The sequence below is a fragment of the Faecalibacterium hattorii genome, from assembly GCF_003287455.1.
Classification (GTDB): domain Bacteria; phylum Bacillota; class Clostridia; order Oscillospirales; family Ruminococcaceae; genus Faecalibacterium; species Faecalibacterium hattorii.
On the sequence record NZ_PRLC01000013.1, the window covers coordinates 57,672 to 104,337 of the forward strand.

The following is a 46,666-nucleotide window of genomic DNA, read 5'->3' on the forward strand; positions in this document are numbered from 1 at the left end:
CAGCTGGGGGCCGGCGGAGACCAGAGCCTTGCCGTGCTCGTTGCCTTCGTACTTTGCGAAGTTCTTGATGAAGCGGCCAGCCAGATCCTTTGCCTTCTCCTCCCACTGGGAAGCGTCAGCATAGGTGTCGCGAGGATCGAGGATCGCGGGATCGACGCCGGGCAGCTCGGTGGGAACTTCGAAGTCGAAGTAGGGGATCTTCTTGGTGGGAGCCTCGTTGATGGCACCGCTCAGGATGGCATCGATGATACCACGGGTATCCTTGATGGAGATGCGCTTGCCGGTGCCGTTCCAGCCGGTGTTGACCAGATAAGCCTTTGCGCCGCTCTTCTGCATCTTCTTGACCAGCTCCTCAGCATACTTGGTGGGGTGCAGCTCCAAGAAAGCCTGACCGAAGCAAGCGGAGAAGGTGGGGGTGGGCTCGGTGATGCCGCGCTCGGTGCCGGCCAGCTTTGCGGTGAAGCCGGACAGGAAGTAGTACTGGGTCTGCTCCGGGGTCAGGATGGAGACCGGGGGCAGAACGCCGAATGCGTCAGCAGACAGGAAGATGACGTTCTTGGCTGCGGGTGCAGAAGAGATCGGGCGGACGATGTTCTGGATGTGGTTGATGGGGTAGGACACACGGGTGTTCTCGGTCACGCTCTTATCGGCGAAGTCGATGTGGCCCTCAGCGTCCAGCGTGACGTTCTCCAGCAGAGCGTTGCGCTTGATGGCGTTGTAGATGTCGGGCTCGGACTCCTTGTCCAGATTGATGACCTTTGCGTAGCAGCCGCCCTCGAAGTTGAAGACGCCGTTGTCATCCCAACCGTGCTCGTCGTCGCCGATCAGCAGACGCTTCGGGTCGGTGGACAGGGTGGTCTTGCCGGTGCCGGACAGACCGAAGAAGATGGCGGTGTTCTTGCCCTCCATATCGGTGTTGGCGGAGCAGTGCATGGAAGCCATGCCCTTCAGCGGCAGGAAGTAGTTCATCATGGAGAACATACCCTTCTTCATCTCGCCGCCGTACCAAGTGTTGACGATGACCTGCTCCTTGGTGGTGATGTTGAACATGACAGCAGTCTCAGAGTTCAGGCCCAGCTCCTTGTAGTTCTCGACCTTTGCCTTGGAAGCGTTGTAGACCACGAAATCAGGCTCGAAGTGCTCCAGCTCCTCAGCGGTGGGCTTGATGAACATGTTGGTGACAAAGTGTGCCTGCCATGCCACTTCCATGACGAAGCGGATCGCCATGCGGGTATCCTTGTTTGCGCCGCAGAAAGCATCCACGACGTACAGGCGCTTGTTGGACAGCTCCTTCTTTGCAATCTCCTTCACGGCAGCCCAAGCTTCCTGAGAAGCGGGGTGGTTGTCGTTCTTGTATTCGTCGCTGGTCCACCACACGGTGTCCTTGGAGTTCTCGTCCATGACGATGAACTTATCCTTGGGGGAGCGGCCGGTGTAGATACCGGTCATAACGTTGACGGCACCCAGCTCGCTGACCTGACCCTTCTCGTAGCCTTCCAGACCGGGCTTGGTCTCCTCTTCAAACAGCTGCTCATAAGAGGGGTTATACACGATCTCAGTCGTGCCGGTGATACCATACTTGCTCAGATCTACCTTTGCCATGATACTTATACCTCTTCTTTCAGATTCAATTCTGATCGCACAGCGCGTACATCCTCAGCCAAAAGGGCCGCGCAGACGATGAAGAAATACAGATGCGTATTCTCCTGTTTATCATTATACATAAAACACGCCCAAAATCAACCAGATAAAACAAATCCTTCGGTTAGAAACAACAAATTTCATTAAGAATCTGAGACGTTTGCGGTAATTTCATGAAAAAAACCGGGGTTTGGGATGAACAAAATAAAGATATTTTGCCAAAAACAAAATTATGATAAAACTTTAACGAACTGGGATACTAGGTAAGGGGTCCCACCATTGCGGGACAGCACCTTTTGGGCTTTTCGTTATGCCCGTTTTGAACGTGTTGTCAAGGGTTTTGCCTTATCTTACGCTCGCTGTGCGAAGCAAAGGTGAAGTGTTCCCGCTGCCGTCCTTGCCCTCTCCGTCATCGCTTCGCGATGCCACCTCTCCCAAAGTGAGAGGCCTTGGCAGTCCGCCAAAAACCGCGGGGCATCTTGTGTTACGCCAAACTTTCACCGCCTTTTCGCGCGATTTCACTGGCAAAGAACTTTAACCTGTGGTATACTGGTAAAAACGACGTAAAATCAGAAAACCCGCGCATCGCGCTTTTATGGAGAATCCTGCTTTATGAAGACCCTCTACATCTTCCTGACCCGTTCGGGCACCTTGGTGTCGAATTTGGTGTACGCACTGACCGGGGCGGAGTATACCCACATCTCCCTCGCGTTTGACGAGGATCTGAATACCCTGTACAGCTCCACCCGGAAGAACGGCTACACCATGTTTCCGGCGGGGCCGAGCCGGGAATACCTGAACAAGGGCGTCTTCCGGCTGCGGGAGAACATCCCCTGCGCGCTCTATGCGCTGGAAGTGTCGGACGAGGCCTACGCCCGCGCCAAGCGCCGCGCCGAACATATGATGACCCACGGCGAGCTCTACCGCTTCAACTCGCTGGGGCTGCTGCTCTGCGCGTTTCATATCCGCTGGAACCGCCGCCGCCATTATTTCTGCTCCCAGTTCGTCAGCGAGGTGCTGCAGAAGAGCGGCTCGCTGGACCTGCCCAAGCACAGCACCCTCATGCGCCCCAACGATTATGCCGCCCTGCCCCAGCTGAGATGTCTGTATCAAGGGAGGCTGGCCGGTCTGCCCCAGCGGCAGAGCATGGAGATGGGCGAGGTGGAAAGCGTCATCGGGCTGTATCTGGAGGTCTTCTTCGGCGCAGTCAAGAGCGGGGCGCAGAAGATGTTCTGATTTTTTGAAAAAACTTGAAATTTCCTGTTGACAAAACGCGGCCGATGTGCTAAAATAATCGAGTCGGGAGCGAACGCCCGATGCAAAATGGACGTATGGCCCGTTGGTCAAGCGGTTAAGACAGAGGCCTCTCACGCCTTTAACATCGGTTCGATTCCGGTACGGGTCACCATTTTTTAGTAGTAAAACGGCTCTGTGCCGTTTTATATAGATGCCTCTTTAGCTCAGTCGGTTAGAGCACCTGACTGTTAATCAGGGTGTCGCCTGTTCGAGTCAGGCAAGAGGCGCCAGCAAAGCGATGGATATTTTTCCGTCGCTTTTTTCTTTTGTTTCCACCCTTTTGTTGACAGAAAATTGGACTGGGGCTATACTTATTAGCAAAGGAAAAAACCTCTCGGGCCGCCTGTCGGCGTCCAGCTCCCCTAATAGGGGAGCCCTTGGCAAAACCGGGAACTGGATGGATACGCCAGAGCCTCCCCTACAAGGGGAGGTGGCATCGCGTAAGCGATGACGGAGAGGTTGTACGAAGGTGAGCCTGAAAGAGAAGGAGATTATTTATGAAGCAAATTATCCTGACCGGCGACCGCCCCACGGGCCGTCTGCATGTGGGCCATTACGTTGGCTCCCTGAAGGAGCGCGTCCGGCTGCAGAACACCGGCAAGTTCGATGAGATCTACATCATGATCGCTGATGCACAGGCGCTGACCGACAACGCCGACAACCCGGAGAAGGTGCGCCAGAACATTTTGCAGGTGGCGCTGGACTATCTGGCCGTGGGCATCGACCCCGCCAAGGCCCACATCTTCATTCAGTCCATGGTGCCGGAGCTGACCGAGCTGAGCTTCTATTATATGAACCTCGTCACGGTGTCCCGCTTGCAGCGCAACCCCACCGTCAAGGCGGAGATCCAGCAGAAGAACTTTGAGACCAGCATCCCGGTCGGCTTCTTCACCTACCCCATCAGTCAGGCCGCCGACATCACAGCGTTCCGCGCCACTACCGTCCCGGCGGGCGAGGATCAGATGCCCATGCTGGAGCAGTGCCGCGAGATCGTCCACAAGTTCAATTCCGTCTACGGCGAGACCCTGACGGAGCCTGAGATCATGCTGCCCCAGAACGCCGCCTGTCTGCGTCTGCCGGGCATTGACGGCAAGGCCAAGATGAGCAAGTCGCTGGGCAACTGCATCTACCTCTCCGACGAGCCGGAGGACATCAAGAAGAAGATCATGTCCATGTACACCGACCCCGGCCACCTGCGGGTGCAGGATCCCGGCAAGGTGGAGGGCAACCCCGTCTTCACCTATCTGGACGCCTTCAGCCGCCCGGAGCACTTCGCCGAGTTCCTGCCGGAGTACCAGAACCTCGACGAACTCAAGGCCCACTATCAGCGCGGCGGTCTGGGTGATGTGAAGATCAAGAAGTTCCTCAATGCCGTCATGCAGGCCGAGCTGGAGCCCATCCGCACCCGCCGCAAGGAGTGGGAGCAGCGTCTGCCGGAGGTCGTGGAGATCCTGAAGGAAGGCAGCGCCGTGGCCGAGAAGACCGCCGCCGCCACCCTCGCCGATGTCCGCAAGTCCATGAAGATCGATTACTTCACGGATAATAACTTGCTGAAGTAACAAATTGTAAAATATAAATGCAAGAAAACAGCGCCGCTCTCCCGGTCACGGGAGAGCGGCGCTGTTTGTTTAACGTTTCAAATCTGCAAATAGTTCATCCAAATCCGCAGAATGCTTTACATTGGGGTCTCGCGCAATGCGCTCGGCTTCCAACATGGCAGCAATGGTTTCTTCGTTTGGATGCTCTTCACTTTGCAGCTCTATTTTTACAATATCAGGCATTGTAGCTGCGGTTCTTGATCTCGTCGGTGACCTTTGCGATGAAGGCGTCGAGGTCCATCGTGGTGGTCTCGCCCTTGCGGTCACGGACGGAGATGTTGCCGGCCTCGGCTTCCTTGGCGCCCAGAACCAGCATATAGGGCACGCGGTCCACCTGCTGTGCGGCGCGGATCTTGTAGCCGATCTTCTGGTTGTCGTCGTCCAGAGCTACGCGGATACCGGCCTCCACCAGCTTCTCGGTGACGGCCTCAGCGTAGTCCAGCGTCTTTTCAGAGACGGGCAGGACCTTGACCTGCACAGGAGCCAGCCAAGTGGGGAACTTGCCCTTGGTCTCCTCGATCAGGTAGGCCATGAAGCGGTCCAGAGAGCCGAGGATCGCGCGGTGCAGGACCACGGGGGTCTTCTCGGTGCCGTCCTTGTCCACATAGGTCAGGTGGAACTTGGCGGGGAGGCAGAAGTCCAGCTGGCAGGTGGAGAGGGTGTACTCGGCACCAACGGCGGGCTTCACGTTGACGTCCAGCTTCGGGCCGTAGAAGGCGGCCTCGCCGATCTCCTCGGTGAAGTGGATGCCCAGCTCGGTCAGCACCTCACGCAGGGCGTTCTCGGCGTGGTTCCACATGGCGTCGTCGTCGTGGTACTTCTTCTTGTCGGCGGGGTCACGCAGGGACAGCACACAGCGGTAATCGGTGATGTTGAAGTCCTTGTAGGTCTCGAAGATCAGGTTGCAGACATCGGCCACCTCACTCTTGATCTGCTCCGGGGTGCAGAACAGGTGGGCGTCGTTCTGGCAGAAGTGACGGCCGCGCTCGATGCCCTTCAGGGTGCCGGAGGACTCGTAACGGAAGTCGTGGGCGATCTCACCGATGCGCATGGGCAGGTCACGGTAGGAGTGGGGATGATTTGCGTAGATCATCATGTGGTGGGGGCAGTTCATGGGGCGCAGCACGTAGCTCTCGCCCTCCATCTCCATGGCGGGGAACATGTTCTCGCGGTAGTGATCCCAGTGGCCGGAAGTCTTGTACAGGTTCACGGTGCCGATGCAGGGGGTCATGACGTGCAGGTAGCCGCGGGCACGCTCCTTGGCCTTGATATAGTTCTCCAGCTCCTGCCAGACGGTGTAGCCGGCGGGCAGGAACATGGGCAGACCACGGCCCACCAGATCGTCGGTCATGAACAGGCCCATCTCCTTGCCGATCTTGCGGTGATCGCGCTCGCGGGCCTCCTGCTGCTCCTTCTCCCAAGCTTCCAGCTCTTCCTGATTGCGGAAGGCCACGCCGTTGATGCGGGTCAGCATCTTGTTCTCTTTGTCGTTCTTCCAGTATGCGCCGGACTGCTGGGTGATCTTGAAGGCCTTCAGCGCCTTGGTGTAGGTCAGGTGAGGTCCGATGCACATATCGACATACTCGCCCTGCTGGAAGAAGCTGAACTCGGTCTCGTCGGCCAGATCCGCCATGTGCTCGATCTTGTAGTTCTCGTGACGCTCTTCCATCAGCTTCACGGCCTCGTCGCGGGGCAGAATGAAGGGCTTGATGGCCAGATTTTCCTTGGTGATCTTGCGCATCTCTTTTTCGATGTTGGCAAGATCTTCGTCGGTGAGCTTGGTGTCGCCCAGATCGACGTCATAGTAGAAGCCGTTCTCGGTGGCGGGGCCGAAAGCGAAGTCTGCCTCCGGGTACAGGCGCTTGATGGCCTGTGCCATCACGTGCGCTGCGGTATGGCGGATAACATGCAGTTCCTGATCCTGCGGGCACTCGTCCACATGGCCGTCTTTGTAGATGATCTTCATAATGAAATCTCCTTTTGAACCTGAAACGAAAAAATGTGAAAAACGAAAAGCGCTCCATCCCGCAGCAATACACGGGATGAAGCGCTTGAAAATTTCGCGTTCCACGGTTCCACCCGAATTGTGCGGCACGCCGCACCACTCGCTGTGCTGTAACGGGCGCACCCGGCAGAGGTTCGCCTCTGCACTCTGCGGTGGTAGAAGCTCTGGCTGCGCTGGGCCGCTTGCAGCACGCTTTTTATAAAAGCGGCGGCTTTCTCTGAAACGCAGGGGGGCAAAGCCTCGGTTTGTCCGCATCATCGTTTTGGACGGAATGAAACTACGCTGATTGTAGCACGTTGGGCGGCAAAAATCAAGGGCTGGAACGTCATTCCTCCTGATTTTTCACCTTATGCCGCAGTTTGTGGGACATATATTCGGACCGCAGCTTGTTGGTGACGAAGGTCTGGCTGCTGTACAGGCCGTGGTGGCCGGAGAGCATATAGCAGATGCCGCAGCCCAGCGCGATGAGCTCCAGCCCCGCGCCGCTGAACAGCTCGAACCCCATCAGGATGGAGGGGATGAGGGCGTTGGTCGCGCCGCAGAAGATGGAGACAAGGCCGACCGCTGCCGCAAACCCGGCGGGCAGACCCAGCAGCGGGCCAAAAACGCAGCCGAAGGTGGCCCCCACAAAGAAGCTGGGCACGACTTCGCCGCCCTTGAACCCGCAGGAAAGGGTCAGCGCGGTGAGGAAGATCTTGCACAAAAAGTCCCACGGCAGGGCCTCGCCCTGCTCCACGGCGGCGGTGATGACGCCCATGCCCGCACCGTTGTACCGGCCCACGCCGAACAGGTAGGAAAAGGCGATGACGGCCACGCTGCCCACGAAGACGCGCAGCCACGGGTTCGGGAGGAGTTGCGGCACCTTGTGCTCCATGAAGTGCAGCAGACCGCAGAACAGCCGGGAGACGGCGGCGCACGCGAACCCCAGCAGGATGACGAGGAAGGCGCTCCAGACCGTCAGCTCCGGGGCCGTGATGGCAAAGTGGGTGGGGGCGATGCCAAAGGCCAGCGAGCAGCCGTAGGCGATGAGGGCCGAGGTGAAGGCCGGGACAAAGGCCGAGGTAAAGGTCAGGCCCACGTCCTCCACCATCATGGCGAAGAGGGCAGCGGTGAGGGGGGTGCCGAACAGGGCCGAGAAAAAGGCGGCCATGCCGCTGATGGTGGCGGTGCGGCGGTCGTGATCCTTGAGGTGGAGCAGGGTGCCCACGTTCCAGCCGATGCTGCCGCCCATTTGCAGCGCTGCGCCCTCGCGCCCGGCGGAGCCGCCGCACAGGTGGGTGAGCACGGTGCCGAGGAAGATGGCCGGGACCAGCAGGATGCTTACCGGCTCGCCGCTCTGCACCGCCCGGATGATGTTGTTGGTGCCCACGCCCTCGCACTTCGTTGCCTTATATAAGGCGGTGATGAGAAGGCCCGCCGCCGGCAGCAGGAACAGCAGCCACGGCTGGTCGGCCCGCAGCTCGGTGACACGCTCGACGGAAAGGTGGAACAAAGTGCCCACCAGCCCACAGATCAGCCCCGTGGGGATCGCGAGGAAAAACCATTGCAGGGCCACCCGGATGGCAGCCTTGGCCGCGCGCTGGAACTCGTTGAAATTGCTCATAGAAGAAAACTCCTGCACATTGGACATCCTAATTGAAAATCGTTCAGAACCGCTCCAAAATAGCACAGCGGCGGGGGGTTGTCAACTAAAAAACGGCTAAGAAAGCCATGTGATTTCCGTATGGCCGGTACAACAAAGCCCCCGCTCCCTTGTGCGGAAGGAGCGGAGGCTTTGTGTGCTTGGATTCAGAAAAAAGGAAAAGGAGAAAAAGGAGAACAGATATCTATCGCACGCCATGCGGCGGGACAGCGGAGAAAAAGGGTGGAGCCTTACTCCACGTCCTGCAGTGCGGCGAAGTCTTCCTCGCCGGTGCGGATCTTGACCACACGGGTCACGTTGTAGACGAAAATCTTGCCGTCGCCGATGTGGCCGGTGTAAAGGGCCTTCTTGGCGGCTTCGACCACGGAGTCAACGCTGATCTTGGAGACGATGACTTCGACCTTGATCTTGGGCAGCAGGGTGGAGTCCACGGGCACACCGCGGTACTTCTCGCTGGTGCCCTTCTGGATGCCGCAGCCCATCACCTGCGTGACCGTCATGCCGGTGACGCCCAGATCGTTCAGGGCGGTCTTCAACTGGTCAAACTTGGACAGCTTTGCAATGATGGACACCTTGTGCATCCCGGTGTCGTAGATGCCGTCGTGGATGACAGCGGGCTCCCGCACCACGGGAACGGCTGCATCGATCTGCTTCGACGATGCCTTGACGGGATCATCCTCGCCGAGGTCGGTATTTTCGTTGGGGAGCATGGCCGCTGCGTTGGCGTCGGAGATGGAGAAGCCAGCGTAAGCGGAAGCAAGGCCGTGCTCGTGGATATCAAGGCCGTCGATCTCCACCTCTGCGGGGACGCGCAGACCGATGGTCTTGTCGATGATCTTGAAGATGAGGAACATCACGATGAGAACGTAGGCGTCCACGGTGATGAGGCCCAGCAGCTGAATGCCCAGCTGGCTCAGGCCGCCGCCGTAGAACAGGCCCTTGCCCACGCCGTCGCCGCCGTTGGAGAACAGGCCGACCGCGATGGTGCCCCAGACGCCGTTTGCAAAGTGGACGGAGACGGCGCCCACGGGGTCATCGATCTTGGCGATCTTATCGAAGAACTCGACGCTCAGCACCACGAGGACGCCGGCGACGAAGCCGATGATGAACGCGCCGAAGGGGGAGACTGCATCGCAGCCCGCCGTGATGGCGACCAGACCGGCCAGCGAGCCGTTCAGGGTCATGGAGACATCGGGCTTGCCGTAACGCAGCCAAGTGAAGATCATGGTCACGCAGGTGGCCACGGCAGCGGCAAGGTTGGTGTTGAAGCAGACGAGGCCTGTCAGGGTCATGGTGGCGTCGGTGGACAGGCTCAGGGAAGAGCCGCCGTTGAAGCCGAACCAGCAGAACCACAGGATGAAGACGCCCAGTGCACCGGCCGTCAGGTTGTGGCCGGGGATGGCGTGGGGGTTGCCGTCCTTGTCGTACTTGCCGATGCGGGGACCCAGCATGGCCGCGCCCAGCAGGGCGATGACGCCGCCGACGTTGTGGACCGCTGCGGAACCGGCAAAGTCATGGAAGCCCATGCTCTGCAACCAGCCGCCGCCCCACATCCAGTGGCCGCAGATGGGGTACACCACCAGCGAAATGGCGGCGGAGTAGACGCAGTACGCTTTGAAGTTGGTGCGCTCTGCCATGGAGCCGGACACGATGGTGGCTGCCGTGGCGCAGAACACGGTCTGGAATACGATGTACACCCACAGCGGGATATCCAGACCCAAGTGGGAATAATCGCCCTGAATGAACGGGTCGAACCCGCCGATGAGGGCGCTGGTGCCGCCGAACATCAGCCCGAAGCCGATGAGCCAGTAGCACGGGGTGCCGATGCAAAAATCCATCATGTTTTTCATGAGGATATTGCCGGTGTTCTTGGCGCGGGTGAAACCCGCTTCACACAGAGCAAAACCCGCCTGCATGAAGTAAACGAGGAATGCCGCAACCAACACCCAGCAGGTGTTTACGGAGTTGAACATGAGATCCTACCTCCCCACGATCTTTGGCGGGCCGGACGCCAGTACCGGCCCTTGGCAAAACCCGCTGCTGCACCCCTCTATCTGCGCAGCAGCGCAAAATATGGAAAACAAAAGGCGCTGGCGGAATCTCTTCCGTCAGCGCCTTTGCTTTCGATGGCACGAGTATAGAGCGTTTGGGTCAAGGTGTCAAGTACCAGACTTGATTTTTGACGTTTTTCACAATCCGAGCGGCACAACAACACATAAACTTTGGAAAACCCCGAAGCCCGCCTGCTTCATCATGGAGCCGCGTGCTGCCCGAACTGCCTGAGAGGTTTATTCTTTGTGCGCACCGCGCATCTCAATGTGGAGCAGAAGGCTCATCAGTGCCCGCAGTGCGAAGGTAGCCGCCAAGGGCACCACCGATTCTAGATTCTGCAGCAGGAACGTTTTGGCGATCTCTGCCGACATCAGAAATTCCAGCGCCGTGGTCAGGCCGCTGCTCATCTCGTGGTGGAAATCGAACCGCTCGTGGAAAAAGAAGGTGCGGATATAGTGGTGGGTGGCCCGCGCAAGGCTGGTGACGATGATGAACAGGCCGATGACCTCGGCCAGCCCCGCGATCATGGGGACGGCGGATTCCAGAAATCCTTCCAGCGCCTCCGCGATCACGTTGTTGAACTGATACAGCGCCCCCATCTTACAGCAGGGTCTTGACGTAGGTAGCCAGCTCTTCGTCCTTGCAGGAAGCGAAGAACAGCTCGCTGAATTTCTCACCGGCCACGGCACCCTTCAGCAGGTCCTGATCGATGCTCTTCAGGCACTGGATCAGCGGCTTGAAGGTGGCGGCGCGGACACCGTCGAGGATCTTCTTGTTGCGCTGCTCCGGCTCCACCCGCTCCTTGGGGTAGCCCTGACCGTGGCCGAAGCCGAACAGCTTCTCGAAGCAGTATTCGAGGTTCAGCTCACCGCCCCAGCCGAAGCCCTTAGCAAAGGGCATGGCCACGGCGTTGCCGTCGTTGACGTGGGCAAAGGTGTAAGCGTCCACGGGATCCTCCACATGGCCGCAGATGACGCCGGGGAAGCTGTTCAGCGCCAGCATGGCACCCTCGCCGGTGCCGCAGCCGGTGATGACGTAATCGGCTGCGCCGCTGTTCAGCAGGATGGCGGCCAGAATGCCGCACTGCACATAGGTCAGCTGGGCCTTGTCGTCGGCGGCATACATGCCGTAGTTGACGACCTCGTGGCCCATGGGTTCCACGACCTTCTTCAGAGCGGCCTCGATGATGCCGTTCTTGGCGGCCTGACTGTTTTCGTTGATGAGAGCGATCTTCATGGAAAATTCCTCCTCAGAGTGTTCGGATTTTCCACCGCTTTCCAAAATAAAGTGGAAAACGGCGGAGCGTGTCAGAAACTGCTGTGTTTAGTGTATCCGGTCGGGGCGGAAAAGTCAACGGCGGAAGGTGTCTTTCCCCAATTTCCGCTTTTGCTGCCGGGCCATGATGGGCATCAGCAGCGGGGTGGGCACGAGCTTCTGAACTGTGGTGGCCGCCCGCATCAGGGCCGACGGCACGATGATGGTCTTGTGGCGCAGCATCCCGCGCATGGCCTCGTCCACGCAGAGCTGGGGCGAAATGCCCTTGAGTGCGAAGACGACGTCGGCGCGGTCATTGAACTCAGTGTCCACAGGGCCGGGGCAGAGGGCGCAGACGTAGACCGGGCTGTGCTGCTCCCGCAGCTCCTCGGCCACGCCCCGCGTCAGGCTGACGACGTAGGCCTTGGAGGCGTAGTAGCCCGCCATATAAGGCCCGCCCGGCAGCAGCCCGGCGGAGGACGCCACGTTCAGGATGGCCCCGAAGCCCTGCACCTCCATCTTTTTCAGCACGAACTTGAACAGCCGGTGCATCGCGAGGACATTGACCCGCAGCATGGAAAGCTCCTTTTCCGGGTCCGTCTCCAAAAAGCTGCCGCAGGCGCCGAAGCCCGCGTTGTTGATGAAGAAATCGATCCGCTCGTCGGCGAGGGCGGCGCAGAGCGCGTCGCACTCCGCATCGCTGGCAAGGTCGGCGGGGAGAACGCGGCAGGGGATGGCGTGCTTGGCCGAGAGTTCGGCGGCAAGGGCATCCAGCCGGTCCTTCCGGCGGGCGGTCAGGATGAGCCGGAAGCCCAGCTTTGCGTACCGGCGGGCAAACTCCTGCCCGATGCCGGAGGAAGCGCCGGTGATCCAGACGGTTTTTGTATTCATGGCTTGTCCTTTCTCAATTCTTCATTGCTTTTTCCTACGTTTATTCTAACACACCCAAATCGCAGAATCCATGAAAATTTTCACGCTGCAAACCGACACTTGTTGCCGCCCGGCGTTTGGAGTATAATGGAGCGGAGAAAACGCACTTGTGCAGGAGGTAGCAGAAAATGAACAAACCGGTATTGGTGGTCATGGCGGCTGGTATGGGCAGCCGGTACGGCGGCATGAAGCAGATCGACCCGGTGGGCCCGAACGGGCAGGTCATCGTGGATTATTCCCTCTACGATGCCCGCCGCGCCGGGTTCGAGACCGTGATCTTCGTCATCAAGCATGAGATCGAGGAGACCTTCAAGGCCGCCATCGGCGACCGGGTGGCCAAGGTCATGAAGGTGAAGTACGCCTTCCAGCAGCTCGACGAGCTGCCTGCGGGCTTTGCCATCCCGGAGGGCCGGGTCAAGCCGTGGGGCACCTGCCACGCGGTGCTGGCGGCCAAGGACCTCATTGACGGCCCCTTTGCGGTCATCAATGCGGACGACTATTATGGCCCGGAGGCCTTCAAGGTCATCTACGATTACCTCTCCACCCACGCGGACGGCACCGTGTATGATTACTGCATGGTCAGCTATCTGCTGAAGAATACCGTCTCCGAAAACGGCAGCGTGGCCCGCGGCGTCTGCGTGGCAAACGCGGACGGCACCCTCCGCAGCGTCACCGAGCGCACCCGCATCGAGACCTATGAAAACGGCATCCACTACACCGAGGATGGCGGCGAGAGCTGGCACGACCTGCCCGCCGATGCCCCCGTCAGCATGAACCTGTGGGGCTTCGGCAAGAGCTTCCTCGACGAGGCCGAGCGCCGCTTTGCGGGCTGGCTGACCGAGCATCTGGAACAAAACCCCCTCAAGTGTGAGTACTTCTTGCCCCTCGTGGTCAGCGAGCTCATCGACGAGGGCAAGGCGGCGGTCAAGATCCTCCACAGCCGCGATAAGTGGTACGGCGTGACCTACCGTGAGGACAAGCCCACCGTGGTGGCCGCCATCGCGCAGAAAACGCAGGACGGCCTGTACCCGGAAGATCTGTGGGCGTGATAAGCTGAAAATATTACAACGTAGAAGAGGCTGCTGCACTTTCGGCTAAAACGATGTGCAACAGCCCCATTTTTTGTCTCTTATTTCCGCTTGAGCTGTTCCCGCAGGGAGTCCAGCGAGCGGTTGTGTTCGCCGTGTTTCATCTTGGGGAAGGCACGGAGCATACGGCGCTTGCCGAAATGCGGGGTGGCCTTCTGAGTGCGGGCGCGGAACTCCTCGCTGCGAACCTGAAGCTCCTCGGCCAACTGTTCCAGACGGAGCAGCTCGGCGGTGCGCTCGGCTGTGCCCTTGGCCGCCAGCTTGACGGCGTTGGCCGCTTCCTCGGCGTTGAGCTTGGCGTCCTGCGAGGCTTTCTTGGCGGCCTCCATGGCTTCGTCGGCCTTGGCGCGCATCACGTTGGCGGCGTCACGGGCGGACAGGCTGGAAGCGCTGTCGCGGGCCTCGGCAGCGGCCAGCTTGAACTGTAAGCGGCTTTCGTCCATCTTTTGATCCACGGCCATGGCGTTGGTGCCCAGCAGTTCGGTCATGGCGTCGCTGACGGCGTGCATACTGTCGGCCACCTTTTCCAGCGCATCGAGGTCGCGGGCAAGGTCGGAGGCCGCAAAGGCGGTGACGATGGTATCTGCCGCGTAGATGGCGTAGAGCAGGATCATCAGGATGAGGCCCACCAGTGGCGGGATCATCTCGATCAGTCCGGCGATGACCGGGTGGACCATCTTCATCACGATGAGGGTGCCCACGCCCCACAGCAGCGAGAACTCAAGGCAGATATAGCCGCCGATGTTGAAGGGATAATCGCTGTAGTCCCACCAGCGGGTGTGGTAGAGCTTGTACAGCGCCCAGCCGCCTGCCAGTTCCAGCGTACTGGGCAGGATGACGCCGCCGATGTAGAGCAGCAGCAAGCTGTGCTGCAAGGGCGTCAGCAGGAAGAGAACGATGATCATGCCGAAGCCGTAGATGGGGCAGACCGGACCGTTCAGGAAGCCGCGGTTGACCAGCTGGCCGGTGGAGACGGCGGCGTAAACGACCTCAAGGCACCAGCCGATGCAGGAGTAGATGAGGAAGTACGCGAGGATCTGGTAGAGCGAAAACCCGCAGATCATCGTATCGGTAAAAAAGGCAACCATGAAATCACCTCCGTTATTCGGCTTTTCCCTCGGCTGCGGCAGCTTCGGCGGCAGCGGCCATCTTCTTGAGCACCTTGGGCTCGATCCACGTCACGGTCTCGTCACCGGGCAGCTTTTTCGCAATGAGGGCCTTGATCTTGATGCCCATCTCGGTGAACATCCCCTCGTGTTCGGTGCGGATGTTCCACTCCGGCTCCTTCTCGTGGAGGTCGAAGGTCTTCCACGTGATCTCGTAGCCGGAAGCGGGGAAGTATTCGAGGCTGTCCCGGAACAGATCGTCGTCGTCGGTCTTGAAGTAGATCTCGCCGCCATCTTCGAGGAAGGCGCGGTACTGGATGAGCTGGCGGGGGTAGGTCAGCCGGTGCTTGTTGGAGGAGGCGTTCTTGCTCCATGGGTTGCAGAAGTTGATGTAGATGCGGCGGACGGTATCCTCCGGCGTGATGACGTTGCGGATGCGCTCGATGTCGGCGCTCATGATCTTTACGTTGTCGATGGGGCGGCCCGCTTCCTGATAGGCGGCCTCGATCTTCCGCTTGGCGAGGATCAGCACCTTATCGGTGATGTCGATGCCGAGGTAGTTGTTCTCCGGGTGGGCCGAAGCCAGCTGGGAGAGGAAGCCGCCCTTGCCGCAGCCCAGCTCCAGCACGAAAGGCTGTTCCGGGCGGGCATACTGGGCGTGCCACTTGCCGCCCCAGACAAAGGGGTCGTGGACGTGGAAATCGGCGGCCATCAGTTCCTCGTGGGCGTAGGGTTTGAATCGCATTCTCATACGGTGTGGTTCTCCTTCAAAAATGTTTCAACTTGTTCGGGGGCAGCGGCGCAGCTGCCCTGACAGATGCCGGGCTTGCCGCCGCCGCGGCCGTTCAGTGCGGTGTTCAAGGCCTTGGTCAGGGCGCGGACGTCGCCGCCCGCTTGGGCCAGACAGTAGCCGGTGCCCTTTTCGTTGGCGGTCAGGGCGGCGCACAGGCCGGTGGTGGCCTCGCTCAGCCGGGCGGCCAGCCGGTGCAGCCCGTCGGGGTCCAGTCCCGGCACGATGCGGATGGCGTCCGCGCCGGGGGCGACCTGCGCGGCCAGCGCGTCGAAAAGCTCGCTGCACAGGCCGAAGTGGGCAAATTTCAGGGCGGTGTACTCGTCGTACACCCGGTGGACGGCGTGGGCTGTTTCACTGGGCTTGGCGCTGAGCAGGGCCCCGATGTCGGCCTGACGCTGGCGCATGGCCTGTGCGGCCAACAGGGCCCGCTCGCCGCAGACGATGCTCAGCCGGACGCCGCCCTTGTAGTTTTCCGCGGCGAGGATCTTGATCTGCCCCACGGCCCCGGTGGCGGCGGTGTGGGTGCCGCAGCACGCGCAGACGTCCGCGCCGGGGATGGTCACGATCCGCACTTGGCCTTCGATCTCCTTTTTGCTGCGGTAGGTCATCCGGGCCAGTTCTTCGCGGGTGGGGTAGGTGATGAGCACCGGCACGTTCTGCCAGACGATGCGGTTGGCGGCAAGTTCCGCCTCCCGCAGCCCCTCGGCGGAGATGGGCACGCTGGTATCCATCCGCACGGCGTCGGAGCCGATGTGGAAGCCGACATTCTCGGCCCCGAACATCTGGTGCAGGATGCCGGAAAGGATGTGTTCGCCGGTGTGCTGCTGCATTTTGTCGAACCGCCATGCCCAGTCGATGCGGCCGGTCACGGCGGTGCCGGGGGCAGCGGTATCGGGCAGGGCGTCCACCCTGTGCCAGATGACGCCGCCCTGCTCGTGGACATCGGTGACGGTGAGCCGGGCTCCGTCCGGCAGGGTCAGGGTGCCGTGGTCGGCGGGCTGGCCGCCGCCTTCGGGGTAAAAGACCGTGCCATCCAGCGCGAGCTTCCCGCCGCCCCGGCCGTCCGGTTCGGCAGCAAGGATCACGGCGTCAGCTTCGCGGCGGTACGCATCGGCCTCGTAGTATTTTTGTGTGGGCTGCATAGATCCTCCCAAAAAGCATTCACTGTTCCGGCGGCGCAGAGCGGCGACGGAACAGTTTTTTCTAGTATACCACGTTTTTTGCCTGTGGAAAATAGTCTGCGGTTATGTTATGATAGGAAATAACCGAAATCCGAACGAAATGAGGAAGGTACATCATGCGTGAAAGTGGAATCCTGATGCCGGTGTCCAGCCTGCCCGGCCCTTATGGAATTGGCTGCTTCGGAAAGGAAGCTGAAAAGTTCGTTGATTTTCTCGCCGCTGCGGGCCAGAAGATCTGGCAGATCCTGCCGCTGAGCCCCACCGGCTACGGCGACAGCCCTTACCAGAGCTGCTCCGCCTTTGCGGGCAACCCCTATTTCATCGACCTCGATGCCCTCAAGGCCGAAGGGCTGCTGACGGCGGCCCAGCTCAAGGCCGAGCCTTGGGGCAAAGACCCGCTGGCAGTGGATTACGGCACGCTGTACACCAGCCGCTACAAGATCCTGCGGGCCGCTTACGCCGCATGGTGCAAGCAGTGGGAAGGGCTGCACGGCTGTGCCCGTTACTACCCGGATGCTTACTACGCCTTCACCCTCGAAAATGAGGGCTGGCTGGAGGATTACGCCCTGTACATGGCGCTCAAGACCGCCAACGGGATGAAGAGCTGGACCGAGTGGCCCCGCGAGTACCGTCTGCGGGACGGCGGTGCGCTGGAGCGCTTCCGAGCCGAAAACGAGGAAGAGATCGGCTTCTGGAAGTTCTTGCAGTACGAGTTCGCGGCCCAGTGGAAAAAGGTCAAAGCCTACGCCAACGAAAAGGGCATCCAGATCCTCGGCGATATCCCCATCTACGTCTCGGCGGACTCCGTGGACGCTTGGGTGGGCGGCCCGCTGTTCGAGCTGGACGCCAACGGCGGCTTTGCCCGCGTGGCCGGCTGCCCGCCGGATTACTTTGCCGCCGACGGCCAGCTCTGGGGCAATCCGCTGTACAACTGGCCCTACCACCGCGAGACCGGCTATGCTTGGTGGATCAAGCGGGTGCGGCACGCGCTGGGCATCTACGATCTGCTCCGCATCGACCACTTCCGCGGCTTCGATACCTACTGGGCCATCCCGGCGGGCAGCACGACGGCCCGCGGCGGCAAGTGGGAGATCGGCCCCCGGATGGAGTTGTTCCACGCCCTCGAAGGGGCGCTGGGCAAGCTGCCCATCATCGCGGAGGACCTCGGCGACATCGTGGACAGCGTCCGTGAGCTGCTGGCTGAGAGCGGCTTCCCCGGCATGAAGGTGCTGCAGTTCGCCTTCGGCGGCGGCGACAACGAGTACCTGCCCCATAACCACATCAAGAACAGCGTGGTCTACCCCGGCACCCACGACAACACCACCCTGAACGACTGGTGGGAAAACAGCGCCACCGAGAAGGAAAAGACCATGGCGGCTGCCTACCTGCACTTGGTGCCCTGCCGCCCCACTGCCAAGGAAGTGGCCGCGGTCAAGGCAGACACCGCCCGCGTGGCCCTGCTGCGGGCGGCGCTGGGTTCGGCTTCGGATCGTGCCATCATCCCCATGGGCGACTGGCTGGGGCTGGGCGAGGAAGCCCACCTGAACACCCCCGGCCGCTTGGGCGGCAACTGGACATGGCGCGCCGCCGCCGGGTTCGACACCGCCGCGCTGGCCAAGGAGATCCGGGGCGAGTGCGAAGTGGTCTGCCGTGCATAAAAACCGGAAAAACCGGGATATCTTTGGCAGATTGACGAAGTTGTGAAAAAATCAGCTAAAATTTGTGCGTTTTGCTGGCAAGTCGCCCGCCGGAGTGGTATAATCGATTGTGAATCGAGGATCGTAAAAAGGCGGTCCCGTGGAAAAGGGTGCCGGGAGGGAGAATCCGGCACCACGATGATGGGGAAAAATGCATGAAAAAAGAATGGACCGAGCAGGACCTGCGCGTATTTGTACGCAGCGCACAGGCAGCTTTCGAGGACGTGACCCCGACCGAGGCGGACGAGGAGTCGGCCCGCAGCTGGCAGGATGACGGCCTGATGGTGGACTATGAGCTGCGCAACGGGCAAGTGGACTGCGTGCTGCGCCGTCAGATCGTGGCAGATGGCAAGGTATGGCAGCTGCAGATGACGGCACCGCTGGCGGGCAACGACCTGCCGGAGGACCGGATGACCCCGCGGGAGCGGGAACTCTGCCGCGACGATATGAACCACGATTTTCTGTCGGGCGTGTTCAACCGCCGCTATTTTGAGATCGAGTTCTGCACCCGGCTGGACGACTGGACCGACGCCCACCGCTGCGCCTCGCTGGCGCTGGTGGAGCTGGACAAGGCCGACGAGCTGCTGGCCCAGCAGGGTGACGCCGTGATGAACCAGTTGGTCTGCTTTGTGGCGAACCAGTGGAAAAAGCACTACGACCGCCCGGACGAGCGGGTGGTCTGCCGCCTGACCGATACGCTGTTTGCCATCGGCTGCGCGGACAAGACCTGCGCGGAACTGGCCGAGGAGCTGCGGGGCATCTACGCGGAAATGCCCCGCGAGTGCGTGGCCTCGGTGGGCCTGATGCGCCGGGTGGCGTTCACCCAGTCCATCGGCTGTGCCTGTACCGGCGAAGTCCGGGGCAAAAACTGGGATGCGCTGTACAAGCTCTGTGAAGAGCGGCTGGCCGCAGCCAAAACGGCGGGCGGCGATCAGGTCTGCGCCGGGTAATCCCCATGGATAAACGATCCCCCTTCTGGGTACGCTAAGTGCCAGAAGGGGGATTTTTGTTATGGAAAACCAGAAAAACGACAACCTCAACTTACTGGAAGCCGTGGTACAGAATACCGAGATGGGCAAAAATACGCTGGAGCAGATCGTACCCATGACGGAGGATGCTCCGTTCAAGGCCGAGCTGCTGCGGGAGCGGAACATCTACCGGCAGCTGAATCAGGAGGCTCACACCGCCATCGAGGCCTGCGGTGGCACCGCCCAAGGCCAGAGCGCCATGGCGAAGCTGAACACCAAGATGGGCATCGGCATGAAGACCCTGACCGACAAATCGACCCGGAATCTGGCCGAAATGCTCTCCGAGGGCAGCAGTCAGGGCGTGATGGACTGCATCAAATCCCAAAAGGACTACCCCGACGCGGCCCCCGGCTCCAAGCGGCTGATGCAGCGGCTGCAGGATTTCGAGGAGGACAACCGCATCAAGCTGGAACAGTTCCTGTAAGCAAAAAAGGAGCCGGGCGGCAAGCCCGGCTCCTTTTACGCATCGGGGTAAAATCAGAGCGATTCGACCATGGCGGCGACGATCTTGGTCGCAGTGGCGACGTACTCGGCGATGCTGAACTTCTTGACGACCAGCACCTCGTGGCCGTCTTCGTCAGCGTTGTCGCTCATAGCGCGCAGAATGACGCAGGGAACGCCATTCTTGGCCGCAATCTGGCTGACGGCGGCACCTTCCATCTCCACGCAGTCGGGGGCGCACTTGGCCTCAATGGCGGCCTTGGTCTCGCGGTCGCCCACGAAGAGGTCGCCGGTGGCGATCTTGCCGGTCAGCGCCTTGACGCCAGCCGCCTTGCAGGCGGCCTCGGCGGCGGCGATCAGCTCCGGGTCGCCGGTGTATTCCTTCAGGAACGGCGGGTTCTGGCAGATCATGTCCAACTGGGCATCGTGGTAGAGCACCGTCTTGCCGATGACCACATCGCCGATGCCGATCTTCGAGGTCATGTTGCCCGCGATGCCGGAGAAGATGATCTTCTCGGCCCCGAACTTGGTGATGAGCACCTGCGTGGTGGCGGCGGCGTTGGCCTTGCCCATGCCGGCGCAGCAGACCACCACCTCCTTGCCCGCGAGGGTGCCCTTGTGATATTCCACGCCGCCATAGGGCGCCACGGTGACGTTCTCCAGCTTGGCACAGAGCTGATCGACTTCATCGGGCATTGCGCCCATAATTCCGATAATCATAGTTGAAATCCTTTTCCTTGTAAGCTCGCCCCTTAGGAGAGCCGGCGAGCGAAGTGAGCCTGAGAGGGCAATCAAACGTTGAACAGGAACTCAATGACGTCGCCGTCCTTGACGACGTATTCCTTGCCCTCGGTGCGCTGCAGACCCTTGGCCTTGACGGCGGCGTAGTCAAAGTTGTTGGCTTCGAGGTCGCTGTAGCCGATGACGCTGGCGCGGATGAAGCCGCGCTCGAAGTCGCTGTGGATCTTACCGGCGGCCTGAGGAGCCTTGGTGCCCTTGCGGATGGTCCAAGCGCGGCACTCCTTCTTGCCGTCGGTCAGGAAGGAGATCAGGCCCAGCAGGTCGTAGCTGGCGGTGATGAGGTTGTCCAGACCGCTGGCCTCGATGCCCATCTCGGCGAGGAAGGCCTTTTTCTCTTCGGGGGAGTAATCGGCGATGTCCTCCTCGGTCTTGGCGCAGATGGGGATATAGCGGGCACCCTCTTCCTTGGCGCGGGCAGCCACCAGCGGGACATACTTGTTGTTCTCGATGCCCTCCATCAGGTCGTCCTCACCCACGTTGCAGGCGTACAGGACCGGCTTTGCGCTCAGCAGACCCATCTCGTGCAGCACGGTCTGCTGTTCGGTGTCGCTCTCGTCGAAGTCGAAGCTACGGGCGGGCTTGCCGGCACTCAGGTGGTCGGCCAGCTGTTGCAGCCAAGCGGCCTCGGCGGCAGCGCCCTTGTTGTTGCCGCTCTTGGCGGCCTTGGCCATCCGGCCCGCGCGGTTCTGGACCACTTCGAGGTCGGAGAGGATCAGCTCATAGTCGATGGCGTCGATGTCGGCGATGGGGTCCACGGCCTCGGCCTTGGTCACGTCCTCGACGACATGGATGATGTTGTCGTCGTCGAAGCAGCGCACGACATGCACGATGGCGTCGCACTCGCGGATGTGGCCGAGGAACTTGTTGCCAAGGCCCGCACCCTGACTGGCACCCTTGACGAGGCCCGCGATATCGACGAACTCCACGATGGCGGGGGTCTTCTTGTTGGTCTGCCAGATCTCGGCCAGCTTGTCCAGCCGCTTGTCGGGCACGGCCACGATGCCGCTGTTGGGCTCGATGGTGCAGAACGGATAGTTCGCCGCCTCCGCGTTCTTGGTGGAGGTGATGGCGTTGAACAGAGTGGACTTGCCGACGTTCGGCAGACCGACGATACCTAATTTCATTTTATCTTATACCTATCCAGAAACCCTTGATTTACAAGGCTTTCTGCCTTTCTCTAAATTTTGTTTACGCCCTTTTTACGCCCTTTTTTCATATCAGGCTGGCGTAGCTTGTTCAAATTGGCGGACGGCTTTTATCATAGATTCGTCTGTCACATGAACATATCTGTCCATTGTTGTTTTGATACTCGCGTGTCCTAAAAGCTGCTGCAAGACCTTTGGCTGTACGCCGCGCTCGATTGCGCGTGTGGCGTAGGTATGTCGCAGAGCGTGCATACAAAAACGCTTGATACCAGCTTCATCACACAACTTGTATAGGTGGGTATCATAGGAACTGTTTTTCGCCGGTTCCCCGGTTCGCCAGTTTACGAACACCAGATCACGCATGACAAGGCATTTCTTTTCTCCTGTTCGGCTGTCCGTGTACTCCAAAACCTGTGACAGTACATCAGACTCCTTTCGGCTGTTCCGTTCATCGTAACAGCTTTTAAGAACGGAGTATGCCATATCCGTAAGCGGAATTGTGCGATAGCTTTTCTTCGTTTTTGGTGGACCAGCTCGCCAATAGCCTTGACTGTGCCGATACTCTAAACTTTTGCTGATCGTCAGGGTGTGTTTCTTCCAATTTATAGCGTCCCATGTCAGACCAATCAATTCAGCCGTTCTTAATCCTGTTTCAAGCAGTAACACATACTGCCTGTAATTATGAGAACGCTTTGCCACTTCGAGGAATTTTTCTTGTTCCTCAACGGTCAAGTATTTAATATCATCTACCGCCCGAACAGGTTTTGTGTAACGAACACCGTTCATGGGGTGCTTTCCGATGATGTCATTCATAACCGCCGATTTGAACATGGTTCCCATCGTGATATAAGTCTGCCGGATTGTGGAGCCTGCGTAGGTGGTTTCCATTCGATTGAGAACAGCTTTGCAGTGCATGGGCTTTACATCGCCTATACACATGGTTCCCAACACCGGCTGAATATTCCATTTGTACCGCTCTCGATAATTGCGTTTGGTATTCGGAGCAAGATCACAAACAATATTCTCAATCCAGTAAGTAAACCACTTGTCAACTGTCATATCGGGGGAAGTGACGATCAAGTTATGCCGTTCTTCGTACCTTGCGTCAGCAAGCCAGTTTTTCGCTTCTGGCAGCGTATCGAAATACTTTTCTTTGCGCTTGCCATCTTTCGCATAAAATCTTGCGGAGTATAAACCATCCTTTCTTTGATAAATGCCTTTGCCGCATTCTTTACCTTTTAAGTTTTTTCCCATCAGTACGGACTCCCTTCAACAAAAAAGAGTCCAACGCAACTATAAAGTATAGCACAAAGACTCTATTTTTTCAATCATATACGGAACAATCTCAACCAATAAGCGGCAAAAAATTAGATTGTAATTTCTCGGCGGATATATTCTTCAAATTCTCGGCGTTTGACGAGTTTTCGCGTCCCAACATACAAAACGAAAGGACAGTTGGGCTGCCGCAGCATAGAGTCAATTTTGTTGATCCCGATATTGCTATATTCGGCAGCTTCCTTAATGGTCAGTGTCATTTTTAGATGAATAGGAACCCGATCTTCTTTTCGATTAAATCCGGCTGCTTCATCTTCGGTTATTGTTACCCCTTTACTTTTTGCTGTAAAAGGGAATTGCATTTCGTTTGATTTACTCATAAACTTAATTCCCCTTTCTTTGATCTGAATAAAAATGAAATGGGCTTTTCATCGGGCGGCTGTTGGCAACAGCTCCACGGGAGTTTCACCCCGTCCCATGCTTGTGGGTGCGCCGCGCAATGCTTTGAGGGCGTTCAACGCGGGAGTATCATTGTCCTGCCTGTACAGTCGTCGCCCGCAAGCTGCCACGCTTGCTTTCCGGCGCGGTGTTGGTCGCTCTGATTTTCCCCACAGGGAAAAGCGGTCGTGGCGCACCCGCCGTTTGGCTCAATACAGGGAGAATGTGTCCGATCTTGCCCTATGCTGCGTCGCCATTATTTTGCGCCGCTTTCTTTGTCAAGGAGCGAATGGGGCAGAATTACGCCAAGCGGAAAGGGGGACACTTTACGTTACTTTTCTGCCTTAAAGGATAGGACAGCCCGCATGAGCTTTGCTTGCAGCCGCTCCCGTAAGTCATTGTCTATACCGTAATAGGTGTTGCCGCGCTCGTCGCGGATTTTTCGGATAGACAGGTGGGCTATGTAGCTTTGGTAGTGCTGCATGACAATGTTCATGGCTTCCGGGTCGCCCTTTGTCGCGGCTAAAATGACCGGGTAGGGCAATAAGCCGCGCTCGTCGGTGTTACAATTCGTCCCATTCATCGGCGCGTTCCTCCAAGTATCGTTTTAGCAGTTCAAAAGAGCTTGTCCGGCGGTACTGTACTGTGCTGCGGGGTACTTTCATCAGCTCCGCGATCTCAACATCTGTCATGTCGAAAAAGTAGTACAGCAGTACGGCTTGACGTTTTTCGTCCGGCAGGGAGTGCAGAGCTTCGGCAAGCAGTTTCGCGGTGATCTTCAAGCCACCCGCGCAAAAGGCTTCTTCGTCCTCGTTGACAAAATATCTGTCAACGGTATAAAGCTGCTTTTCTTCGTGCGGGGTAAGGTCTGCAAAGCTCACTTCGTGCCGCTTGCGGCTTTTGCGTTCCCGGCAGGCGTCGATCAGTTCGTTGCGTAATGTGCGTTTGCAGTACGCATTAAACTCACATCTTGTCTGCCACTCAAACCGAGCAGGGTAATCCATATTCTCACCCCCTCTCGTTCCCGGGGGGCGGGTTATTTATCCCCTTTCGGCTGCCTTCCACGGACGCGCCGTGTCTGTGCCAAATGGAAAAGCAAAGTTTTTGAAAAAACTTTTGAGAACAGAAAAATGCGCCCGTCCGCAAGACGCGGACGAGCGCAAAGGAAATGTAAGCAGTATTTAGATGTATTGATAGTTCATATTTATAGCCGGAATATCCCGATGGCGTGTAATGGCTTTTTTTGACCGTAGAGCATTAGGCGGGTTGTTACAAATAAAAATGGACACGGCGATACCTCCCAGATACCGCCGTATCCTTAAAAAAGGGCGACTTTAACACACCCCCCGTATTCTCATTTTTTGAAAAAGAAAACGGCGGCTTTGATTGACTTATTCAAAACCGCCGCTTTCGGTTTGCACCGTATTCAATACTAATAGCAGCGGTTTATTTTTCCGCTTAACCAGCAATCGTACAGCGCGAGCAGTTGTCAAAAAGAAAGAGCCGATAACCGCATTTTTGATCTGCGTGTTATCGGCTCTGCGTCTGTGCGTCTGGCTCTTTGATAACTGTGATATTTAGTTGGCTTACATTGATTAGCGTTTCTTGCTTACATTTAGGGCAAAACAGGGGGAAATGTTCAAGTATTGTATCTTTTCTGATCTTCACCCGCGTTTTATTTTTACATATTGGACATAATATCCATTGAAATTCTGATATATGATCACCCCATTATACTTTCAAGAAGATTTTTCTACTTTCCTTTTGCTATTTTACGAGGATACCATTTTTGAAACCATGCGGTAAATATCCCCATTATTGCTGGAAGAATTGAATTTATAATTCCAACATAACTTCCTGCGTCAGTACCCATAATAAAATATGTCCAAATTGATGTTACTAAGTAGAGAATACCCCATGCAGCAGTTAAGATACGGTTGGTAGTAATAAACATAGGGTTTTTCAAGGCTTTTTCCCCACCATAATCATTCATAGAATATTCTGCGGAAAGAGGTATTTTCAGACAAGCAGATATGCTCCACATAATACCAAATGCTAAATAAGACAATGGCATTACAGTAACAGCCGACAAGTTGATAAGTAGCAACATTGAAAATATGCTTACCAATGCGCCGGAAATTACATCATAAACTGTTTTTTTGTTTTTATAAAATAGCAAAGGTAATAAGCAACAAACAAAAATGCTGATCATACTTCCCCAAAAAACATGTATATTTGAAGCTATCCAAAATACAATCCAGGGGATTAAAACATAACGCATATCTGTTTTTCTTTTTGGTGTTGACTTATCTTTTGTTATATCTGCGTTTTGGTGTTGTCCAAAATAATCGTCCCATTTCAGCATTAAGTCAAAATCGCCTTCGACAGAATATAAATGTTTCATTAAAGCGGCAGAGCCTTCTATTTCTCCGGCAGCAATAGATTGCCATACAGAAAAAGGCGTATGAATTACCGTTGCTGGTTTTTCGTTAAATTTTTCAACAACACGACTTTCCGTTTTTCCCAAGATAATACGATAACGTTTTCCGATGTCTGTATAATCTATATCAAAGATTATGTCTGTTCCACAATACGCTGCCGGATTATAAAGTGCGGCCATCTGCTTAGTAAAAGTTAACGAAAAATCTTCCTTTTCGCCTGTTTGCGTGATACCCCAGCTTGCGTCTGCCATGCGCTCGAAAACATCTCTCGGAAATAACAATTCTTGTAGTTTTGCATTTGTTTCTGCTTTTATACCGCCGGAAACATACTCTTGCCCTGCCTGTCGAACAACCGCCAGATATTCTTCTGTACGGTTTGATAATTCTTGTACGCTAAATAGTTCACCTTCTCCACAAAATAAGGTAGCATAGTTTCCTTTGCCGTAAATCCTGTCAAATTGTGCTGTTACACTATCGTAATTTGACTTTGTCGTATAAAATCCGCAAGTAGAGATTAAAACGTTTTTCTTTCCACTCATATCATATCTTGTAGGGTGGCCGCCGCTTTCTGCATTAGATAGCATGAAAGGCAGAGTTAAAGGAAGCTGCCGATCTATTACTGTTTTGAGCTTGCCTGGCAAATTGAAATAATATAATGGGAAACTCCAAATTGTGAGATCAGCCCATAATAACTTTTCAAGAACTATTTGCATATCATCGTAAATACAGCATTTTCCGGGAGTGGTTTTCCAACAGGAAAAACACCCAAGACAAGAGTTAATATCCATCTGCGCAATATTAAGCCTTTCAATTTTAGGCAAGCAATCTTTCTGTGCATAGCAAATCCCTTCCAAAAAAGCGTTAGCAAGCCGAAGCGTATTGCTGCGTTCACCCTTTGGGCTTCCATTGACTAAAAGAATATTCATTTTCATTCCTCCATGTTTTCCAAAAGGTGAATACAGTGTTCGATCCATTCCAGATACATTTGTGTATATCTCTTTCCAAAGTCAGCTGTCATTTGCCAAAATACCGCACTTTTTTTGTCGGGTATCATTTCTTGATACGATGTAATAGAAGCGTCTGTCTGTTGGAGCGCCTTTGAGCCAATGCGGTATTCATCATTAAGTTGTTTGAAAAAATCCAAGCTACTTGAAATGGGCAATTCACCCATAAAAAAGATTTTCATTAAAGTTGGAGAACGCATATCAATATTTACATCTGGGTCCCTTAACCAACGTAGCAACTCTTCTCGTCCTTCTTCTGTAATAGAACAGATATTTTTATTTGGTTTGCCCGATTGTTCAACAGTATGTTTTTCAATCCATTTGTTTTTTTCTAAAACAATAAGTTCACGATAAATCTGGCTGGTTTGAGCAGGCCAAAAGAATTTAAGCGAACTTTCAAAGGCTTCTCGAATTTCGTAGCCAGTCATATCCCCATAGTTTAGTAATCCCAATATCCCATGTTTAAGCATAACGAGGCTTTCTCCTTTAATAAATTATATATTCAACAAGTGGAATATGAATATTATATTCCACTTGTTGAATATTGTCAAGTGTATGTGTCTTGAAACAAATTAAAAGGATGTGTCTTGAAACAAATTAAAAGGAATTATTTAAGCTAATAATAAGAACTATATAGACATATCCAAGAAGAAAGGTGAACAGTAGAATGTAATAGGGTGAATGAATAATGGCAAAAAGACCTGTACCATTGTACGATTTTAAGGCTTTCGGGGCAGCTATAAAAGCCGCGAGAAAAGAATGCGGCGAGAGCCGGAAAAAAGTAAGCGACGAGTTATATATCTCCCCGCGCTACCTTGCGAATATCGAGAACAAGGGACAACAGCCGAGTTTACAGGTGTTCTATGACCTTGTAACCCGGTATCATATTTCGGTAGATCAATTTTTCTTTCCGAACAGCAATGCGGAGAAATCCACCGGGCGGCGGCAGCTTGACGCGCTGCTGGACGGTATGAGCGATAAAGGCATACGGATTGTAACCGCAACGGCAAGAGAGATCACGGAAGTCGAAAAAGAGTAAGCACAAAGCAAAATGGGCAAAAGGACGCTATGGAAACGTATTGTTTCTATGGCGTTTTTCTTTTTCTGCGGAAGTGTTCAGCAAATTTGTATTTTTATCGTGGGAGAATACGAAAAGATGAATAGCAAGCATAGGAAAGGGGTACCCTTTCCGTATTTTCGCCCCCTGCCCCCTGCGGCGTGTTGGTTGAAAATTGCTTGTTGGGAAGTGTCCCAAACCCTCTAAGCAGAAAGGAGAGTCGGCGCATGGACGGACGAAAGAGAACGGTGCAAATCAAATTCAGAGTAACCGAGGAAGAACGGGCATTGATCAAGGAGAAAATGAAGCTCGTCCCCACTCGGAACATGGAAGCCTATTTGCGGAAAATGGCAATCGACGGATACATCATTCGGATAGACCATAGCGACATAAAGGCTATGACAGCGGAGATACAGAAAATCGGGGTCAATATCAATCAGATTGCAAAGCGCGTCAATGCGACGGGCAGCGTCTACCAAGAGGACATAGAGGAAATAAAGGGGGTGCTTGCGGAGATATGGCGGTTACAAAGATTAAACCTGTTAAAAGCACGTTGAGCAAAGCCCTTGACTATATCCAAAACCCGGACAAGACCGACGGGAAAATGCTGGTGTCCTCTTTCGGCTGCTCCTATGAAACGGCAGACATTGAGTTTGGATTTACCCTGTCGCAAGCTCTGGACAAGGGAAACAATCTCGCCCATCACTTGATACAATCCTTTGAGCCGGGGGAAGTCGATTATGAAAAAGCCCATGAGATCGGGCGGCAGCTTGCCGACGCGGTAACAAAAGGGCAGCATGAATACGTTTTGACGACGCACATTGATAAGGGGCATATCCATAACCACATCATTTTTTGCGCGGTCAACTTTGTAGATCACCACAAGTATGTTTCCAACAAGCGCAGCTATTACGGCATACGCAACATCAGTGACAGGCTGTGCCGGGAAAATGGCTTGTCGGTGGTTGTGCCGGAGAAAGGCAGCAAGGGGAAAAATTATGCTGCATACCACAAGGAGAAATCCGCAAAGGCAAAACTAAAGATTGCCATTGATACCCTAATCCCGCAGGTAAACAGCTTCGAGGAATTGCTATCCCGTCTGCAAGGGTTGGGGTATGAGATAAAGCGCGGAAAATATGTGTCCTGCCTTGTACCAGGGCAGGAACGGTTTACCCGCTTAAAAACCATTGGCGCAGACTACACCGAGGAAGCAATCCGGGAACGGATAGAGGGCAAGCGTACCCACGCAGAAAAAGCCCCGCAAGCAGATCGGGGCGTCAGTCTACTTATTGACATTGAGAACAGTATCAAGGCAGCGCAAAACCGGGGCTATGAGCAATGGGCGAAAATCTACAATCTGAAACAGGCGGCAAAAACATACAGCTTCCTCACGGCGCATGGGATTGAACAGTATGCGGATTTGACCGCCAAAATTGCGGAAGTCCAGACGGCAAGCGAACAGGCAGCAGCCACCCTAAAAGACATGGAAACAAGGCTTTCCGATATGGCGGTGCTTATCAAGAACATTACCACCTACCAAAAGACAAAGCCCGCTTATGACGCATACCGAAAGGCAAAGAATAAGGGCAGCTACCGGGCAGCCCATGAGCGCGAAATCATTTTGCATGAAGCGGCGGCAAAGGCACTAAAGTCGGCGGGCGTTTCCAAACTTCCCGACGTTTCCGCGCTGCAAGCGGAGTATGCCAAACTGCAAGAGCAAAAAGAAGCCCTGTACGCCGAGTATGGCAAACGCAAAAAACAGGTCAAGGAATACGATGTTATCAAGCGAAATATCGACAGCATTTTGAAAAAAGATTACCCGCTGGAACGTGGAAAGGAAGTGGGACGAGAATAAGGTTTTTGGTGGATTTTTTTACATATTCATGCTACAATTTTTAATGAAGATAAAAGAGGAAGTGGTTAGATGAGATTTTCAGAAATATTGAACAGACTTACAGGCATTAGCTGTCCTGTATTTGGAATATCATGGAATCCCGTTGATACAGAGCGCAGCATAGCCAGACGGATAATTATTTTTTTAGAACCGCGTAGGGTGCTATATTCGGCATACGAATATGAGTCTGTATGTCCTTGTATTACATCAGTTACAGAAATAAAGAATTATCTTACCTCTGAACTCCAACAAATAGATGAAAAGTCAGAACTTAATTCTTATGTTAGAGCTATGCGTAATGCTTGTAATAAATTCTTGAGCAAATGTCCAGACCGTAAAGAGTTTCGTTGCCATGCTTGCCAAAACGGAAACATTGATAATTGGATTTTTACATCAGCAGTAGGAGAACTTCGCGGCGTTTTTGGGGTAATGGTAGGACAAATAGCAACAGCATACGGGATAGATGTTGAAGATGATTTAGCGCAAATAATCCCTGAATAATAGATATAGAATGCGTGAGGTGTATATTCGTGGGAAAAATTGAAGAATTATTAGTAAATAGGGGTCTATATGATAGTGTAGATATTTCAATTGATGATTTAGACGAACTTGAGAAGTATCTTTCCAAAAGAGATTATGTTGGAAATACAATTGACTGCTTTTGTAAGCAATGTGGTACAAACAGAGTATTCGAGTATGCTACGAGCGAAATACACGAAGAAACGGGTATCATGCGAATAAATATTTTTGATGATGTAAGTGGGAAAATGCGCATACCCAAAAAAGAAGAAACTTTTAATTCTTATCTTAACAAAAGATATGTTTTGACATATCGCTGCACACGAGATAAAGGACATGCAATTCTATTTGATTTAATTGTGACTGACGATAAAATAATCAAGATCGGGCAATATCCTTCGGTTGCTGACTTAGTGATACCTGAAATTGCAAAATATAAATCTGTTTTAGGAACTCAATACCGTGAATTAAGCAAAGCAGTAGGCTTGTTTGCTCATGGCATTGGCATAGGATCATTTGTATATTTACGTCGTATTATTGAAAAATTAGTATTTGATAAATATAGTGAAGTTGCAGACAGAATTTCAATACCAAGTGAGGAATTTGAACACCAGAAGTTTGACGTAAAAATTGAAACTTTGAAAGAATTTCTTCCAAATATTTTAGTTGAAAATAAGAATGTTTATGGTATTGTGAGCAAAGGCATACACGAGTTAAGCGAAGATGAATGTCTTGAAATGTTCCCCTATGTTCGAGCAGGCATTGAACTAATCCTTGATGATTTATTGGCAGAAAGAGAACGAAAAGCGAAAGAAAAAATGTTTGAAAAGTTTGTAGCACAAAAAACTGGGGAATTAAGAAAATGAGAAAAAACCGGGGCGCAGCAGCCGATTATGGCCACCACGCCCCGGTTTTCTATGGGTGCAGGAAAAGGCGTTACGCAGTAGAACGCCATTTTTGAGGGAAAAGGTATTAAGTCCTTGCCCTATGGAAAAACGGCTGTCAGAGCCGCGCTATACAAGGGATTTTGCGCCCCTATCGCGTAACAGGGAACGCATTTTTTTCATACGCTCGGCGGCTTGTCTGCGGGTAATCCGCTTACGGCACTCCGGGCAGTATTTGACGCTGTTAGAGCTGGACGCAAAGAACGCGCCACACTCGGTACACCGTTTCTTGTCCTCGGTGTTCATCAGTTCCGCATACAGGAGCTTGTCGGCGGGAAGTACAGCGACGCGAAACCATTTACAGAGCAGCGAATAAGAAATAAGCTGCGGACAAACACACTCGTCCCCATCGTCCAGTAAAAGGCATTTTCCATTGATACAGTTGCAGCACTCCTTTTTTACAAGGGTGTTGACTTTCCGGCTTTGCGGCGGTGTCAGCCGCTTAACCGCGCTCATGCTTCATCAGCGGCATATACGGCAAGCTCGGCGTATTCTTCATCGGTTAAAGCGTCCACTTTGGAAAGGGTGCGCCTTGCAAGCTCCCGCATATCCGCGTCCATATCGGGCAGCGCGGCGGTCATGTTCTCCATAAGCTGCGCCTTGCCGCCCTCGTGGTAAATGCTCAACAGGTTTGTTTCTTCAACGGTAAACTGTACCATGCTCATACCTCCAATTCGTGATTTTTCGTTTTTGCGGTCTTTTTCTGTGCCGCCCGTTCCTTTTCTGCCCGAAGCTGCGCCAAGATAGAGGGCTTTTCCTCTTTATCGCTGCTGCGTCCTTTTTCTGCCTTAATTGCGGCGGCATAATCCACAAGGGAGATCGGCTCGCCTGCCTTTGCCTTTTGCTCCAGCTCTCCGACAGTGGGCGTCTGGGGCGTGTTATTGATAATACCGTCAAAGTTGTTGTCGTTCTGCTCTACGGTATCTTCAATGTGCTTTAAGGGATTGACTTTTTCCGGCTGCTCGGCGGCAATGGCAAACGCCCGCGTACCATTGCCCATAATCAGATATTTTCCGTCCTCGGATTGATGATGAAAACCATATCCGGCGGCTTCCATCTGTTCACGGCTCATGTCTGTTACATGGAACGTCCCTCGCGGTGTTCGGATTGTTTCGCCTGTTTCCCGTTCGTCGGGGGTAAGCTGCTGCGCCTGTTCCTTGAAAAACTCCGGTACCTCTTGATAGCCGATACTGTCTACATAGTGGGCGGTGTCCTTGCCGTTTTGATGGAGTACCACAATATCGGAAACGGAAAGACTATGCCCCTTAAAATCGGCGGGGTGGTCGAGATTGAAACGGGTGTAAATATCTTCAAGGGAAGTGTCTGGCGCAAGGGGCGCGGTGTAGATCAGCTCATAATTTGCCCGGTCTACGGCGTGTCCCGTTGCCTGTAAGCGATCGTAAGGCTCGAAACGCAAGTCCCTTGTTTCGTCCCCGCGCTTTAGCTGATAAATGGAAAAGGTGTCCTTGTCCTGCTCGGCGGTCTGCGCCTGTGCATACAGTTCCTTTACCTCGCCTTGCGTCAGCTCTCCGGCGTTGAGCTGCGCCATCAGTTCGCGGCATTTCTCCGGAATCCCGATATACAGCACGTCCCCGATTTTTGCCTTTCCGTCCTCCTGCGGGAAATATGCCTGTAAGATATACAGGTTATCCCGGCTGTCGCTGCCGGGGTTGGCGTGTACCTTGTAGATCGGCTCCGGCGCGGGCTTTTCCTGTGAAGCTGCCTTTTGCCGCTGGATATGCGCCCGCTGTAAGTCGGTGGGCTTTTCCCCGGTAAGGGGCTGTATGGCTTTGATGTAGTTTGCAGAATAATAGGCGTTGTCGGTAAGCTGACGTTGCCACGCTTCGGCTTTGGGGGACCAGCGAAAACCGTTTGATTTCAATTCTTCCCGTGTCGCTGCGTCCGGCTTTTCGTCAAAGAAAATTTGCAGGCGGTTTGCTTCGGTGTTGGCTTCCACCTTGCCGCCCTCAAACTCCCAACCGACGTAGCCGATTTCCTTTTGCAGCGAAAGGGATTTGATACGCTCTTTCACGCGCCGGATTTCCGCGTTGTTGTTGGATAACGCCCATGTAGGGTACGGCTTATCCTCAATATGCCACTGGCTCGACATATCTGCTTTCATTTTCTCGATACTCTCCGGCGACAAATGGGGGCAACCGTCAAGGGCCTTGTGTTTGCGGTAATAGGCGTTTACCGCTTTCATGGTTTCCTGCGCTTTCTCCAATCCCGCAAGTTTCTTTTCCAGCTTTTGAACCGCCTGCGGGTCGTCCGCGCTGATACCGCCCATACCTGTACTGCGGATTTTATCAAGCAAGCCTTGAATATCCTGCCACTCCCGGTAGTTGGTGTCACGGGCGGCGTTTTGCTTTTCTTTCTTGCGTACAGGGAAATTAGAACCGCCCGCAATCAAGATAGAGGGAACGCGGGCGTCGATCTCATAGCCCTTGTTCATATTTGCCGCAAGTTTCCGGGCGTAGGTATCAAGCAGACTGTCGATTTTCTCATGGTACATCGGGTCTACCCGCGCTTTCTGCCGCTCGGCAAGCTGTACGGCTTCGTCTACATAGCTGCGGTATTCTGCCGTTGCGCTGCCGGGTTTGTAGTCGGAATAGCTGTTCATTTCCTTAGCGCGTCGGGCTGCGGCTTCGTTGATGGTGTAGTAGGTTACTGTGGTCTGCGTCGCTTCCTGCGGTGTAGCTTCCGGCGTTGCCTGTTCCGGCTGCGCTGCCGGTTCCTGCGGCTCCTGTTCGGGTTGCGACTCTGCCTTTACAAGCTGCCCGTCCACATAGGAATAACCCTGCGCCGCGATTGCTTCAAGGGTATTGTCTGTGACCTCGCCCCGCGACTTCATATCCATTTCAATCAAGGTTTGCAGGGTATCTTTTACGGTGCTGGAAAGTTCCTGTTTCTGTTCGGGGGACAGCTTATCAAAGACAGGGGTTTCCGGCTCCTGCTGGATAGGCTGCGTTTCCTGTTCCTGTACGGCGGCTTTTTCCTTTTGGATTTCCGCAAAATTCCTGTCTATGGTTTCGATTAGCTTTGTGGCGGTGCTGCGGATTGTTTCAAGAGAGCCTTTCAGCTCTGCAAGCTCTTTTCCGCTGCTCCACCCGGCAACGTAACCAAAAGAATAGTCGGACGTATCAAGCCCGTAATGCTGGCAGACAACATACGCAACACTTTCCGCTTGTACCTCACGGGTACGGCGGTCGGGGCGTGCTGGGTCGTCCGGGTCAGTGTCGTGCATGGTGGCATGGGATATTTCATGGATTGCCGTTTTGATATTCTGCAATTCACTCATACCCTCATTGATTGCGATACGGTTTTCTTCATAATAGCAGCGTCCTTTTGCGCCGCCGCTTAATACTTCAAAGCCCATAGCAAAGGGGGAAGTCCGTTCAAGAGCTGCAAAGAAGTCCTGGTACTGTTCCACGTTGCCCATCAGCTCGGAAACAGAAAGGGCGGGCAGCTCTTTTCCCTCGGTCTGGGACACATCAAAGACAGATACCACCTTATAGGCGGGTATGGTAATTTCCTGCGTTTCCATAACCGGTTTTCCGTCTGCGCCAATCATGGGCTTTTGCGTGTCGGGGTCGATTTTCTCCCGTTCTTTTTTGACTTTATACGGGGCGGGGGCAAGTATTTTGATTGCCTTTTCTCCGGGCTTTACATGGCGGTCAAACTCCTTTTCCCATTGACGGTAGCCTTTTACAAGACTGCCGCCCTGCATGGCAATCAAGATTGTGTTGTTCAGGCTGTAATCGTGAAACTTTGACATGGTACGCAAATACTCTGCATACCGTTCACTTTCAAACACGCCCATAATGCCCTGTTCCAGACGGTCGGTAATCTCTTTCATCTTGTCGGCGGGGTTGTCTGCCGAGAGGATCAGCGGAATAACCGGGCGCGGCTCGGTAGTGGGAAACGTAGTAGCCGCCGCGTCAAAGTCTGTCCGCTCTGCTTCGCTGCGTTCCGGCTGCGGGGGCTGCGGCGTTACCCGGTATTCTTCCGGCACGTCGCGCCCGTCATACCATTCTGTAAAGGTGTTTCGGTTGTTGTAGATATAACCACGTTCGGTAAACATACCGTCGTCGTTGATAGAAGCGTCCCGCCCGTATTCCTCATACATGAAATACTTTTTTGCTTCGTCGGGCAACTCCAATTCGTCCAGCTCGTCGATCAGATAATGCCCGTATTCTTCCTCGTTGTGGACGGACGGATAAAGCCAATAGCAATCAAGGTTTTGTGCAAGGTTGATAAGCTTCTGCAAGCTGCCTGTATGGTCGCCGTGTTCCATTGCGGCAACAAACTTTTCCCTGTCGTCGTCAAACTGCATTTCCAAGAGCTTCGCTAAATAGTTCAGCTCGTCGGGGTGGGAATACTCGCTTAAATGTTCTGTCAAACCGGGAACAGCGGATTGAAATTCGGTAAAATGCCATTCCTCATAGCTTCGGAAGTCTATCCCGATACGGTCAAAGACTTCTTTCAAATGCGCGGCAGTCGTGGGGAATGTTACCCATTCGCCTGCAGGTCTACCCTCGGTGTACTTTCCAAGATTGGAAAGATAGCCGCTTAAAATAGGTTGTTCCATTCGTTAGCTCCTTTCTTCGTTGATTTTCAAGAGGGTTTGGGACACTTCCCAACAAGCAAAATCCCCGCAATCGTCGGCAGACGAAAACGGGGATTTTTACGGAAAGGGTACCCCTTTCCTATGCTTGCTGCGTAACTTCTCTGTCCCTCTGGATTGCAATTCGGTAGTTGACGTATTTCCCGCCCGTATCGACTAACAGGATTGTTCCGTCATAGGTTTTGCCTGTTTTCGGGGAATACAGCTTCTTAACCTTTGTTTTCCCGTCTTTTAAGAGGGCGGCGGCAATTTTCGGAGAAAAGGCTACCTTGCGTTCCTCAAAAAAACGGTCATTCTTCCACATGGTAAAGGCGCAGTCCCGATTTGAGCAGTAGTAGTTTTTCTTGCTCTCATAGACATTTGCGCCGCAACGGGGGCATTTGCCGATCACCGGCTTTTCCTCTTTGAAACGCTCCTTTTCTTTGTCGGAAAGAAAAGGATAGGTCTTTACAAGCCCCTGTGTCATTTCGGCTATCCCCGTCATAAAGCTGTCCGGGTCTGCCTGTCCCTTTGCAATCTGCGTCAGATTGTTTTCCCAATCGGCGGTCAGTTTCGGGGAAGTGAGTACGTCCGGCAGAACACAAACAAGCTCGGTCCCGCTTTTGGTAGGAATGAGCTGTTTCCCTTTGCGCTCCACAAAGCCGCCTTTTACCAGCTTTTCAATAATAGCGGCGCGGGTGGCGGGTGTTCCAAGCCCCTGGCGTTCCGCGTCCGGGTCGGTTTCCTCATTCCCGGCGCGTTCCATAGCAGAGAGCAGCGACGCTTCGTTATGGGGCTTCGGCGGCGTCGTGAAATGCTCCGTTACCACCGCTTGTGGGTTGTCAAAGGTCTGCCCCTCGGTAAAGGGCGGCACGTCCAGCGAAAGGGCGTTTCCCTCGTCGTCCTCGGTATCGGTTTTCTTTTTTAACGTCGCCATAAAACGGCGTTCCAAGTCTTTCCACCCTGCGGCAAGCACTGTTTTTCCCTTTGCGGTAAACTCCTGTCCGGCGCAGGAAAGAACCGCCGTAACCGCTTCAAAGATATGCGGCTCGGCGCAAGCCATCAAAAGACGCGCTCCGGCAAGGGTAAGGATATTTCGCTCACTCTCCGGCAGCGCGGCAAGGTCGGCTTTTTCAAGCTCCATTGTGGGAATAATTGCGTGGTGGTCGGGCACTTTTTTGCTGTCCAGCAGACGGAAGATTTCCGGCGTAAAGGCCGCACCCTGCATAAAGGGAAGCGTCCCGCCAAGCAGGGCGGCAATCCCCGCCGCTGTATCGCCCATGTCGTCGGTAAGATAGCTGCTATCCGTCCTCGGATAGGTAAGCAGCTTCTTTTCATACAGGGCTTGTGCCAGGTCAAGGCTCTGTTTTGCGGTGTAGCCATAAATGCGGTTTGCTTCCCGCTGCAAGCTGGTAAGGTCAAAGAGCTTTGGCGGGGCTATGGTTTTCTTCTCACGGGTTACAGAAACACAAACCGCCTGCGACGCTTCGCAAGCTGCTTTCAAGGCGGCTGCGTCCTCGGCGGCGTGGATCTTCGCGCTTGCCGCTTCCACGCCGGACAGGGACAGGCGCACATGGTAGTATTTTTCTTTCCTAAAGGTCGTAATGGCTGCGTCCCGATCAACCAGCATTTTCAGTGTTGGGGTCTGGACGCGCCCCACGTTCAGCGTCTTTCCATACAGGCAGGAAAACAGGCGGGTCATATTGATACCGACAATCCAATCGGCTTTTGCCCTGCAAAGGGCAGAGGAATACAGGGAGTCATACGCTTTCCCGTCTTTGAGGGAAGCAAAGCCCGCCTTGATTGCGCTTTCTTCCATAGAGGAAATCCAAAGGCGGCGCATAGGCTTTTTACACCCGGCGACTTCATAGACAAAGCGGAAAATAAGTTCGCCTTCGCGCCCTGCGTCACAAGCGTTGACGACTTCGGAAACGTCGGCGCGGTGCATGAGGTCTTTTAGGATTTTGAATTGCTTTCCCTTGTCGGCGGCAACGGTGTACTGCCATTCCTGCGGCAGAATGGGTAAGCTGTCATAGCTCCATTTCTTGTACTGCTCGCCATAGGCGGCGGCTTCCGCAAGCTGTACCAAATGTCCGACGCACCATGAAACAAGATAGCCGTTGCCCTTTATGTACCCGTCTTTTTTCTCTGTTGCGCCAAGCGCGGCGGCGATTGTCGCCGCTACGCTCGGTTTTTCTGCAATTACAAGCGTTTCTCTCATACAGTATCGTCCTCCTGTTCCTCGGCTTCGGTATCGTCGGTCAGCTCGTCCTCGGCTTCCTCGTCGTACTCGTCAAAATCGTATTCGTCCAGATTGTCATTGCCCTTTGCCGCGTCCTTTTTCGGCTTTAAGATTTTGAAATAATAGAACGCTGCGCCGCCACCTCCGGCAAGGATAAGGACGATCAGCAGAATACCGCCCATGTTGCTTTGCTTTTCTTCCTGCGGCTGTTCGGGTTCTTCCGACTCGGCTTCCTTGCCGGTGCAGTCTTTCAGATTGACAGCGCAGACAGGGCAAGCGGTATTCACGGCTCCGGCTTCGCATTTTTCCGTACAGGTGCAGACTGCGGGCGGTTCTTCGGTCTGTCCGTCCTCGTCCTCCATCAATGCCATAAGGTCGGCTTCGTCTACTTGATTGAGGAAATGGACGGTGTTTTCGCCCTCGTCGTCCCGGTCGATGATGATATAGAAATAGTTGCCGTTTTTCGTGGTAATGGTAATAAGCTGCTTATTGCCGCCGTAATCGTCAACAAGGGTTGCGTTTCCGTCCGGGGTAAGGGGCGGCGTGTCCTCGGTTTCTTCCACAATCACGCCCGTATCATTGGTGGCGTCGCTCTCCGGTGTCTGTGCAAAAGCGGTAACAGAAAAGCCGCCCATGAGCATGAGGGCGGCACAAAGGGCGGTCAATGTCTGAACAATTTTATTCTTCATACGCGGCTTCCTCCTGTTCCTCGTTGTAATCGCCTGCGGGAACGGCAGCCATACCGGGAATACCGCCGCCGGACAGCATGGCGGTAAGTTCCTGCGGGGTCAGGTTCATAGCGCGTACCATCTGGACGATTTGCAGATTTTCCACTTCGGTTTTCTGTGCGGTCAGCTCTTTGAGCTTGTTTTGCTGCTCGGTGATCTTCTCGCGGGTCTTTTGGATTTCCCGGTCAAGACGTTCCAGTTTACTCATAGCCATAATAAAAATTCTCCTTTCCTTGTGTGGGTTAGTCCCAATTCATCAGCCCGTACCCTTTGATACATTCATAGGTAAGGGCATAGCTCTTGATTTTGCAGGCGTCGCCGGAATTGCCCTCAACGGTATAAACGCGGCTTCCGTCGGTGCCTATGACAATGCCTACATGGTCTGCGCTCCCGTCTAAATCCCAATCGAAAAAGATCGCGTCGCCGGGGGCGATATTTTCATAATCCCTTGCGCCCCATTGTCCCCGCGACTGGAACCACGGAACGCCCTGCGACTGACAGCCCGCAAAACGCGGCTCGCTTTTTCCGGCTTGATTGTAGCACCAGCTCACGAAACAGGCGCACCACTCCACGCGGCTGTTAAAGCCGTACCAGCTCCAATAGGGATAGCCGCCCACGTTGCCGACTTGCTGCTTTGCAAGGTCTACCAGCTCTGTGTTTCCGGGGCGGGTGCCGTTGACAAAATGAACGCCGCTTAAATCCTCGGACGGGCTACCATCGGGAGAGCCGCCGCCGAAAACTAAAGGCTTATTGCCGCTTGTTTCCATGTAGACATGGAACATTTCAAGCTGCTCTGCGTTCAACAGCTCCGGCGCAAGTGAGGATATGGGGGTGTTCGTCAGCTCCACATGAAGTATGCGATATTCGTATTCGTGTTCGTCCCCGTCCTCGTCGGTGTAGGTGCGTATCTGGATTTCCTCGGTAAGCGTCAAGGTGTACTGCATATCAAAAATACGCTGGATTTCTGCCTGTGCGCTCTGCGGGGTGTAGCTCTGCAAAAGGGCGGTCAAATAGGACGCAAGCTCATGGGGGTTATGCTCGATGGTGTCCAAATGGTAGCGGTATTCATCATAGCCGGGGTGGGTGCTTTCGATGTTGTCAATCTCGGCTTGCAGCTCGTTTTCCATAGCAACATAGTTGTTTTCCACCGCCACAAGATCGCTGTCCTCCGATGTATAGGAAGTTCCCACGACACCATTTACCGCGCCGGAAAACATAGAGGAACAAGAGGACAGCCCTGCGAAAACCATGATAAACAGCAGCAGGGCGGCAATCGCAATCAGCACGCCTACCGGGTGCCTTGCCACAAATGCCGCCGCTTTTCTTGTTTCCTCGGCGGTTTTCTTCGCTGCCTTGCGGGTGCTTTCTGTCGCTTTTTTCGCGGTGGCTGCACCGCCTTTTTTCGCCGCTTTTGCATACTCCCGCTTGATTTTCTGTTTCTGCATGAAACGGGAAAGAGGGTTGCTACTAAGCTGCGGGTTCTCATACAGGGCTTTGTGATAGTGAAAATTGGCGTTTGCCTTTGCCGCTGCCTTTTCCGCTTGTGCTGCCTTGCGGTAAGGTTTCAGCTTGTGGCTGTGGTAGCCCTCTTTGACCTTGTGGACACCGTATTTTCCCATACGCTCGGTGGCTTCCTCGGATTTGTGCGCCCCCTCAACGCCGGAATTATCTTTTTCCACGGAATGTATCTTGTTATGGACGAAAATCCCGGCTTCCTGTGCGGGGCGGGATAAGGGGTTGTGCTTGCCCTTAAAATTAGGCGGCGTTTCCCGTTCCTCAAACTGCAATCGTGATTTTTTCTTTTTGGGAAGTGCCGCCCGCGCCGCGTCCAGACGGTCGGCGGCTTTATCCGATTGCTTGATATACTTTTCCAGCTCCGGCGTTGCCCGTTCCTCGTCGGTAAATTGCAGACGGGACGACTGTGTTTTTGCTGTTGCTGCTTCCTGCGCCCGACGAACCGCTTTTTTTGACGCTTTCCGGGTCTGTCCCGCACCGATATGCTCCATGACGCGCTCTGCGGCGGCGTCCTGCGGTTTTGCGATATGCTCCGGCGCATGGGGCAAAGGAGAGGTCGGGGACGATACGCCTTGAAGCTGCGCCGCGTCCTGTGCGGCTTGCTGCTCCGGCGTTTTCTGAAAATCCGCGTCCTGTATGCGCTTGCTGATAAGCTCGGTTTCGCCCGTAGCTTTGTTTTGCTCGGTCAGCCCGTCACGGCTCATTTTCTGCGTGATTTTGTCACGGGCTTTTACAGGGTCATTCAACTGTCATCACCTCCAATCCGCGCCCTTGCAAGAGCGCAATACTCAATGTTGATCTCAATGCCGATATAGTGGCGGTCAAGGTCTTTTGCCGCCTTGCCTGTGGTGCCGCTTCCAAAGAACGGGTCTATCACAATGCCGCCTTTCGGACAGCCTGCCAAAATACAGGTTTCCGCTAACTTCGGGGGAAACGCGGCAAAATGCCCGCCCTTGTATGGGACAGTGTTAATTAGCCACACATCACGCTTGTTCCGCATGGTGGGGATTAGCGCGTCGTCATAGTAGCCGCCTTTCCGCGCTCTGTTGATACCCTGCACTTTGCCTTGTCCGGGTATTTCCTCGGTGTATTTGCTGCCTGCGCTGCGCCCCTGCCTGTATCGCGCAGCCGTTCCCGGTGCGACTGGCTCGGCTATGGCGGCAGAGTCATAGAAATACTGCTTTGACTTTGAGAGCAGGAAAATGTGTTCGTAGCAACGGCTCGGACGGTCTTTGCAGCTTTCGGGCATGGGGTTATCTTTCTGCCATATAATATCGCTGCGTAAATACCACCCGTCAGCGCGTAGGGCAAAGGCAAGAAGCCACGGAATACCGATCAAATCTTTTTGTTTGCAGTTCGCCGCCTTTCTTGCGATAGATAAGGCTTGCCCGTTCCTGCCTTTTGGATTTTTGGGGTCGGTGTAGCTGCCTTTGCTCCCGGTGCCGCAGTAGGTGTCCGCGATATTCAGCCAAAATGTCCCGTCAGAACGCAACACCCGTTTCAGCTCATGGAATACAGCGACAAGCCGATCAATGTACTGTTCCGGCGTGTCCTCGCGCCCGATCTGCGCGTCAAGTCCGTAGTCCCTAAGTGCGTAGTAGGGCGGGCTGGTTACGGCGCAATGGGCGCTTTCATCGGGCAGCTCCCGCAGAGCGCAGAGGGCGTCCCGGTTGATGATTACATCTGTTTTCATGCGTCGCTCACTTCCTCCGGCTTTGTCGTCATTACCCGGTAAAGCTCGGTGTCTTTCGGGAAACGGTCTACAAAGGGCAGTACCACATTGCCGTAGAAGATAAGCCCCTCGCCCGCTTCGGTGTGGGTAACGTACTTCATCTGCTGCGGGCTGATATTGAGCTGCTTTGCAAGGATAGCCCTGTCGCCTGCGGCTTGATTGAGCATGAGGACAAAATCGCTGTTTTCAAAAATGTTCTCGACTTCGCGGCTGGATAACAGGTCTTTGACGTTCTGTGTAATGGCGGTCGGTATGCCGCCCCACTTTCTAAAACGCTTCCAGATTTCCACGGAATAGGCTGCGGTCTGTTCCTCTTTCAAGAGCAAATGAAACTCGTCCATGTAGTAGCGCGTCGCCTTTTTCTCGGCGCGATTGATGGTAACGCGGTTCCACACCTGATCTTGCACAATGAGCATACCTAACTTTTTGAGCTGCTTCCCAAGCTGTTTAATATCAAAACAGACAAGACGGTTATTCAGTTCCACGTTGGTACGATGGTTAAAGACGTTGAGCGAACCGGAAACATACAGCTCCAACGCCGCCGCAATCCGCGCCGCTTCCGGCTCCGGCTGCTTCAAAAGCTCGTTGTAAAGGTCGCCCAAGATAGGCATTTTTGCCGGGTCCGGGTCGGCAAGATACGGGCGGTACACATTCCTTACAGCCCGGTCAATGACAGTCTTATCCACGGGCTGCAAGCCCTCTTTGCCGCCGATTACCAGCTCACAAAGGGAAAGGATAAAGTCTGATTTGAGGGCAAGGGGGCTGTCGTCCTCGGAATAATTGAGGTTAATATCCATCGGATTGACATACTGCGGTTTTCCGTCTATGCCCTTGCCCGTCGGGGACAGTCGGATTACTTGTCCATTCAGCCGTTCTACAAGGGAAAAATACTCGGCTTCCGGGTCGCAGATAATAATATCGTCGTCGGTAATGAGGAAAGCGTTTGTCATTTCCCGTTTTGCTGCGAACGATTTACCGCTGCCCGGTGTACCCAAGATAAGCCCGTTCGGATTTTTAAGCTGCTTGCGGTCGCAGAGGATCATGTTATTGCTCAATGCGTTCAGCCCGTAATACAGGGCTGCGCCTTTCTGGAAAAGCTCTTGCGTAATAAAGGGGATAAAAATAGCGGTGCTGCTTGTCGTCAAACCCCGTTCAATGGGGACAAGGTTTTCCCCAATGGGAACGCACGACAATAAGCCCGCTTCCTGCTGGTAGTCAAGGCGGGTTAAAGCGCAGTTATATTTCTGTGCGATACCCGCCGCCGCAAATACTTCATTTTCCAATTTCCGCTTTGTGTCTGCCATATTTACCACAAGGAACGTAAGGAGAAACATTCGCTCATTGCGGCTCTGTAAATCCTGCAAGAGATTTTTTGCTTCGCTGCCGAACGTGGCAAGGTCGCTCGGAATAATGTCCATATCGTAGCCGCTGCGGACTGCCTTTTTCTGTTCCTCAATCTTCATCTTGTCAAGGTCTGTGATTTTCCGCTTAATCGTCTTAATGGCTTCGCTTTGGTCGATACTGCGGATATGCAGATTGACAATCACGCCCGTTTCAAGGTCGAGGATTTCCGATAAGATACGGTCGTTCAGCTCCGGCGCAAGTATCTGTAAGAACGACACCGCGCCGATCTTGCGTCCCATACGGAACGTGCGTCCCTCTCCGAAACGGAATGACGAGGGGGCAATAAAATCTTTGGTGGAAAGCCCGGACGGGGCAAGCCAAGCCCAATCAAAGGAAAATGGCTCGCCCTCCGGGTGGAATACGCCATGCAGCACTTTCAAACGGTCATAGCCCGTCATGGGGTGGGCAGATACGCCAAGCACCTTAAAATTGTTGAGTACGTCCGTTTCAATACGGGCAAGGCGGGATTTTGCCGCCGCCAAGCTGTCCGCTTCAATGGAAAATGTAATGTACTTGTATTTGACAAGCCCGTTGTTACCTTTGGAAAGCTGGTTTTTGAGCATATCCGAATACTCGGTACGAATGGAATTGAAAGCGTCGTCCTGCGCCGGAATGTCGATAGCTTTTTCTGCTTCTCCGCGCTGCGTTCCCTGATTGATGAAAGAGAGCTGCACGCTCACGCTCGCGTCAAAGTAGTTGAGAAAATCGCACCAGTTTTCAAAAATGGCGGTCTTGTCGTCTGCCTGTGCAAGCTGATAGTTAATATCTTCAAACACAATGCTCTTGCTGTATTTCTTTTCCGTAATCCTGCAAATTCCGTCCGGGAACATCTGCAAGTAAGGAATGGTCTGTTGCGCGGTGTGCGCTTTTCCGTCGCCCTTTGCCTGCTGGATAAGGGCGACGATCTGTTTCTTTTCGGCGCGGGACAATTTACGCTTTGTTCCTGCGGCGGCTTCCCGCGCATTTGGTGCCTGTGCCTTTGACAATAGCCGATACCTCCTTTTCAAGTTTTCGTTGCCGTTCCAATACGGTATAGAGATTTTCCGTTTGGTAAGGGCGTTCCTTTGGTCGGATAAACTTTGTCTGAACGATGTTTCTTATCACGACTTCAAGGGGCTGTCCATGCCGTTCATACATGGCAAAGAGAAAGCAAGGCAGCATAACGACGATCATTGCCATTGCCGCAAGGGTCGTCCCCGCGCTGCCTTTGAGCAAAAAGAAAAGCGGCAATCCCACAAGGAGAGCCGCGCCAAGACAAACAATCTGCCGTTTCGTAAGGTTGAACGCTACCTTTGTTTTGACTTTGGAAAGGTCTTTCGGTACGGTAACATACGCCAAGCGAATACCTCCTTTCTGCCCTTAATGGGCGTTGAATATAGATTTTGCAAGTGCGCCGGATTGGAACAGGGAAAAACAGAGGATCACCGTATAAGCTGCAAGGGAAAAAATCGCGCTGTGCAAGTTGTCGGCTATTACCATTTCATTGACAAGGACAGCGTAAATGCCAACGCATATCATAATCAAAAACCCTTGAAAGCCGAGGGCAAAAAGCCCTTTGAGATAGTTGTTTCCAATCTGTCCCCATTCCCGGTTTGTCATGGTTGCGAATGGAATAGGAGAAACAGAGCAATACAAGTAAATTTCTATCATTCTGCCGTAGAGAATAACCGTTATCAGCACCGACATGATTTTCATGCAAAGGCTGACAAGGCTTGTTTCCATAACAAGCAAGAGCAATTCGGGGATTTCCATAGCTTCCAGCCCGTCCTGCATGGAAGCAAGGGCTTCGGCGGCGTCGATTGATGTTTCGCCGCCGATCACCCCCGCCGCGCCGGAAACAACGCGCTGCGCCACGTCAAACACCGCCATTGTTATGTCAAAAGTGTGTGTTACCAAGTAAACAGCAACAAACGCTTTGAAAAACCACTTGAAAAACATAAAGGTGTCAACGTCGTGCATATTGTTTTTTTCCACTACCATGCTGATTAGCTCATAGCATAGGACATAGGTAATGACAAGCCCCGCAATCGGAACAATGACATTTTCCGAAAGTGTTTGTATCATGGAAAAGATGTTCGCGTTCCAACCTTGCGGGGTTTGCCCTACCTGTGTTGCGATGGTGCCTACTTTTTCGTTTACGTCCCCGAACATAGTTGACAGATTACCGTTGATGGCTCCGATCAGAATACCTTTTATCCATTCGTTAATCGCGTCAAGTATGCTCTGCATAGGCTACCTCCGCGGCTTATGCGAATAGCCCGGAAAGCAGAGGTACCAAAATCATACCGACGAGGGCAACACCGCCGCCCGCCATGAGCTGCTTCATGCCCTGGCTTTTTGCGCCCGATAGCCATAGGTAAGTCTTTGATATGATCTCCAACTTTTCCCCGGCTCCACACCGTGCGTGCAGCTTTCACCGCACACGGCGTTCCATCGAATTCAGTTGCACAGGGCTTGCAATACAACTTACACACTTCGTAGCTTGAACAAGAAAAGATTTTTAATCAATCAAAGGCATTTCTGCCATCTCACGAAACTTATTCAGCTTTAAAATTTGCGTACTATCGAGATTGAGAAGGTTCAGGTAAAACTTTATGGTAGCCATGTCAGAAGCATGGATAAGTTTGTGGACGGGAGCCGATATAAGAACGAGGTTTCCGTATTCATCTGTGCCGCCCTTCGCAGCAGGCCTCTTGTGGTGGCAGTGGATATCATGGGCTTCCATGATTGAACCCGTCACTGCACATTTTCCATGCTGCGCTGCATACAGAGAAATTCGATTATCTGCGTATTCTATCGACCTGCCCTGCACAGGATTTCGCATCAGCCAAAGCATCGTCTTAGTGTCGATGTTCAGATTCTTGTGAATCAGTTCCCGACCTTCTGGCGTATACTTGTTGACCGACTTCCTTTTGTGCTGGGCATTTCTGCTCTGAACATATCCAATAGGAACTACTGGCCGTCCATGCAGAAATCGCAGTTGACTGCTTTTTCCATACTTTTCTTTGATATAGCCTTTTTTCAGTTCGCCTTTGCGTGTCAGGTCATTCCGCAGACGATTGTGCATCTGCTTTTTGACCCCATAAGCCAGCTTTCCAAAGTCCTCAGAAGCAGCCGTTGCAATGCAGTAATACTGGTGTATTCCTGCCACCACAGCATTGTAGGTCATCAG

43 protein-coding genes, 2 tRNA genes and 1 pseudogene (1 of these 46 running past the window's edge) are annotated in these 46,666 nt (G+C 54.0%); 13 read left to right on the forward strand and 33 right to left on the reverse strand.

Annotation, left to right across the window (positions count from 1 at the left end; all coding sequences use genetic code 11):
• A protein-coding gene (gene pckA, locus C4N23_RS09805; protein WP_112145711.1) for a phosphoenolpyruvate carboxykinase (ATP) crosses the window boundary here: on the reverse strand, positions 1-1,602 show its 5' portion. Its footprint begins 3 nt before the window's first position; the window shows 1,602 of its 1,605 coding nt (coding positions 1-1,602); its start codon is at positions 1,600-1,602; its stop codon lies off the left edge, out of view.
• Positions 1,603-2,253: 651 nt separating this feature from the next.
• On the opposite strand from pckA, the gene C4N23_RS09810 reads away from it, so the two are divergent.
• From C4N23_RS09810 to trpS, 4 genes are all read left to right on the forward strand, one after another.
• A complete protein-coding gene (locus C4N23_RS09810) occupies positions 2,254-2,877 on the forward strand; it encodes a hypothetical protein (protein WP_112145713.1) in 624 nt (207 codons plus the stop codon).
• Positions 2,878-2,974: 97 nt separating this feature from the next.
• A tRNA-Glu gene (locus C4N23_RS09815) sits at positions 2,975-3,049 on the forward strand.
• Between the two features lie 41 nt (positions 3,050-3,090).
• A tRNA-Asn gene (locus tag C4N23_RS09820) sits at positions 3,091-3,167 on the forward strand.
• Between the two features lie 267 nt (positions 3,168-3,434).
• On the forward strand, positions 3,435-4,496 hold the full coding sequence (trpS, locus tag C4N23_RS09825) for a tryptophan--tRNA ligase (RefSeq protein ID WP_055191873.1): 1,062 nt from the start codon (positions 3,435-3,437) through the stop codon (positions 4,494-4,496).
• 69 nt (positions 4,497-4,565) lie between these two features.
• Here trpS and C4N23_RS14065 read toward each other — a convergent pair whose 3' ends face one another.
• The 7 genes from C4N23_RS14065 to C4N23_RS09855 all read right to left on the reverse strand — a co-directional run bounded on the left by C4N23_RS14065 (position 4,566) and on the right by C4N23_RS09855 (position 12,379).
• Positions 4,566-4,718: a hypothetical protein gene (locus C4N23_RS14065; RefSeq protein WP_181567110.1), complete on the reverse strand. Its 153-nt coding sequence runs from the start codon at positions 4,716-4,718 to the stop codon at positions 4,566-4,568.
• Positions 4,711-6,501: a threonine--tRNA ligase gene (gene thrS, locus C4N23_RS09830; RefSeq protein WP_112145715.1), complete on the reverse strand. Its 1,791-nt coding sequence runs from the start codon at positions 6,499-6,501 to the stop codon at positions 4,711-4,713. Before thrS ends, C4N23_RS14065 begins: the two co-directional genes overlap by 8 nt.
• A 364-nt stretch (positions 6,502-6,865) precedes the next feature.
• Positions 6,866-8,143, reverse strand: a complete 1,278-nt coding sequence (locus C4N23_RS09835; protein WP_112145717.1) for a chloride channel protein — start codon at positions 8,141-8,143, stop codon at positions 6,866-6,868.
• 269 nt (positions 8,144-8,412) lie between these two features.
• Positions 8,413-10,155, reverse strand: a complete 1,743-nt coding sequence (locus C4N23_RS09840) for an ammonium transporter (RefSeq protein WP_112145719.1) — start codon at positions 10,153-10,155, stop codon at positions 8,413-8,415.
• 315 nt (positions 10,156-10,470) lie between these two features.
• On the reverse strand, positions 10,471-10,833 hold the full coding sequence (locus tag C4N23_RS09845; RefSeq protein WP_112145721.1) for a DUF1622 domain-containing protein: 363 nt from the start codon (positions 10,831-10,833) through the stop codon (positions 10,471-10,473).
• A gap of 1 nt (position 10,834) precedes the next feature.
• Positions 10,835-11,470: an RpiB/LacA/LacB family sugar-phosphate isomerase gene (locus C4N23_RS09850; RefSeq protein ID WP_112145723.1), complete on the reverse strand. Its 636-nt coding sequence runs from the start codon at positions 11,468-11,470 to the stop codon at positions 10,835-10,837.
• A gap of 114 nt (positions 11,471-11,584) precedes the next feature.
• Complete coding sequence (locus C4N23_RS09855) at positions 11,585-12,379, reverse strand: SDR family NAD(P)-dependent oxidoreductase (protein WP_112145725.1); 795 nt, start codon at positions 12,377-12,379, stop codon at positions 11,585-11,587.
• Positions 12,380-12,546: 167 nt separating this feature from the next.
• On the opposite strand from C4N23_RS09855, the gene C4N23_RS09860 reads away from it, so the two are divergent.
• The gene (locus C4N23_RS09860) at positions 12,547-13,467 is read left to right on the forward strand and encodes a sugar phosphate nucleotidyltransferase (protein ID WP_055191893.1); all 921 of its coding nucleotides are present in this window, start codon (positions 12,547-12,549) and stop codon (positions 13,465-13,467) included.
• 80 nt (positions 13,468-13,547) lie between these two features.
• Here the strand turns inward: C4N23_RS09860 and C4N23_RS09865 are convergent, their stop codons facing one another.
• The 3 genes from C4N23_RS09865 to C4N23_RS09875 are packed head-to-tail and all read right to left on the reverse strand — an operon-like array spanning position 13,548 to position 16,547.
• Entirely contained in the window at positions 13,548-14,594 is a 1,047-nt protein-coding gene (locus C4N23_RS09865; protein ID WP_112145727.1) for a putative ABC transporter permease, read from the reverse strand.
• 13 nt (positions 14,595-14,607) lie between these two features.
• Positions 14,608-15,363, reverse strand: a complete 756-nt coding sequence (trmB, locus tag C4N23_RS09870; RefSeq protein WP_097839160.1) for a tRNA (guanosine(46)-N7)-methyltransferase TrmB — start codon at positions 15,361-15,363, stop codon at positions 14,608-14,610.
• Positions 15,360-16,547, reverse strand: a complete 1,188-nt coding sequence (locus C4N23_RS09875) for an alanyl-tRNA editing protein (RefSeq protein WP_097839159.1) — start codon at positions 16,545-16,547, stop codon at positions 15,360-15,362. The genes trmB and C4N23_RS09875 overlap by 4 nt, the downstream gene beginning before the upstream one ends.
• Before the next feature lie 155 nt (positions 16,548-16,702).
• Between C4N23_RS09875 and malQ the strand changes: the two genes are divergently transcribed.
• The 3 genes from malQ to C4N23_RS09890 all read left to right on the forward strand — a co-directional run bounded on the left by malQ (position 16,703) and on the right by C4N23_RS09890 (position 19,735).
• Positions 16,703-18,244, forward strand: a complete 1,542-nt coding sequence (gene malQ, locus C4N23_RS09880; RefSeq protein ID WP_112145729.1) for a 4-alpha-glucanotransferase — start codon at positions 16,703-16,705, stop codon at positions 18,242-18,244.
• Between the two features lie 194 nt (positions 18,245-18,438).
• Positions 18,439-19,233: a diguanylate cyclase domain-containing protein gene (locus C4N23_RS09885; protein ID WP_112145731.1), complete on the forward strand. Its 795-nt coding sequence runs from the start codon at positions 18,439-18,441 to the stop codon at positions 19,231-19,233.
• A gap of 61 nt (positions 19,234-19,294) precedes the next feature.
• Entirely contained in the window at positions 19,295-19,735 is a 441-nt protein-coding gene (locus tag C4N23_RS09890) for a hypothetical protein (RefSeq protein ID WP_097839156.1), read from the forward strand.
• 53 nt (positions 19,736-19,788) lie between these two features.
• Here the strand turns inward: C4N23_RS09890 and C4N23_RS09895 are convergent, their stop codons facing one another.
• The 9 genes from C4N23_RS09895 to C4N23_RS09945 all read right to left on the reverse strand — a co-directional run bounded on the left by C4N23_RS09895 (position 19,789) and on the right by C4N23_RS09945 (position 27,326).
• Positions 19,789-20,472: a 5'-methylthioadenosine/adenosylhomocysteine nucleosidase gene (locus C4N23_RS09895; protein ID WP_112145733.1), complete on the reverse strand. Its 684-nt coding sequence runs from the start codon at positions 20,470-20,472 to the stop codon at positions 19,789-19,791.
• Between the two features lie 71 nt (positions 20,473-20,543).
• Positions 20,544-21,677 (reverse strand): redox-regulated ATPase YchF, encoded by a 1,134-nt coding sequence (gene ychF, locus C4N23_RS09900; RefSeq protein WP_055191909.1) that lies wholly within the window; start codon positions 21,675-21,677, stop codon positions 20,544-20,546.
• Positions 21,678-21,770: 93 nt separating this feature from the next.
• Positions 21,771-22,952: a tyrosine-type recombinase/integrase gene (locus tag C4N23_RS09905; RefSeq protein WP_112145735.1), complete on the reverse strand. Its 1,182-nt coding sequence runs from the start codon at positions 22,950-22,952 to the stop codon at positions 21,771-21,773.
• 113 nt (positions 22,953-23,065) lie between these two features.
• Positions 23,066-23,353: an excisionase gene (locus C4N23_RS09910; protein WP_425349592.1), complete on the reverse strand. Its 288-nt coding sequence runs from the start codon at positions 23,351-23,353 to the stop codon at positions 23,066-23,068.
• Between the two features lie 389 nt (positions 23,354-23,742).
• Positions 23,743-23,994, reverse strand: a complete 252-nt coding sequence (locus C4N23_RS09925) for a helix-turn-helix domain-containing protein (protein ID WP_112145739.1) — start codon at positions 23,992-23,994, stop codon at positions 23,743-23,745.
• Entirely contained in the window at positions 23,975-24,415 is a 441-nt protein-coding gene (locus C4N23_RS09930) for an RNA polymerase sigma factor (protein WP_112145741.1), read from the reverse strand. Before C4N23_RS09930 ends, C4N23_RS09925 begins: the two co-directional genes overlap by 20 nt.
• A 526-nt stretch (positions 24,416-24,941) precedes the next feature.
• Positions 24,942-25,130, reverse strand: coding sequence for a cysteine-rich KTR domain-containing protein (locus tag C4N23_RS09935; RefSeq protein WP_112145743.1), 189 nt, complete (start codon positions 25,128-25,130; stop codon positions 24,942-24,944).
• Positions 25,131-25,164: 34 nt separating this feature from the next.
• Entirely contained in the window at positions 25,165-26,778 is a 1,614-nt protein-coding gene (locus C4N23_RS09940; RefSeq protein ID WP_112145745.1) for a flavodoxin family protein, read from the reverse strand.
• A 2-nt stretch (positions 26,779-26,780) separates the two neighbouring features.
• Complete coding sequence (locus tag C4N23_RS09945; protein WP_112145747.1) at positions 26,781-27,326, reverse strand: PadR family transcriptional regulator; 546 nt, start codon at positions 27,324-27,326, stop codon at positions 26,781-26,783.
• 218 nt (positions 27,327-27,544) lie between these two features.
• Between C4N23_RS09945 and C4N23_RS09950 the strand changes: the two genes are divergently transcribed.
• The 5 genes from C4N23_RS09950 to C4N23_RS09965 all read left to right on the forward strand — a co-directional run bounded on the left by C4N23_RS09950 (position 27,545) and on the right by C4N23_RS09965 (position 31,192).
• Positions 27,545-27,895, forward strand: coding sequence for a helix-turn-helix transcriptional regulator (locus tag C4N23_RS09950; protein ID WP_112145749.1), 351 nt, complete (start codon positions 27,545-27,547; stop codon positions 27,893-27,895).
• A 245-nt stretch (positions 27,896-28,140) separates the two neighbouring features.
• Positions 28,141-28,470 carry a plasmid mobilization protein gene (locus C4N23_RS09955; protein WP_112145751.1) on the forward strand — a complete coding sequence of 110 codons (330 nt, stop codon included), beginning with the start codon at positions 28,141-28,143 and terminating at the stop codon, positions 28,468-28,470.
• Positions 28,431-29,768 (forward strand): relaxase/mobilization nuclease domain-containing protein, encoded by a 1,338-nt coding sequence (locus tag C4N23_RS09960; RefSeq protein WP_112145753.1) that lies wholly within the window; start codon positions 28,431-28,433, stop codon positions 29,766-29,768. The genes C4N23_RS09955 and C4N23_RS09960 overlap by 40 nt, the downstream gene beginning before the upstream one ends.
• Positions 29,769-29,837: 69 nt before the next feature.
• A complete protein-coding gene (locus tag C4N23_RS13825) occupies positions 29,838-30,308 on the forward strand; it encodes a DUF6650 family protein (protein ID WP_146746480.1) in 471 nt (156 codons plus the stop codon).
• A 29-nt stretch (positions 30,309-30,337) separates the two neighbouring features.
• The gene (locus C4N23_RS09965) at positions 30,338-31,192 is read left to right on the forward strand and encodes a hypothetical protein (protein ID WP_146746481.1); all 855 of its coding nucleotides are present in this window, start codon (positions 30,338-30,340) and stop codon (positions 31,190-31,192) included.
• Positions 31,193-31,339: 147 nt separating this feature from the next.
• Here the strand turns inward: C4N23_RS09965 and C4N23_RS09970 are convergent, their stop codons facing one another.
• The 13 genes and pseudogenes from C4N23_RS09970 to C4N23_RS10030 all read right to left on the reverse strand — a co-directional run.
• Complete coding sequence (locus tag C4N23_RS09970; protein WP_112145757.1) at positions 31,340-31,726, reverse strand: cysteine-rich VLP domain-containing protein; 387 nt, start codon at positions 31,724-31,726, stop codon at positions 31,340-31,342.
• Positions 31,723-31,935, reverse strand: coding sequence for a transposon-transfer assisting family protein (locus tag C4N23_RS09975; RefSeq protein WP_112145759.1), 213 nt, complete (start codon positions 31,933-31,935; stop codon positions 31,723-31,725). The genes C4N23_RS09970 and C4N23_RS09975 overlap by 4 nt, the downstream gene beginning before the upstream one ends.
• Complete coding sequence (locus C4N23_RS14210) at positions 31,932-35,858, reverse strand: antirestriction protein ArdA (RefSeq protein ID WP_112145761.1); 3,927 nt, start codon at positions 35,856-35,858, stop codon at positions 31,932-31,934. Before C4N23_RS14210 ends, C4N23_RS09975 begins: the two co-directional genes overlap by 4 nt.
• A gap of 118 nt (positions 35,859-35,976) precedes the next feature.
• Positions 35,977-38,094 (reverse strand): DNA topoisomerase 3, encoded by a 2,118-nt coding sequence (locus tag C4N23_RS09985; RefSeq protein WP_112145763.1) that lies wholly within the window; start codon positions 38,092-38,094, stop codon positions 35,977-35,979.
• The gene (locus tag C4N23_RS09990; protein ID WP_112145765.1) at positions 38,091-38,804 is read right to left on the reverse strand and encodes a DUF4366 domain-containing protein; all 714 of its coding nucleotides are present in this window, start codon (positions 38,802-38,804) and stop codon (positions 38,091-38,093) included. The genes C4N23_RS09985 and C4N23_RS09990 overlap by 4 nt, the downstream gene beginning before the upstream one ends.
• Positions 38,794-39,057, reverse strand: a complete 264-nt coding sequence (locus C4N23_RS09995; protein ID WP_112145766.1) for a DUF4315 family protein — start codon at positions 39,055-39,057, stop codon at positions 38,794-38,796. The genes C4N23_RS09990 and C4N23_RS09995 overlap by 11 nt, the downstream gene beginning before the upstream one ends.
• Positions 39,058-39,085: 28 nt before the next feature.
• The gene (locus C4N23_RS10000; protein WP_112145784.1) at positions 39,086-41,062 is read right to left on the reverse strand and encodes a CHAP domain-containing protein; all 1,977 of its coding nucleotides are present in this window, start codon (positions 41,060-41,062) and stop codon (positions 39,086-39,088) included.
• A 38-nt stretch (positions 41,063-41,100) separates the two neighbouring features.
• A complete protein-coding gene (locus C4N23_RS10005; RefSeq protein WP_112145768.1) occupies positions 41,101-42,051 on the reverse strand; it encodes a DNA-methyltransferase in 951 nt (316 codons plus the stop codon).
• The gene (locus C4N23_RS10010; protein ID WP_112145770.1) at positions 42,048-44,480 is read right to left on the reverse strand and encodes a VirB4-like conjugal transfer ATPase, CD1110 family; all 2,433 of its coding nucleotides are present in this window, start codon (positions 44,478-44,480) and stop codon (positions 42,048-42,050) included. The genes C4N23_RS10005 and C4N23_RS10010 overlap by 4 nt, the downstream gene beginning before the upstream one ends.
• Positions 44,425-44,832 (reverse strand): PrgI family protein, encoded by a 408-nt coding sequence (locus tag C4N23_RS10015; protein ID WP_112145772.1) that lies wholly within the window; start codon positions 44,830-44,832, stop codon positions 44,425-44,427. Before C4N23_RS10015 ends, C4N23_RS10010 begins: the two co-directional genes overlap by 56 nt.
• 21 nt (positions 44,833-44,853) lie before the next feature.
• Positions 44,854-45,723, reverse strand: a complete 870-nt coding sequence (locus tag C4N23_RS10020) for a VirB6/TrbL-like conjugal transfer protein, CD1112 family (protein ID WP_112145774.1) — start codon at positions 45,721-45,723, stop codon at positions 44,854-44,856.
• Positions 45,724-45,739: 16 nt separating this feature from the next.
• Positions 45,740-45,838 (reverse strand): annotated as a pseudogene (locus C4N23_RS10025) (Maff2 family mobile element protein); the annotation flags it as partial.
• A 156-nt stretch (positions 45,839-45,994) separates the two neighbouring features.
• On the reverse strand, positions 45,995-46,666 hold a 672-nt coding region (locus C4N23_RS10030; RefSeq protein ID WP_146746482.1), incomplete at its 5' end, for an HNH endonuclease signature motif containing protein.

Bases quoted from the DNA above. Each gene is read 5' to 3' on its own strand.
- C4N23_RS09810 (WP_112145713.1), top strand. From the start codon at position 2,254: ATGAAGACCCTCTACATCTTCCTGACCCGTTCGGGCACCTTGGTGTCG.
- trpS (WP_055191873.1), top strand. From the start codon at position 3,435: ATGAAGCAAATTATCCTGACCGGCGACCGCCCCACGGGCCGTCTGCAT.
- C4N23_RS14065 (WP_181567110.1), bottom strand. From the start codon at position 4,718: ATGCCTGATATTGTAAAAATAGAGCTGCAAAGTGAAGAGCATCCAAAC.
- thrS (WP_112145715.1), bottom strand. From the start codon at position 6,501: ATGAAGATCATCTACAAAGACGGCCATGTGGACGAGTGCCCGCAGGAT.
- C4N23_RS09835 (WP_112145717.1), bottom strand. From the start codon at position 8,143: ATGAGCAATTTCAACGAGTTCCAGCGCGCGGCCAAGGCTGCCATCCGG.
- C4N23_RS09840 (WP_112145719.1), bottom strand. From the start codon at position 10,155: ATGTTCAACTCCGTAAACACCTGCTGGGTGTTGGTTGCGGCATTCCTC.
- C4N23_RS09845 (WP_112145721.1), bottom strand. From the start codon at position 10,833: ATGGGGGCGCTGTATCAGTTCAACAACGTGATCGCGGAGGCGCTGGAA.
- C4N23_RS09850 (WP_112145723.1), bottom strand. From the start codon at position 11,470: ATGAAGATCGCTCTCATCAACGAAAACAGTCAGGCCGCCAAGAACGGC.
- C4N23_RS09855 (WP_112145725.1), bottom strand. From the start codon at position 12,379: ATGAATACAAAAACCGTCTGGATCACCGGCGCTTCCTCCGGCATCGGG.
- C4N23_RS09860 (WP_055191893.1), top strand. From the start codon at position 12,547: ATGAACAAACCGGTATTGGTGGTCATGGCGGCTGGTATGGGCAGCCGG.
- C4N23_RS09865 (WP_112145727.1), bottom strand. From the start codon at position 14,594: ATGGTTGCCTTTTTTACCGATACGATGATCTGCGGGTTTTCGCTCTAC.
- trmB (WP_097839160.1), bottom strand. From the start codon at position 15,363: ATGAGAATGCGATTCAAACCCTACGCCCACGAGGAACTGATGGCCGCC.
- C4N23_RS09875 (WP_097839159.1), bottom strand. From the start codon at position 16,547: ATGCAGCCCACACAAAAATACTACGAGGCCGATGCGTACCGCCGCGAA.
- malQ (WP_112145729.1), top strand. From the start codon at position 16,703: ATGCGTGAAAGTGGAATCCTGATGCCGGTGTCCAGCCTGCCCGGCCCT.
- C4N23_RS09885 (WP_112145731.1), top strand. From the start codon at position 18,439: ATGAAAAAAGAATGGACCGAGCAGGACCTGCGCGTATTTGTACGCAGC.
- C4N23_RS09890 (WP_097839156.1), top strand. From the start codon at position 19,295: ATGGAAAACCAGAAAAACGACAACCTCAACTTACTGGAAGCCGTGGTA.
- C4N23_RS09895 (WP_112145733.1), bottom strand. From the start codon at position 20,472: ATGATTATCGGAATTATGGGCGCAATGCCCGATGAAGTCGATCAGCTC.
- ychF (WP_055191909.1), bottom strand. From the start codon at position 21,677: ATGAAATTAGGTATCGTCGGTCTGCCGAACGTCGGCAAGTCCACTCTG.
- C4N23_RS09905 (WP_112145735.1), bottom strand. From the start codon at position 22,952: ATGGGAAAAAACTTAAAAGGTAAAGAATGCGGCAAAGGCATTTATCAA.
- C4N23_RS09910 (WP_425349592.1), bottom strand. From the start codon at position 23,353: ATGAGTAAATCAAACGAAATGCAATTCCCTTTTACAGCAAAAAGTAAA.
- C4N23_RS09925 (WP_112145739.1), bottom strand. From the start codon at position 23,994: ATGAATGGGACGAATTGTAACACCGACGAGCGCGGCTTATTGCCCTAC.
- C4N23_RS09930 (WP_112145741.1), bottom strand. From the start codon at position 24,415: ATGGATTACCCTGCTCGGTTTGAGTGGCAGACAAGATGTGAGTTTAAT.
- C4N23_RS09940 (WP_112145745.1), bottom strand. From the start codon at position 26,778: ATGAATATTCTTTTAGTCAATGGAAGCCCAAAGGGTGAACGCAGCAAT.
- C4N23_RS09945 (WP_112145747.1), bottom strand. From the start codon at position 27,326: ATGCTTAAACATGGGATATTGGGATTACTAAACTATGGGGATATGACT.
- C4N23_RS09950 (WP_112145749.1), top strand. From the start codon at position 27,545: ATGGCAAAAAGACCTGTACCATTGTACGATTTTAAGGCTTTCGGGGCA.
- C4N23_RS09955 (WP_112145751.1), top strand. From the start codon at position 28,141: ATGGACGGACGAAAGAGAACGGTGCAAATCAAATTCAGAGTAACCGAG.
- C4N23_RS09960 (WP_112145753.1), top strand. From the start codon at position 28,431: ATGGCGGTTACAAAGATTAAACCTGTTAAAAGCACGTTGAGCAAAGCC.
- C4N23_RS13825 (WP_146746480.1), top strand. From the start codon at position 29,838: ATGAGATTTTCAGAAATATTGAACAGACTTACAGGCATTAGCTGTCCT.
- C4N23_RS09970 (WP_112145757.1), bottom strand. From the start codon at position 31,726: ATGAGCGCGGTTAAGCGGCTGACACCGCCGCAAAGCCGGAAAGTCAAC.
- C4N23_RS09975 (WP_112145759.1), bottom strand. From the start codon at position 31,935: ATGAGCATGGTACAGTTTACCGTTGAAGAAACAAACCTGTTGAGCATT.
- C4N23_RS14210 (WP_112145761.1), bottom strand. From the start codon at position 35,858: ATGGAACAACCTATTTTAAGCGGCTATCTTTCCAATCTTGGAAAGTAC.
- C4N23_RS09985 (WP_112145763.1), bottom strand. From the start codon at position 38,094: ATGAGAGAAACGCTTGTAATTGCAGAAAAACCGAGCGTAGCGGCGACA.
- C4N23_RS09990 (WP_112145765.1), bottom strand. From the start codon at position 38,804: ATGAAGAATAAAATTGTTCAGACATTGACCGCCCTTTGTGCCGCCCTC.
- C4N23_RS09995 (WP_112145766.1), bottom strand. From the start codon at position 39,057: ATGGCTATGAGTAAACTGGAACGTCTTGACCGGGAAATCCAAAAGACC.
- C4N23_RS10000 (WP_112145784.1), bottom strand. From the start codon at position 41,062: ATGAGCCGTGACGGGCTGACCGAGCAAAACAAAGCTACGGGCGAAACC.
- C4N23_RS10005 (WP_112145768.1), bottom strand. From the start codon at position 42,051: ATGAAAACAGATGTAATCATCAACCGGGACGCCCTCTGCGCTCTGCGG.
- C4N23_RS10020 (WP_112145774.1), bottom strand. From the start codon at position 45,723: ATGCAGAGCATACTTGACGCGATTAACGAATGGATAAAAGGTATTCTG.